The organism is Nocardioides daedukensis, from assembly GCF_013408415.1.
Taxonomy (GTDB): domain Bacteria; phylum Actinomycetota; class Actinomycetes; order Propionibacteriales; family Nocardioidaceae; genus Nocardioides; species Nocardioides daedukensis.
On record NZ_JACCAA010000001.1, the window covers coordinates 3,057,540 to 3,113,031 of the forward strand.

Consider the following 55,492-nt stretch of genomic DNA (forward strand, 5'->3'; position numbering starts at 1 on the left):
TCGACATAGCCCGCATAGTCCTCGGCCGGCCAGCCCAGCTTGAGCAGCGCCTGCTTGAGGTTGCCGCGCTCGGAGCCGTGCACGGCCACGGTGTCGGAGTCGATCCGGTCGCCGATCATTCCCTTGATCTTCTTGGCGCGCAGCACCTCCTCGAGCACGGGACGGTCGTTGGAGGCCAGTACGAGTCCGTGGACGGGGTGCTTCTCCAGTCGCAGCCGCCCGAACCGGGACATCGTCTCGGCGACGTCGACCAGCAGCGAGTGCGGCACCGGATAGCGGGAGTACTTCAACAGGACGTCGACGACCTGCTCGGCGTCGTGGCCGGCAGCGCGCGCGTTCCACAGGCCCAGCGGAGTGAGCCGATAGGTGTGCACGTGCTCGGGGGAGCGCTCGAGCTCCGCAAAGGGCGCGATCGCCTTGCGGCACTCGGCCGCATCCTCGTGGTCGATCTCGAGCAGGAGGGTCTTGTCGGACTGGACGATCAGCGGGCCATTCACCCGGCAAGCCTACGGATCGCTCCCCGAGACGTCCTCCTGTGGGGCTGTCGCGCGCTCAGCCCGTGGCCGCGGCCCGCTGCCGGGCCCGGTAGGCGGCGACGTTGGCACGCGAGGAGCACCGGTCCGAGCAGTAGCGGCGCGAACGGTTGGGCGAGGTGTCCACATAGACGCGATCGCACTTGGCGGCCGAGCAGATCCCCAGGCGCGCGGCGCCCAGGTCGCAGACCAGGTTGGCCAGCCCGAGCAACGACTCGGAGATGATCAGGTCGGAGACGGTCGAGGCCTTGTTGGCCACGTGCAGCTGAAGCTTGCCCGGCGCGTGCTCGAAGATCCGGGGCGTGATCGGGTGCCGCTCCATGAGCGCGTTGAGCCCGTTGACCGTCCCCTGCGGGTCGTCGTTCTCGGCTGCCTCGAAGACGGGCCGCAACTGCGTCTGAAACTTTCGCAGCGCGGGGATGTCCTTGTCGACGATCTGGCGGTGCAGCCACTCGCGGCCCTCGAGGAAGTCGATCAGCGCATCGGCATCGGCCAGGTCTGCGTTCAGCAGACCGGCTGCGGCCTCGGCATATCCAACGACGTCCATGCCACGAGTCTACGGATGGCGTGCACGCGCGGGTGCCGCGGTCAGGAACCTCCGCGCAGACAGAGGGCTGCGACGGGGCCACGCCGCGTTCGTCGTACGCCGCTGCGCAGCGGTCAGCTGGCCAGGGCCCGGACCGCGTTGAGCCGGTGGATGGCGAAGGTGCGCTGGTCCTCACTGCGATGGTCGTACGCCGTCAGTTGGCCGCCCTCGATCCGTACCGGGTCGACGACGCGCTCGGTGGCCGTCCCGTGGCTGTCGAGATAGCTGATCCACACGCTTCCGCCGGCCTCGATCGCCTGCCTGAGCAGGGCAAGTGAGTCCGCAGGGGTGGTGGCCACCCGCTCCTCTGGCCGGGCGTCGCGGGCCCGGTCGCCGGCGCGGATCGCGCTGACGGCATGCGTCACCTGGGCCATCTCCCGGGCCGCGTCGCGCCCGGCCGCTCGGGCCTTCGGGGTGCGGGCGCGGTGCACGTCGGGACGGGCGACGTGCACGGTGCCGTCCTGGGCCTCCACCACCGGAGCCGCACCGAGGTCGCGCAGCCGGGGCAGGAGGATGTCGATCGGGGTGGTGCTGATCAGGACCGTCGGGGCGATCCGGCGCAGCCCGAGGGAGGCAGCGCCGCGGGCACGCAGCAGGGCTTCCAGCTCGGCGGCGTCATCGGTGCGGATGAACGCCTCCGCATAGCCCACCCTGAGCGTTCCGAAGGTGCGCGCCGTGTCATCGACCAGATAGGTCAGCGGTTGGGGCACCTCGGTGCGGGAGACCGAGGAGAGGAACTCGTGGAGCTCGTGCGCCGACCACCCGACGTCGAGGGCACGGCGTACCGACGAGGACGAGAACCGGTAGACCGTCGCCCCGCCGCGGGACTCCACGTCGGCGAGCTGTTGCAGCTTCACCGCCAGCGCGGACTCGAGCGGGCCTGGCGCGATCGCCGTCAGGTCGCCCTGGATCAGGATGTGGTCCAGGGGTTCGGGCAGCAGCGGGTCGAGCAGGGGTGTCGGGTCGTCGCCGGCGACCAGGGCGCGGCCGAAGTCGGAGAGCCCGCCGAGGCCCATCACGCCGAGCAGGGTGGCTTCCTCGATCGACCAGGCGACCAGGCGGGCCTGGGTGGCGGGGCGGCGGGGGCGCAGCCAGGTGGCGCGCGCGACCACGGAAGGCACTCCGGTGCCCGAGGCCAGGACGACGCCGGGTTCCAGTGTGGCCAGCTGGGTCAGCGCGAGCCTGCGGGTGTCGATCATGTGCACGTCGACCAGGCCGGGAGCGAGCGCGTTGAACGCCCGGCCGGCGGAGTCCTTGGCGCCGATCAGGGCGCTGACCCGGGCACTGCCCAGCCATGCCCGGCACAGGGTGGTCCACCGCTCTGCCGCCGAGGCGCGGTGCCAGGAGTCATAGGCGTCGGTCGGCATCCAGGACTCGCTCAGGTCGCCGGGCGAGGCCGTGGCCAGGAGCCCGGCCGAGGCGGCCAGCTCGACCAGGAATCCGGCGGTGCGCTCGTCGACATGGAGCAGGGTCGCGGTGACGCGCAGGTCGCGCACGGACAGCCCGCCGGTGCGCAGGACCGTCGGCGGATGGTTGCCCCAGGTGTCCAGGACCAGGTCCACCCGGCGTACGACGTCGAACGCTGCCCCTGCGGCCGCTCGCGAGACCATCGCCTCGTCGCGCTCGCCGGTGACCAGCTCGGGCATCGCTGCGGGCTCCTCGGTGGCCGCAGCAGGCGCCAACAGTTCGGCGACCACGCTCAGCAGGCGCGGTCCGCTCGACGACTCCCACACCAGGGCGAGGTCCATCAACCGGCCCAACGCGATCGAATCGGGATCCGGTGTTTCAGCGCCACCCACGAGGGCATGAAGTGTCGAGAGCTCGGCCTGGGTCAATCGGTCGAGGGCGCGCAGCACCGAGGCCCTCGTCGCCGCCCGGGAGGCAAGTTGGGATGAGTCGTGAGGAGCAGGCGTGGCCAGGTCCGGGCGGGCGTGCAGGAGCTGCACGAGACGCTCCTCGGGCCATGCGCGTAGTTGGTCCGCGAGGGACCGGAAGTTTTCGACCATCCTCTTCACGCTACTAGTGTCGTGTGTGCACTGTGTCGGCGCGCGCCAGTGCGGAGTGCCCGAACTATGAGGAGGCGGATCGACGTGGTTCACCTGGATTGCGGTGCGGCCACGGACACCGGTCGGGTCCGCTCGCACAATGAGGACTCCTATTTCGCCTCGTCACCGGTCTTCGTCGTCGCCGACGGGATGGGCGGACACCACGGCGGCGAGGTGGCCAGCGCGATCGCCGTGGAGGAGTTCGGGCGTCTCGCGCACGAGGGTTATGACAGCGCCAACGCGCCCGAGGTCGTCGTGGAGGCGCTGGCTGAGTCCCAGCGCCGGATCCAGGACTACGGTGACGAGAACCGAGGCGAGGGCGAGGCGCAGTGGTATGCGGGCACCACCGTCGCAGCTGCTCTGCTCTGCGAGGACGAGGAGGGAGCCAAGTGGCTCCTGGCCAACCTCGGTGACTCGCGGATCTACAAGCTGCACGACGGACGGCTCGACCAGGTCTCGGTGGATCACTCCCTCGTCCAGGAGCTCGTCGACAAGGGCGAGATCGACTCCGAGGCCGCGGCCGTCCACCCCGAGCGGCACGTGATCACCCGTGCCCTGGGCGGGCCCGTGCTGCGCGCCCCCGACTTCTTCGTGCTGCCGTTGACCTCCGCCGAGCGGCTCGTGCTGTGCTCGGACGGTGTCAGCGGCATGATCGACGACGAGACGATCGAGGCGATCGTCTCCTCCACCAAGGACCCCCGCGATGCCGCCGAGGAGCTGGTCCGAGCCGCGGTTGCCGCGGGTGGCGAGGACAACGCCACGGCGATCGTGGTCGATGTGGTGGGATTGACCGAGACCGCGGCCGAGGTCGGTGCGCGCACCGAACCTGTGAGCCTGGAAGAGAAATTGGGAGCACTCCCGTGACTGAGCTGAACCAGAACGCCATCCGTTCCTACCGCCCCGGTGGCTGGTATGCCATCTTCGGCGAGCACGCCAGTGTGCTGCTCCCCGAGAGCGAGAAGTCGAGGGTCGCCGGGCTCTGGGAGCTGGTCGACGCCGGTGCAGGCTTCGACGAGCTCCTCGACGCGCTGATCGCCACCGGGCTGCGGACGCTGCCCGGCTTCGTGCTGGTCAGCACCGCCGAGGACCCGACCCGCATCGTCCTGCGCGGCGCCGCGCGCGCCTCGGTGATCCGGGAGGGCGGTGAGGTCGTCGAGGTCGACGGCGGCGCTGCTGCCACCTGGGTCGAGCGTGCGTTCTCCGACGTGACGTCCCTGCAGCTCCTCCTGGAGGACTCCGAGGACGGAGTCGACTACGGGATCCTCGGTGGCCTGGTCCGTGCCTCGCGCGTCGACCAGCCGCCCTACGCGGAGCCGGTCGCCGAGCCGGTCGAGGACGAGGCAGCCGACGTTGCCGGTCTGGCCGTCGTGCCGGGCCTGGCCGACGACTCCGCAGAGGCCGAGGGGGAGGCGCTGTCGGAGGAGGTCGCTGCCGAGCAGCAGGTCGACGAGGACCCGGTCCCCGCCGCTGCTGACGTGGACGTTGCTGACGAGCAGGCCGCTGACGAGCACGCGGCTGACGAGGAAGGTGCCGCGGAAGACATCGCCGCTGACGACGTTGCCGTGGACACCGACGACGACGTTGCCGGCGAGGCCGCCGCAGACGACGTACCCCCTGCCGAGGACGACATCGAGGCAACAGTCCTCGACATTCCCGTCGTCGAGGACGAGGCCGCAGACGCCGCGCCCGCCGAGGGGCCGTCCGGCATCCAGGGTGACCCGCTCACCGACCCGATCGACGAGGGCGCCGGACAGTACGACGCCCCGATCTGGGGCCAGTCGGTGGCTCCCGTGGCTTCCTCGATCGGTGGTGACGCAGCCACCGGTGAGTCCCCGGCTGCGGAGGCTCCGGCGGAAGCACCTGCGTGGGGCGAGCAGCCGGCCCAGGCCCCAGCGTGGGGTGAGCAGACCGGTGAGCAACCGGCACAGAACGCCGAGGCGCCGAGCAACCCGTTCGCCCCCGGTGGCGAGCACGTCGAGCCCCCGATCTGGGAGCCGCCGGCCCAGGACGCCCCCGCGGCACCCGCCTGGGGTGAGCAGCAAGCGGCCCCCGCCGCGCCGGCGTGGGGTGAGCAGCAGCAGGCCGCTCCCGCGTGGGGACAGGCCCCGGCTCCGGCCTGGGGTGAGCAGCAGTCCGAGGCACCTGCCTGGGGCGACTCGTCGGATGCCGGCGAGGCCGAGCACGACGGGCACACCGTCGCCGGGTCGGTCGACCCCGACCAGTTCGTACGCCAGCACCCCGGCATTCCCGGCCAGCCGCAGGCCCCGAGCGTCACCGCCCAGCCAGTGGCCCGGCTGACCTTCTCCGACGGCGAGGTCGTCGACGTCGACCGTGCCGTCCTGGTCGGTCGCGCTCCCGAGGCACGACGCTTCACCTCGACCGACCAGCCTCGCCTGGTCACGGTGACCAGCCCGAACCAGGAGATCTCCTCCACGCACCTCGAGGTCCGTCCCGGCTCCGGCGCCGACCACGGCTCCGCGATCGTGACCGACATGGGGTCGACCAACGGCACCGTGCTGACCCAGCCCGGTTTCTCCCCGGAGGACCTCCAGCCCGGCATCGCCGTACAGCTGCTGCCCGGCGCCGTCATCGACCTGGGTGACGGGGTGACCATCCAGGTCACCAACGTCTGAGGGATCCGGAACACCCGATGAGCCAACCTCCTCCGACCGCGGTGGTCGCCGAGCCCGAGCGCCGGTTCCAGGCGTTCGCGATCGACCGCGCCATCGCGTGGTCGCTCTTCGGCGCGGCCGTCGCCGGAGCATGGTGGTTCTTCTTCCGCGAGGACAAGCCCTGGCCCGGCATCGGCCTGATCGTGGGCTGCGTGCTCGTGGTCAGCCTCGTCTTCGCGGTGCAGACCGGGCTCACCGGCCGTACTCCTGGCAAGGCAATGCGCGGACTCAAGGTCGTCGATCCCCAGGGCGGGGAGCCGATCGGCGTCCCACGCTCGATGCTGCGCTCTCTCATCGTCGGCATCGGCTCGCTGCCGATGTTCGGTCTCGGGGTGGCCACGCTGGCGTGGACCGCAGTCGAGGACCGGACCCGGGAGCGCCGCGGCTGGCACGACCACGTCACCCGTTCCATCGTGATCGACACCCGCCCGCGGCCAGTGATCGAGGCTGAGGCCGAGGACCGGCCACGGCACGTGGTCAACCTGACCGCGATGAAGCTGATGCCGGTGCGCGCCCCGGCCGCTCCCGTGGTCCCGGCACCCTCCCCGGGCACCGGATCCCAGGTGCGGATCCCGGGCGGTACGCCGTCCGCGCCCGCGAACCAGCCCGGCCAGCAGGGGCCCAGTCAGCAGGGAGTCAGTCAGCAGGGAATGGGCCAGCAGGGCACACCTCCGCGCCCGAATCAGCAGCAGGCACCGGGCTGGGGGCCCGCGACTGGCCCGGCACCCGCACCCGGACAGGTTCCGGTGCAGCCGGGACCCTGGCCCGTCCAACAGCAGGGCTTTGCCCCGCAGCCACCGGCCCAGCAGCCGGTACAACAGCCGCAGCAGCCACCGGCCCAGCAGCCACCGGCTCAGCAACCCCCATCGACGGGCCGCAGCTGGGGACCCCCACCCTCGGCCCCGAGCGGTCCGGCCCCGCAGACGCCGCAGCAGGCCTCGCAGCAGACCCCGCCCGGCACGGGTGCGTTCCAAGGGGGAGCCCCCAACCAGCAGCCCAACCAGCATCCCGGCCAGCAGCCCAACCAGCAGTCCAGCCAGCAGTTCGGGCAGGACCAGCAGACCCCGCCACAGGCGCCCGGCCGCCGGGTCGCCCCGCCGGCTCCGCCTGCCGGTCCCGACCCCGCCCAGCGCACGCAGGCCCGGCCGGCGATGGCCGGGCGGCACACCGGTCCCGCGACATCGATGACCTGGCGGGTCACCTTCGACTCGGGTGAGAGCTTCGTGGTCGAGGGACTCGGCATCGTGGGTCGCGCTCCCGTGGCACGTCCCGGGGAGCCGGTGCGGCACGCCATACCGCTGCAGTCCTCGAACATGTCGATCTCGAAGACCCACGCGCAGTTCCACCTGGCCTCGGACGGAGCCCTGGTCGTCACCGACCGTGGCTCGACCAATGGCTCGGTCCTCGTGCGCAAGGGCGTGTCCCGAGAGCTGGCGCCCGGTCGGCCCACCACACTGGTGGACGGCGACCGGGTCGTGTTCGGGGACCGCTCAATGAACGTGACCAGAGAAGGCTCATGATCGACCTCCAGAAGGAGATTGACCGATGGCAGTGATCCAGGCCCGCGGGCTCGGCAAGCAGTACAAGGGCAAGACCGCGGTCTCCAACCTGTCCTTCGACGTACGTCCGGGCACCGTGACCGGATTCCTCGGCCCCAACGGGTCGGGCAAGTCGACCACGATGCGGCTCATGCTCGGGCTCGACCGCGGAGAGGGCACCTGCCTCTTCGACGGCCAGGACTTCGTGACCCTCGCCGAGCCGATGCGCCACGTCGGTGCGCTGCTGGAGGCGAAGCCGTTCCACCCCACCCGCAGCGCGCGCAACCACCTGCGGATGCTGGCCTCGCCCAACCGGATCCCGGACTCGCGAGTCGACGAGGTGCTCAGCATCGTCGGGCTCAGCGACGTCACGAACAAGCACCCCTCGACCTTCTCCCTCGGCATGGGGCAGCGGCTCGGACTGGCAGCAGCACTGCTCGGCGACCCGCACACGCTGATCCTCGACGAGCCCGCCAACGGCCTCGACCCGCAGGGCATCCGCTGGATGCGGGACCTGCTCAAGTCGCTGGCCTCCGAGGGCCGCTCGGTCTTCGTCTCCAGCCACCTGCTCAGCGAGATGGCGTTGATGGCCGACGAGCTGGTCGTGATCGGCCGTGGCCGGATGATCGCCAACGGCCCGGTCGAGGCGTTCACCGCGCAGTCCAGCGCCAACCACGTGCGCGTCCGCACCCCCCAGGCCTCCGAGCTGGCCGCCCTGATCGGGGCCAAGCTGGCCGGCAACGGCTCGGTCAACCTCGTCGGTGAGGGCGAGCTGAGCGTGGTCGGCCTGCCCAGCGACGTGCTCGGCGACATGGCCTTCGAGAACAAGATCCGGATCCACGAGCTGGCCACGATGGAGGCCTCGCTCGAGGATGCCTTCCTGGAGCTGACCGGTGGCAGCGAGGAATACCAGGCCCACCAGCAGGCACCCCGCGGACCCCAGCCCGGCCAGGGCGGTCCCGGCTACGGGCCGGGCGGCCCCGGGCCGTACGGCGCTCCGGGCCACGCAGGTCCGCCTCCCGGCCAAGCAGGTCCGATGTACGGCGCGCCCGGCCAGGCCGGCCCGCCGCCGGGGCAGCAGCCGCCTCCCGGTTGGGGCCCACCGCCCCAGCAGCAGCCCCAGCAGGGCCCGCCCCCGAACTTCCCCCACGGCCCGCAGGGTCCCGGCAACAATGGAGGCCAGGCATGATCGCCGCGCTGAGGTATGAGTGGACGCGCCTGATCACCCTGCGCTCGACCTGGTGGATCACCGGACTGGCGATCACGGTCGGTGCCGGCTTCACGTTCCTGGTCGCGATGATGATCCGGATCTTCACGCCCAGTGAGCTCACCGGGGAGGTCAACGAGGACTGGTCGCGCTTCTTCCTCGAGGCCGGGATGACCCAGTTCTCCAACGTGGACCCGGTCTTCTACCTGATGGCCTATGCCGTCGCGGTGCTCGGCATCCTCTCGTGGGGTCACGAATATCGCCACGGGATGATGCGCGCGACCCTGACTGCGGTGCCCAACCGGACCGCGGTGTGGGCAGCGAAGTACATCACCATCGCCGGCTTCGTGGCGGTGGCGGTGATCGCGAGCTGCGTGCTGTCGCTGATCTTCACGCTGATCTGGTTCGGCGGCCTCGACTTCCAGTACGACATCGGTGCGCTGTTGTTGGCGCTGCTCAAGCGGGTCGTCTACACGGTGCTGCTGACCTGGCTGGTGATGAGCGCGACGGTGCTGATCCGTCACCAGACGTTCTCGCTGGTGCTGCTCTATCTCTGGCCGCTGGGCATCGAGACGATGGTGAAGCTGATCGCGTTGATCTTCGGTGGCCTGATGACCAACGACGGCGTGACGGATGCGACCCGGTTCCTGCCGTTCAACGCGGGTGGACGGATCATCCAGAACTTCGGCATCGACGATTCCGGGGACGGGTTCCAGCGCAACCTCGACCTGTTCGACAACCCGCTCAGCGCAGGCGGCGGGTTGATCGTCTTCGGTGGCTTCGTGGTGGTCCTGATGATCGGCAGCCTGGTCGCCTTCAACAAGCGTGATGCCTGACTCGGCGAACCTTTCCTGACCGACGCCGGTGCGCAGCCCAGCTGCACACCGGCGTCGGTGATTTCGCCCCAAGCGCCACGGACCCGATGTCACGTGTGGGGCGCAGCGCCGTACGTCGCGCGGACTGGTCTGGCCTGGCCGGACACGCTGGGCCAGGCGTGCAGGAAGTGCTGGCTGCACGTGCTGGCCTGCACGTGCCGGGCGTGCGGGGCGGTACGCCGTACCCCCGGCGGTCGTCTCCGCGAGCGGTCAGCGAGTGATGGCGACCGGGATGCGCAGCGACGTACCGTTCGCGCCACGCCAGGTGACGACGCCGCTGTCGGGCTTCACCGTCTTGCGCGCCGGGATCCGGATCTTGATCTCACGGCTCGCGCCCGGCGGGATCTTCAGGGCGGCGGGGCTGACCGTCACCGCGTGGTGGCGGAACCCGGTCGCGCTGGAGGAGAAGTACATGTTGGAGGTGCCCACGTTGGTGACCGTGCGGGTGAGGACCCGGCTGTTCCACGTGGCCTCGGGGACCTGGACGGACGCCACGTTGATCCGGCTGTAGTCGGCCAGGTCCGGGGACGCGGACTTGTCGAGGGCGGCCCGGAACCCCGCGGGGTCGACGTCGAGGACCAGCCCGGGCCGGGTGGCGTCGTCATCGGCGATGCCGGCGCCCTGCCGGTGGACCCCTGCACCGTCGGCGGCGGGCTCGGCCGAGGTGGCCAGCGCGGAGCGGACCTGCGCGGCGGACCAGTCCCTGTGGCGCGCCCGCACCCTGGCAGCCAGGCCGCTGACCTGGGCTGCGGCCGCGGAGGTGCCGTTGAGCAGCTGCCACTTGCGGTTGCCGGCGAGGGGTGAGTTGGCGGCGAGGACACCGAAACCATCGGCGACCAGGTCAGGCTTGAGAGCGGTGCCGGTCTCGAGACCGGACGAGGAGTTGTCCAGGACCTGGCCCGCGGGGAGGGTGCCGGGGGCTCGAGTCATGCTCAGGGACATGCGCTTGTCGTCCCGCAGAGCGTCGAGCAGCTCCTTGCCCTCCTCGGCGGAGACGTGCAGCGTCGGGACCGAGTGGAAGTCGGCGCCCAAGGTATCATCGGCTCCGTTGACCAGGACCATCGCGACACCGTCGGCCAGCTCGACCGCATAGGACTTGCTGACCTTCGCGTTGGTGCCGCGCTCGCAGATCACGATCCGGCCGTCGACCTTGGCCGCGTCGAGGGAGCCGGGGGCGCACAGGCGAGCCTGCTTGCGGGTGTGACCTGGTGCAGGCGCGTCCGCGGCCCGGACCACGTGCGCCGCGCGAGGAAGTGTGGGGGAGGTGAGCACACCGGTGATCGCCGATCCGTCGGGCAGCTGCAACTGACCGCCGAGGTCGCGACCCGAGGCTGCGCCCACGGTGGTCATCCACGGTTGCTCGTTGCCGGTCGGTTCGTCGGTGTTGCCCGCGGCCGCAGTGACCACGATGTCGGCCTCGGCTGCGCCGAGCGTGGCGCGGTCGACGACGTCGAAGCCCTGCTCGCCGGCGATGGAGAGGTTGAGGACGTCCACGCGGTCGCGCACGGCGCGATCCACGGCGCTCACGACGTCGGCAGTCGAACAGCCGTCGTCGGCGGGGTCCGGTGCGGTCCAGCAGGCCTTGTAGGCAGCGATCCGGGCACCGGGGGCGGTGCCGGAGAAGGTGCCGAGGTTCTCGTTGCCGGCCAGCGCGGTGACGTCGGCGTTTCCTGCGGCAACCGAGGCGACCTGGGTGCCGTGACCGTGGTCGTCGCGCGGGGACAGGGAGGCGCCGGAACGGAGCTGGTCCTCGCCGAAGCCCTTCACGAACCAACGAGCGCCGCTGACCTTGTCGTCGCAGTCGCGGGCGGTCCATCCCTCGCCGGCCTGGCAGGGGCCACGGAAACGGCTGGGCTGTTCACCCAGTGACGAGGTGGAGGCGAAGGCCGGGGAGTCGGGGGAGATGCCGGTGTCGACGAACCCGATCACGGTGCCCCGACCAGCGGACGCGCTTGCTGTCGAGGCGCTGCCCGTGGGCGCGGAGGTCGGGTCGCTCGAGGCGCCGGCCAGCGAGCGGACGGTGTCCTTCTCTATGCTCCAGCCCGCGATCCTCGAGGCGCGGATGGCGTCGCCGGTGTCGAGCTCGACGGCCACACCGCTCAGGGCGGTGGTCCAGCGATAGACCGGCTGGTCGATTCCGAGCGACGCCAGCGTGGCGTCCTGCTCGGCGACCAAGGACCTGCGATAGTCGGCCGTGCTCAGTGGTCCGTCATAGCCGGCAGTGCCGGGGGCCTGCGTGGTCAGGATGTAGAGGTTCTCGCCGGGCGCCGCCTGGTCGGCAGTCGCGGGCAGGGTGGACAGGGCAGGGAGGATCAGCGCAGCGCCGAGCGCGCAGCCGATCAGTCCTCGCTTCATCAACAACCCCAATAGATCTCATGTGTCACAGCGAAAGCATCAATGGTGACAGCGATGCGGACGCCTTTCAATTCACCATCCACAGGCCCCCGAGCGCACCGGACGCGGGTCCGGGCGCCACTGCCGTCGCGGTGACGGGCCCTAGGTTCTCACAGGTGACCCGATCGCGTGGCCGGTTTCGACCCAATTCCGACCCCGATCGGCACCGTTCCATGCTGCCGCGCCACCCACGTCGTACGCCCGGATCCCCAGGTGTGTCCCACCTGTTGCATTCCCATTGGCCCAACGGTGAGCCGCAGTCGTAGGCTTTGCTGCCGCGGAGCCCCGCGGACGAGTGCACGAGCATGGAAGAGGTCAGGCCGATGCCTGTTGGCAAGGTGAAGTGGTACGACGCCGAGAAGGGTTTCGGGTTCCTTTCGCAACCCGAGGGACCTGACGTCTACGTGCGCGCCGAGGCCCTTCCCGAGGGCACCGGTGCCCTCAAGGCCGGCACCCGGGTGGAGTTCGGCATCGCCCAGGGCCGCAAGGGCGACCAGGCCCTGCAGGTCCGGGTGCTCGACGCCCCGGCCTCCGTCTCGCGCAACCAGTCGAAGGCACAGCGCAAGAAGCCCGAGGAGATGGTCGCCATCGTCGAGGACCTGATCCGGCTCCTCGACAACGTGGGGGAGACCTATCGCCGTGGTCGCCACCCCGAGGCGAAGACCGCGGCCCCGACCGCCAAGCTGCTGCGCGCGCTCGCCAACGAGCTCGAGTCCTGAGCGGACCGATCACGGTTCAATTAGTCCGAGCGCTCGGCCAGCCGCCGAATCAGTAGGAATCAGTAGGCCTCGCCGGGAACGACCGGCGGGGCCTCTGGCGTCGGTCGGGAGTCTCGTCGCCCCGGTCGGGTGATCAGCACGAAGAGGGTCCAGGCGGCCAGGCAGGCGAAGCCGATGCCCAGGCCGAGCCGCGGATTCAGCGGCATTACGATGCCGACGAAGCCGCCGACCACCCAGGCGAGCTGGATCATCGTGTCGGAGCGGGCGAAGGCACTGGTCTGCACCCGTTCGTGCACGTGGGTCTGGATCGTGGAGTCCAGCGACAGCTTGCCCAGGGACTGGCAGAGTCCTGCCGTGAGACCGAGGGCGGCAAGCGGTATCAGCCCGTAGAACAGCGCTGCGACCAGGCACATGGCCGCATCTGCCACCAGCACCAGCACCACGGTGATCGCGGGGTTGAGTCGTCTGAGCACCGAGGCCAGCGCGATGCCGAGGGTGTTTCCCAGTCCGGCCGCACCGATCACCACCCCGAGCAGCAGCTCGGGCTTGTCCTCCCAGCCGGGGATCGGATTCTCCCGGAGCAGGAACGCCATGAACATGGTGAGGAAGCCGGAGAGGAACCGCGGCCCGCAGTTGGCACGCAGGGCGAAGGCGACAGCCGACGGGACCCGCAGGCTCTGCTTCTTCGGGTTGGTCCGAGCCGACGGTCCGGGCATCAGCTCGAGGTGCACCTCGCCCGCCGCCGAGTCGACCTTCCTGGGCAGCAGGATCGCCAGGATCGTGGCCGCGATGAAGACCAGGAAGGCATAGCGCAGGGACCACTCGGGACCGAAGGTCGCGGCGAGCCCGGCGATCGGGGCCGACACGGCTGCGCCCACCACGCCGGCCAGGCCGAGGCGTGCGTTGGCCTTGACCAGGGTGACGCCCTCGGGGACGAGGCGTGGTGCGGCCGCCGCTTTGGTGATGCCGTAGGCCTTGGAGGAGACCAGCACGCCGAGCGCTGCGGGGAACAGCCAGGTCGAGTTGGTGACCACCGCTCCGGCCAGCACCCAGCACAGGAAGGCGCGGATCGCCATAGTCGAGCCGATCGCCCAGCGGCGCCCGTGGCTGAACCTGTCCAGGAACGGGCCGATCAGGGGTGCCACGATCGCGAACGGGAGCATGGTCATCGCCAGGAAGAGTGCGACCTGACCGCGTGCCTCGCCGGTCGGCACCTGGAAGAAGAGGGTGCCGGCGAGCGAGATCGCCACGGCGGCGTCGGCCGCGGCGTTGAAGGCGTGCAGCTCGATCAGCCGCGAGAGGCCGGAGTCGCCGGCGCCGTCGGCGTGCGAGGCCCTGCGGGCTGCCCGCACGGTTGCCTTGCTGGCCCGGGCGGTGCCGCGGGCCACCGCCTTCACACCGGTCGCGCCGGCCTTGGCGAAGCGGACCGCGTTCTCGCCCGGAGTGTGGCCGGGGGAGGCGTCGTACGACGTGGGCTCGCCCTCGCCGCCCGCCGACTCCTCGCCGAAGGAGCGGGGTTGACCGTGCGGATCGGTCGGCGGCTGACTCATGGTGCCATCCTGCCTGTTCCCCCTGACACCACGTTGGGTCCCTCCCTGGGTCCGTCTCCGGAACGCCGAGCCGTCCCGTGGAGGCGATTATGCCAACCCGACAAGACAGTGGGGGCCGCGATGGGACACAATCCCACCCGTGACTCCCACAACGCACCTGAACTCCGACGCCGTCCTGGTCGACGCCGTCGCGGATGCCCGTCGCGCGCTCGAGTCCGAGATCGCTCCGGCGGCCATCGGTTCCCACCTCGAGGCACGCACCGAGGGCGAGCGAGTGGTCACCCACCTCTTCGACTCCCGCCTGGCCGGTTATGCCGGCTGGCGCTGGGCCGTCACCGTGACCAGCGCGGCCGATCGGGCCGAGATCACCGTCGACGAGATCGTGCTGATCCCCGGTCCCGACGCCATCACCGCGCCGCCGTGGGTGCCCTACAAGGACCGGATCAAGCCCGGCGACCTCTCGCCCGGTGACCTGTTGCCGCTGGAGGAGGACGACCCGCGCGTCGTGCCGACCTACCTCGTCGGCGACGACGGGATCGACCCGCTCTCGAGCCAGGACATCGCGCAGATCCGCCAGGTCGCCGACGATCTCGGTCTGGGTCGGGTCCGCACCCTGTCCATCGAGGGGATCAACGACGCAGCCCAGCGCTGGTACGACGGCGACGGTGGCCCCGAGGCGCCGATCGCCCAGTCAGCGCCGGACCACTGCTACAACTGTGCGTTCCTGGTCCGCCTCGCCGGACCGTTGTCGCAGACCTTCGGTGTCTGCGCGAACGGCAGCGCCAACGACGACGGTCGGGTGGTGACCTTCAACCACGGTTGCGGTGCACACTCCGAGGCCCAGCTGACCAAGAAGCAGAAGCCGATCCCGCTGCCGGACCACGTCTTCGACACCGTCGCGCTGGACGACTTCGAGTCGTTCTGACCGGTTCCGCGCCGCGGTCCTGATCGGTCAGTCGTCGGAGCCGGTACGTCGGGCACGTCGCCGACGACAGAACTCCAGGCCGAACAGGCCCAGGCCGAACCCGGCCAAGCAGCTCCACAGCCACCACAGGCGCCCGTCGTCCTGCAGGCTGCCATAGAACGGCAGCAGTGCGATGAAGCCGAGCAGCCACAGGCCGGTGCCGACCTCGAGGGTGCGTACGCCGTCCACGTCCAGCGGCTCGACCGGCGCAACGATGTAGGTGCGCTTGCCGATCTCGTGGGTGACGGGCTCTTCCTGGGGCTGCACACCACGAAACCTAGACCACACCCGGAGCGACCTCTACGTGGACCCGGTCGCAGGGATGGTCGGTGATCTGGGAACATGCGCTCCGTGAACAATCAATCGTCAACGGTCCGCTCGAGCGGACTGGACTCCTTCTTCAAGATCTCCGAGCGTGGCTCGACAGTCGGCCGTGAGATCCGTGGAGGCCTGGTCACGTTCTTGACCATGGCCTACATCATCGTGCTGAACCCGTTGATCCTCGGCTACGTCCCGGACTCCGAGGGCCAGTTCCTTGGGGGCGGCACGGTGCAGGGAGCAGGGGTGCCGGCCATCGCCGCCGCCACCGCCCTGATCGCGGGGCTGCTGACGATCACGATGGGCGCTGCGGCCAACTTCCCGCTGGCCCTGGCCACCGGCCTGGGGCTCAACGTCTTCGTGGCGCAGACCATCGCGCGCCAGTCCACCTGGGCAGACGCCATGGGCCTGGTGGTGCTCGAGGGCATCGTGATCCTGCTGCTGGTCCTCACCGGCTTCCGCAAGGCGGTCTTCCACGCAGTCCCGCAGCAGCTGAAGGTCGCGATCTCCGTCGGGATCGGGCTCTTCATCGCGCTCGTCGGCCTGGTCGACGCGCGCTTCGTCACCCGGATCCCGGATGCCTTCGACACCAGCGTCCCGGTCCAGCTGGGTGCCGACGGGCACCTGTCGGGCTGGCCGGTCCTGGTCTTCGTCCTGGGCCTGGTCCTGATGGTGGCGCTGTGGGTCCGCAAGGTGCGCGGCGCCATCCTGATCGGCATCATCGCCGCCTCCGTCCTGGCCGTCGTGGTCGAGGCAGTGGGCAACCTGGGCAAGGCGGGCGCCACGAACCCCGGCGGCTGGGCGCTGAGCGTCCCCAAGCTCGACGGCGGGATCTTCGAGGCACCGGACTTCTCGACCCTGGGTGAGTTCAACCTGTTCGGCGCCTTCTCGAGCATCGAGGGTGGCGTCCTGGCCGCCCTGCTGCTGATCTTCACGCTGCTGCTGGCCGACTTCTTCGACACCATGGGCACGATGACCGCCATCGGTGCCGAAGCCGGCCTCAACGACGAGGAGGGCATCCCGCCGAACACCCAGCGGATCCTCATCGTCGACTCCGTCGCCGCCATCGCCGGTGGTGCGGGCGGGGTGTCGTCCAACACCTCCTACATCGAGTCGGCCTCCGGTGTGGGCGAGGGCGCACGCACCGGGCTCGCCTCGATCGTGACCGGTCTGCTCTTCCTGGTCGCGACGGTCTTCACGCCGCTGGTGGCTGCGATCCCGTCCGAGGCCGCCGTACCGGCGCTCGTCCTGGTCGGTTTCCTGATGATGCAGCAGGTCGCGGACATCGACTGGCGTGACCCGGAGATCGCCCTGCCGGCGTTCCTGACGATCGTCCTGATGCCGTTCGCCTACTCCATCTCGGTGGGCATCGGGGCCGGGTTCCTGGCCTTCGTCCTGATCAAGCTGGTGGTCGGCAAGGTCCGCGAGATCCACCCGCTGATGTGGGTGGTGGCGATCCTGTTCGTCGTCTACTTCGCCTACAGCCCGATCAGCTCCTGGGTGAACTGACCCTTCCCCCTCTCTCAACCGCCGAGCCGGCAGTTGTTGACCAACCTCGGTTGTCAACAACCGCCGGCTCGGCGGTTCTTCTTCGTGAATTTGTTTAGCAAGGGTAATGACCTATGCTAAGGACATGCCCTCGACAGAGAAGGTCGCCCGCACCGACGCAGGCCTGGCCTCCGAGCTCCGCCTCTCGGTGATGCGCCTGCGCCGCCGGCTTGCGGGGGAGCGGTCCCCGGACAATCGGCTGAGCATCGGCACGATGGCGGTGCTGGGCTGCCTGAACCGTCACGGCGAGTCGACCATCGGTGAGCTCGCCCGCTTCGAGAGGGTGCAGCCCCCGTCGATGACGCGCACGGTGAACAGCCTCGAGGAGAGCGGGTTCGTCGAGCGCCGCCCGCACGAGACGGACGGCCGCCAGGTCGTCGTCGCCCTCACCGACCAGGGCCGCGACACCCTGCGTGCCGATCGCGCCCGCCGCGACGCCTGGCTGGCCCGCCGGCTGACACACCTGACCACCGAGGAACGCGCCACGCTGCGTGCCGCCGCCCCGATCCTGCAACGACTTGCCGAGGAGGACTGACCCAGGTTTGAGTCCCACGTTCCGTTCCCTGCACAACCCGAACTACCGGAAGTACGCCGCCGGCAGCCTGGTGTCCAACGTCGGCACCTGGATGCAGCGCATCGCCCAGGACTGGCTGGTCCTGGTGCTCACCGGCAGCGGCACCGCCCTGGGCATCACCACCGGGCTCCAGTTCCTGCCGGTCCTGCTGCTCTCGCCGTACGCCGGCCTGATCGCCGACCGACTCCCCAAGCGGCGGTTGCTGCAGATCACCCAGGCGGCGATGGGCATCTCGTCGCTGATGCTCGGCCTGATCACCGTCCTCGGCGTGGTCCAGGTGTGGCACGTCTATGCGATCGCGCTCATCTTCGGTGTCGCGGCGGCCTTCGACGCGCCCGCCCGCCAGTCCTTCGTGTCCGAGCTGGTCGATGCCGATGACCTCACCAACGCGGTCGGCCTCAACTCGGCGACCTTCAACATGGCCCGGATCCTGGGCCCGGGTCTCGCCGGGTTGATGATCGGCGCACTGGGCGGTGGGGTCTGGGCCACCGGCTGGGTGATCCTGGTCAACGCGGTCTCCTACGGCGCAGTGATCTGGCAGCTCCGGGCGATGGACGCCACCCTGCTGCACCCCTCGAAGCCGGCGCCGCGTGGGCCGGGCATGCTGCGCGACGGTGTCCGCTACGTCGCCGGCCAGCCCAAGATGGTGATGATCCTGATCATCGTCTTCTTCGCCGGCACCTTCGGGATGAACTTCCAGATCACCTCGGCGCTGATGGCCACCGAAGTCTTCGGCAAGGGCGCCAGCGAGTTCGGCCTGCTCGGCTCCACGATGGCGATCGGCTCGCTGGCCGGAGCCCTGATGGCCGCGCGCCGCCCACGGGTCCGACTGCGCCTGCTGGTCATTGCCGGAGTCGGCTTCGGCCTGGCCGAGATCGTCGCCGGACTGCTGCCGTCGTACGTCGTGTTCGCGGCGTTCAGCCCGCTGATCGGCTTCTCGACGATCACCCTGCTCAACTCCGCCAACGCCGTGATGCAGCTCGAGTCCGACCCGATGATGCGCGGCCGGGTGATGGCGCTCTACATGACCATCGTGATGGGCGGGACCCCGCTGGGCGCGCCGGTGATCGGCTGGATCGGAGAGATCGCCGGAGCCCGCTGGACCCTGGTCGTCGGGGGACTGCTGGTCATCGGTGGCACCGCCCTCGGGGCCGCGACGTACGTCCGGATGGAGAAGGCGCGCACGTTGCGGGAACGGGCCATTTTGACCCCCGAACATGCACCGAGTAACGTGATCCCCCGTGTCTGGGACAACCCGGCCGTTGCGCGTGCTCGAAAGTGATCTTCCCGCGAAAGCGTGTCGTTGACCAAGGCGACACGCCCGACCGCGGGGGCAGCGTGACCTCGGTTGCGAAGCACCACCCAGACCGATGAGCGGAAGCTCATGAGATTCCATCGTTCCAGGCAGATCGCCTGGTCCTGAGAGTAGAAAAGAAGGGGAACCACCAAGGTGCCCACCATTCAGCAGTTGGTCCGCAAGGGCCGCCAGGACAAGGTGTCCAAGAGCAAGACGCCTGCCCTCAAGGGTTCGCCCCAGCGACGCGGTGTGTGCACCCGCGTCTACACCACCACCCCGAAGAAGCCGAACTCCGCCCTCCGCAAGGTCGCCCGCGTGCGCCTGTCGAGCGGCGTCGAGGTCACGGCGTACATCCCGGGCGTTGGTCACAACCTCCAGGAGCACTCCATCGTGCTCGTCCGCGGCGGTCGCGTGAAGGACCTCCCCGGTGTTCGTTACAAGATCATTCGCGGTTCGCTCGACACCCAGGGTGTGAAGAACCGTAAGCAGGCCCGCAGCCGCTACGGCGCCAAGAAGGAGAAGAGCTGATATGCCGCGCAAGGGTCCCGCGCCGAAGCGCCCGATCGATGTCGACCCCGTTTACGGGTCGCCGGTCGTCTCCCAGTTGGTCAGCAAGGTGCTCCAGGACGGCAAGAAGCAGGTTGCCCAGCGGATCGTCTACACCGCCCTCGAGGGCTGCCGCGAGAAGACCGGCACCGACCCGGTCGTCACGCTCAAGCGTGCGCTCGACAACGTGAAGCCGGCCATCGAGGTCAAGTCCCGCCGCGTCGGCGGCGCCACCTACCAGGTCCCGATCGAGGTCAAGGGCACCCGCGGCACCACGCTCGCGCTGCGCTGGCTGGTCGGCTACGCCGCGGCCCGTCGTGAGAAGACGATGGCCGAGCGCCTGATGAACGAGATCCTCGACGCCAGCAACGGCCTTGGTGCCGCTGTGAAGAAGCGCGAAGACACTCACAAGATGGCCGAGTCGAACAAGGCCTTCGCCCACTACCGCTGGTGATCTGGGCCCACACGGCTCAAGTCATCTGCGGACCAGAACCTTTCACCACCATTCGAGGGGACATCACTTAAGTGGCTGTCGACATCACGACGGACCTGAACGTGGTCCGCAACATCGGCATCATGGCGCACATCGACGCCGGCAAGACCACCACCACCGAGCGGATCCTGTTCTACACAGGCATCAACTACAAGATCGGCGACACCCACGAGGGTTCGGCGACGATGGACTGGATGGAGCAGGAGCAGGAGCGTGGCATCACGATCACCTCTGCTGCGACCACCTGCTGGTGGAAGGATCACCAGATCAACATCATTGACACCCCGGGCCACGTGGACTTCACCGCGGAGGTGGAGCGTTCGCTCCGCGTCCTCGACGGTGCTGTCGCAGTGTTCGACGGTGTTGCCGGTGTCGAGCCCCAGACCATGACGGTGTGGCGCCAGGCCAACAAGTACGCCGTTCCCCGCATGTGCTTCGTCAACAAGATGGACCGCACCGGTGCGGACTTCTTCAACTGTGTCGACATGATGTTCGACCGGTTGAACTCCACCCCGCTGGTCCTGCAGATCCCGATCGGTGCCGAGGGCGACTTCCTCGGTGTCGTCGACCTGGTCGGCATGCGTGCCCTGACCTGGCGTGGCGAGACCACGATCGGTGAGGACTACGAGATCGAGGCCATCCCGGCCGAGCTGCAGGAGCAGGCCGACGAGTGGCGCGTGAAGCTTCTCGAGACGCTCTCCGAGGCTGACGACGAGATCATGGAGAAGTACCTCGAAGAGGGCGAGTTCACCGTCGAGGAGCTCGAGGCGGCCATCCGTCGCGCGACGCTCGCCGACAAGCTGAACCCTGTCCTCCTCGGCACCGCGTTCAAGAACAAGGGTGTTCAGCCCCTGCTCGACGCCGTGGTGAAGTACATGCCCTCGCCGCTCGACATCGATGGCATCCAGGGCCACGCGGTCAACGACGAGGAAGAGGTCGTCGTCCGCCAGCCCTCCGACAACGAGCCCTTCTCCGGACTCGCCTACAAGATCGCGACCGACCCGCACCTGGGCAAGCTGATCTATGTGCGCGTCTACTCCGGCAAGCTCGAGGCCGGCTCGACCGTGCTCAACTCGGTCAACGGCCGCAAGGAGCGAATCGGCAAGGTCTACCAGATGCACGCCAACAAGCGTGAGGAGATCGCGTCGGTGGGCGCCGGCCAGATCGTCGCCGTGATGGGTCTCAAGGACACCAAGACCGGTCACACGATCTGCGACCAGCAGAACCCCGTCGTCCTGGAGTCGATGTCGTTCCCGGCCCCGGTGATCGAGGTCGCCATCGAGCCGAAGACGAAGTCCGACCAGGAGAAGCTGGGCACCGCGATCCAGCGCCTCTCCGACGAGGACCCCACCTTCACCGTCAAGACGGACGAAGAGACCGGCCAGACCATCATCGCCGGCATGGGCGAGCTTCACCTCGACATCCTCGTCGACCGGATGAAGCGCGAGTTCAAGGTCGAGGCAACCGTCGGCAAGCCGCAGGTCGCCTACCGCGAGACCATCCGCAAGGACGTCACGAACCACAGCTACACGCACAAGAAGCAGACCGGTGGTTCGGGTCAGTTCGCAAAGGTCGTCATCTCGCTCGGCCCCAACATCGACCCGGAGACCGGCACTGGTGCCGGCTACGAGTTCGTGAACAATGTCTCGGGTGGCCGCGTGCCGCGCGAGTACATCCCCTCGGTCGACCAGGGCGGCCAGGCCGCCATGGAGTTCGGCGTCCTCGCCGGCTACCCGATGGTGGACGTCAAGTTCACCCTCGAGGACGGCGCCTACCACGACGTCGACTCGTCGGAGCTCGCGTTCAAGCTTGCCGGGAACCAGGCCTTCAAGGAGGCCGCCCGGATGGCGAAGCCCGTGCTCCTCGAGCCGATGTTCGCGGTCGAGGTCACCACCCCCGAGAGCTTCCTCGGGACGGTCATCGGCGACATCAACTCGCGCCGTGGCCAGATCCAGGCACAGGAAGAGCGTCACGGCGACATGGTCGTCAACGCGCTCGTGCCGCTTTCAGAGATGTTCGGGTACGTTGGCGACCTGAGGTCCAAGACCTCCGGGCAGGCGTCGTACTCGATGGAGTTCGACTCGTACGCCGAGGTTCCCACGAACGTCGCCGACGAGATCGTCAAGAAGGTTCGGGGCGAGTAGTCACCTGACTACCCGGCCGGACCCTCGGCGCAGTACCAACCACCACATCACGAGTCAAGAAACACACAACCCAGGAGGAGCCCACAGTGGCTAAGGCGAAGTTCGAGCGGACCAAGCCGCACATCAACATCGGCACCATCGGTCACATCGACCACGGCAAGACCACCTTGACCGCGGCGATCACCAAGGTGATGCACGACAAGTTTCCGGACCTGAACGAGGCCTCGGCCTTCGACATGATCGACAAGGCTCCGGAAGAGCGCCAGCGCGGCATCACGATCTCGATCTCACACGTCGAGTACCAGACTGAGGCCCGCCACTACGCGCACGTCGACTGCCCCGGTCACGCGGACTACATCAAGAACATGATCACCGGTGCTGCGCAGATGGACGGCGCGATCCTCGTGGTTGCCGCCACCGACGGCCCGATGCCGCAGACGCGTGAGCACGTGCTGCTCGCCCGCCAGGTCGGCGTGCCGGCCCTGGTCGTGGCGCTCAACAAGTGCGACATGGTCGACGACGAGGAGCTCATCGAGCTCGTCGAGATGGAGGTGCGCGAGCTCCTCTCCGAGTACGAGTTCCCGGGCGACGACATCCCCGTGGTTCGGGTTGCAGCATTCCCGGCCCTCGAGGGCGACGCCAAGTGGGGCGACTCGGTTGCCGAGCTCATGCAGGCCGTTGACGACTACATCCCCACCCCGGAGCGCGAGACGGACAAGCCGTTCCTCATGCCCGTCGAGGATGTCTTCACGATCACCGGTCGTGGAACCGTCATCACCGGTCGTATCGAGCGTGGCATCGTCAAGGTGAACGAGGAAGTCGAGATCATCGGCATCCGCGAGACCGCGCAGAAGAGCACCGTCACCGGTGTCGAGATGTTCCGCAAGCTGCTCGACGAGGGCCAGGCCGGCGAGAACGTCGGTCTGCTCCTGCGTGGAACCAAGCGCGAGGACATCGAGCGCGGCATGGTTGTCATCAAGCCCGGCACCACCACCCCGCACACCAACTTCGAGGCGTCTGTCTACATCCTCTCGAAGGAGGAGGGTGGCCGTCACACGCCGTTCTTCAACAACTACCGTCCGCAGTTCTACTTCCGGACCACGGACGTCACCGGCGTCGTCACGCTGCCCGAGGGCACCGAGATGGTCATGCCCGGCGACAACACCGAAATGATCGTTGAGCTGATCCAGCCCATCGCCATGGAGGACGGCCTCCGCTTCGCAATCCGCGAAGGTGGCCGCACCGTTGGTGCCGGTCGCGTCACCAAGATCACCAAGTGATCTAACGCTTCATCACACAGGGCCCCGGCTCCCGCAAGGGAGTCGGGGCTCAGTGCATTGCCTGGGGGAGTGCATCCCTCGGGAGCCCATTTCCGGGTGGTCGGCATGATGGGGCCCGTGACCCGCTTCAGCCGTGCCGAGCTCGAGAGTTTCCGAGACGCCGGGGTGCCCGATCTGGTAGGGCCAGACCTGCGGCTCGTCTTCGTCGGGATCAACCCCGGGCTCTGGACCGCGGCCACCCAGACCCACTTCGCGCACCCGGCCAACCGCTTCTACCCCGCGCTGTACGCCGCCGGCATCCTCACCGACCCGATCAACCCGGGCACCGGTATGTCGGACCAGCAGCGGGCCGCAGTGCTGGCTCGCGGGATCGGGATCACCAACCTGGTCCGCCGGGCAACCGCCCGTGCCGACGAGCTCGACCGCGAGGAGCTGCGCAGGGGCGGCCAGGAGCTGGCTGCGTTCGTCGCCAGGCATCGACCGAAGGTGGTCGCCATCGCCGGGATCACGGCGTACCGCACGGCCTTCTCCGTGCCCAAGGCGCTGGCCGGCGAGCAGCCCGGTGGCCTCTCAGGTGCCAGGCTGTGGGTGGTGCCGAACCCCAGTGGCCTCAACGCCCACGAGACGATCGCCTCGCTGGCAGCGAAGTACGCCGAGCCGGCACGTGCGGCCGGAGTCATCGCCTGACCCGACGGTCGCTAGGATTGGCCGGCCATGAACCAGTCTCGTCCCGCGCGCCCCCACCACAAGCTGACCGAGGACGGTCGCCGGATCCGCGAGGTGCTCACCTACTCGCGACGCGGCAGCCGCTTCACCGCCAAGCAGCAGAGTGCGTGGGACGCTCACGCCGAGCGCTACGTCATCGCCGACGACGAAGTCGACCAGCCGGGCTTCAGCCTGTCCGGGCAGTTCGCAACCGAGCAGCCGCTGATCATCGAGATCGGCTGCGGGGTGGGGGAGGCGACCGCGCCCTTGGCGGCCGGGCGTACGTCGTACAACGTCGTCGGCTTCGAAGTGTGGCGTCCGGGGGTGGCCGAGGCCGTGGGGCGCCTGGGTGAGCTCGACGTCAGCAACGTGCGGATGTGCAGCGTGGACGCCGTCTGGTCGATGGAGCACCTGGTCGGAGCCGGCGAGCTCGCCGAGCTGTGGACCTTCTTCCCGGACCCGTGGCACAAGAAGAAGCACCACAAGCGCCGCTTGGTGAACCCGGACTTCGCTGCGCTGGTCGCCAGCCGTCTTGCGCCCGGGGGAGTGTGGCGACTGGCCACCGACTGGGCCGACTATGCCGAGCAGATGATCGAGGTCCTCGATGCCGAGCCCGCGCTCGAGGGCGGCGTCGTGGAGCGCTGGGCCGAGCGTCCGGTGACCCGGTTCGAGCGCCGCGGCGTGGCCGAGGGTCGCGACCCGGTCGACCTCCTCTATCGTCGCCGCTGACCGCGGGGCCCTCGCGCCTCCCCGACTGGGTGACGACGCCCCAGCCGTGGTCTACTGGTGGCTCCGGACTGGTGGAGACGCCCTCGAAGAGGGCATGACCGGAGTGTTCTTCGGAGTGTTGTGAGGCCCTCGGGCCATCCGATTTGGTAACACGCGGTCATCTCTGCCAAGATAGTCCGGTTGCTCCAGCGGGTCGTTGGAGTGCGGACAAACTTGACCACTGAATCGCGTTTCCTGTTCGTGAAATCAGTGGTTGGCGTGCGTCGCACTGATGACAGGGACCCGATCAGCCCGACAAACCCGTCGGGCGCCCCAGCAAGAACACCGCAAGATCCCGGTCCTGTGCCGTGCAGCATGCACGACACGCCCGACCGCGGGGGTCGGCGGAGGCGGTGGAGTACGGGCGGTACGGCTTCACCCGGAGCCGTGTCGGGACAGACTGCACGCGGTACCACACAACCAGGTACTAGAGATAAGGACGAGAGAGACCTATGGCGGGACAGAAGATCCGCATCAGGCTCAAGGCCTATGACCACGAGGTGATTGACACCTCGGCGCGGAAGATCGTTGACACCGTGACGAGCACTGGTGCGAAGGTCGCCGGCCCTGTGCCGCTGCCGACCGAGAAGAACGTCTACTGCGTCATTCGCTCGCCGCACAAGTACAAGGACTCCCGCGAGCACTTCGAGATGCGCACCCACAAGCGCCTCATCGACATCATTGACCCCACGCCGAAGACGGTCGACTCGCTGATGCGCCTCGACCTGCCTGCCGGTGTCGACATCGAGATCAAGCTCTAGGTCGACGAGGGAGACGCGAAGAGATGACTTACGAACACAACATCAAGGGTCTGGTCGGCACCAAGATCGGCATGACGCAGACCTGGGACGAGAACAACAAGATCGTCCCCGTCACCGTCGTTGCCGCTGGCACCAACGTGATCACCCAGGTCCGCGCCCCCGAGACCGATGGCTACAACGCCATCCAGATCGGGTTCGGCGAGATCGAGGGCCGCAAGGTGACCAAGCCGCAGGCCGGTCACTTCCAGAAGGCCGGGGTCACCCCGCGCCGCCACGTGATCGAGATCCGCACCGCTGACGCGGCGTCCTACTCGGTGGGCCAGGAGCTGGCCCCCGACGTGTTCGCCGCCGGCGACGAGATCGACGTCACGGGCACCAGCAAGGGCAAGGGCTACGCCGGTGTCATGAAGCGCCACGGCTTCCACGGTGTGGGCGCCTCGCACGGTGCGCACCGCAACCACCGCAAGCCCGGTTCCATCGGCGCCTGCGCCACCCCCGGCCGTGTCTTCAAGGGCATGCGCATGGCGGGTCGCATGGGTGGCGACACCATCACCACGCAGAACGTCACGGTCCACGCCGTCGACGTCGAGAAGGGCCTCGTCCTGCTCAAGGGTGCCGTTCCCGGCCCCAAGGGCGGTGTCGTGGTTCTCCGCACGGCAGTGAAGAAGGAGGCCGTCAAGTGAGCGCCACCGTCAAGGTTGATCTCCCCGCCGAGATCTTCAACGTCGACGTCAGCGTCGCCGTCATGCACCAGGTCGTCGTGGCCCAGCAGGCCGCTGCTCGCCAGGGCACGCACTCCACCAAGACCCGCGCCGACGTGCGCGGTGGTGGTCGCAAGCCCTACAAGCAGAAGGGCACCGGCCGCGCCCGTCAGGGCTCGACCCGCGCACCGCAGTTCGCCGGCGGTGGCGTCGTCCACGGCCCGCAGCCGCGTGACTACGACCAGCGCACCCCCAAGAAGATGAAGGCTGCCGCCCTCAAGGGCGCGCTGTCCGACCGGGCCCGCAACGACCGCGTCCACGTGGTCGACTCGCTGGTCGCCGGTGAGGCGCCGTCCACCAAGACGGCTCTCGCCACGCTGGCCGGTCTGTCGGAGCGTCGTCGCTTCCTGGTCGTGCTCGAGCGCGGTGACAACATCACCTGGCTCTCGCTGCGCAACGCGCCGAACGTGCACATCATCGCCGTCGACCAGCTGAACACCTACGACGTCCTGCTCTCCGACGACGTGGTCTTCTCCAAGGGCGCCTTCGACGCCCTGGTTGCAGGCCCCGCCAAGGGCAAGTCGGTCAAGGCTGCGGCCACCGAGGAGGCTGACAAGTGAGCACCCTGAACAAGGACCCCCGCGACATCCTGATCGCACCGGTCGTCTCCGAGAAGAGCTACGCGCTCCTCGACGCGAACAAGTACACCTTCATCGTTCGCCCGGACGCCAACAAGACCGAGATCAAGATCGCGGTCGAGAAGGTGTTCGACGTCAAGGTCACCTCGGTCAACACGATCAACCGCCAGGGCAAGACGCGTCGTACGCGTTTTGGCATGGGCAAGCGCGCCAACACCAAGCGTGCGATCGTCAGCCTCGCTGAGGGCCACCGCATCGACATCTTCGGGGGTCCGGTCTCCTGACCGGCTTCCTAGCAGAGGACTGAGAGAGTAATGGCTATCCGCAAGTACAAGCCGACCACGCCGGGCCGTCGCGGCTCGTCGGTCGCCGACTTCGTCGAGGTGACTCGGACGACGCCGGAGAAGTCGCTGACCCGCCCGCTGCCCAAGAAGGGCGGCCGCAACAACCAGGGCCGGATCACCACCCGGCACCAGGGTGGCGGTCACAAGCGCGCCTACCGGATCATCGACTTCCGTCGCTACGACAAGGACGGTGTCCCGGCCAAGGTCGCTCACATCGAGTACGACCCCAACCGCACCGCGCGCATCGCACTGCTGCACTACGCCGACGGCGAGAAGCGCTACATCATCGCGCCCAAGGGTCTGACGCAGGGCACCGTGGTCGAGGCCGGCCCCAACGCCGACATCAAGACCGGCAACAACCTGCCGCTGCGCAACATCCCCGTCGGTACGACGATCCACTGCGTGGAGCTCCGCCCCGGCGGTGGCGCCAAGATGGCCCGTTCGGCCGGCAACTCCGCGCAGCTGGTCGCCAAGGAAGGCTCGCGTGCAACGCTGCGCCTGCCGTCCGGCGAGATGCGCTTCGTTGACGTCCGCTGCCGCGCCTCGATCGGTGAGGTCGGCAACGCCGAGCAGTCCAACATCAACTGGGGCAAGGCCGGCCGTATGCGCTGGAAGGGCAAGCGCCCGACCGTCCGCGGCGTCGTGATGAACCCCGTTGACCACCCGCACGGTGGTGGTGAGGGCAAGACATCCGGTGGTCGCCACCCGGTGTCCCCCTGGGGCAAGCCCGAGGGTCGCACGCGCAAGCGCAAGTCCTCTGACTCCCAGATCATTCGTCGCCGCAAGTCCGGCAAGGGTAGGAAGTAACCGACATGCCTCGTAGCCTGAAGAAGGGCCCCTTCATCGACGATCACCTTCAGAAGAAGGTGGACGCCGAGAACGAGAAGGGCTCGCACAACGTCATCAAGACCTGGTCGCGCCGGTCGATGATCGTGCCCGACATGATCGGTCACACCATCGCCGTGCACGACGGTCGCAAGCACGTTCCCGTCTTCGTGACCGACTCGATGGTCGGCCACAAACTCGGTGAATTTGCCCCCACCCGCACCTACCGCGGGCACGTGAAGGAAGACCGGAAGGGACGTCGTCGATGAGTGTCACAGAGCGCAATCGCACCAGCGCCCGTCGCCAGTCGCTGCTCGGCGACCAGGCCGGCTCCTTCGCCAGCGCACGCTTCGTGCGGATCACCCCGATGAAGGCCCGCCGTGTCGTTGACATGGTCCGCGGTCTGCCCGTCGAGGACGCACTGGCCCTGCTGCAGTTCGCCCCCCAGGCTGCTTCCGAGACCATCTTCAAGGTCCTCGAGAGCGCCGTGGCGAACGCCGTCACCACCGAAGGTCTGGAGGCCGGTTCGCTGGTCGTCTCGGCTGCGACCGTGGACGAGGGCCCGACCATGAAGCGTTGGCGCCCCCGTGCGCAGGGCCGGGCCACCCGGATCAACAAGCGCACCAGCCACATCACCCTTGTTGTGCAGCCGGCGGATGTCGCTGCACAGAAGACCGTGAAGAAGGGACGGACTGCCTGATGGGGCAGAAAATCAACCCGAACGGCTTCCGCCTCGGCATCTCAACGGACCACAAGAGCCGTTGGTACGCCGACAAGCTGTACAAGTCGTACGTCGGAGAAGACGTTCAGATCCGCAAGCTCCTGTCCAAGGGCATGGAGCGGGCCGGCATCTCCAAGGTGGAGATCGAGCGGACGCGTGACCGCGTCCGGGTCGACATCCACACCGCACGCCCGGGCATCGTCATCGGTCGCCGCGGCGCCGAGGCCGACCGCATCCGTGGCGAGCTGGAGAAGCTCACCGGCAAGCAGGTCCAGCTGAACATCCTCGAGGTCAAGAACCCCGAGATCGATGCCCAGCTCGTTGCCCAGGGTGTTGCTGAGCAGCTCTCCGGCCGTGTCCAGTTCCGTCGTGCGATGCGCAAGGCGATCCAGACCTCGATGCGTTCCGGTGCCAAGGGCATCCGGATCCAGTGCTCGGGCCGCCTCAACGGCGCCGAGATGTCGCGCACCGAGTTCTACCGCGAGGGTCGCGTGCCGCTGCACACCCTCCGCGCCGACATCGACTACGGCTTCTACGAGGCCCGCACGACCTTCGGCCGCATCGGCGTGAAGGTCTGGATCTACAAGGGCGAGGTCGCCGGCACCCGTGCCGAGCGCGAGGCGCAGGCTGCTGCCCGTGCCGGTGCTCCGGGCCGTGGCGCCCGCGGTGGCCGTTCGGACCGTCCGGGCCGTGGCTCGCGCGGTGACCGCCCGAACCGCTCCGACCGTTCCGCCGAGGCCCCCAAGGCCGAGGCAACCGAGGCAGCTCCCGCTGCCCCGACCGCTACGACCACTGGGGAGGCCTGAGCCATGTTGATGCCCCGTCGCGTCAAGCACCGCAAGCAGCACCACCCCAAGCGGACCGGTGCGGCCAAGGGTGGCACGAGCCTCAACTTCGGTGAGTTCGGCCTCCAGGCCATCGAGGGTCACTACGTGACCAACCGCCAGATCGAGTCGGCTCGTATCGCCATGACTCGTCACATGAAGCGTGGCGGAAAGGTGTGGATCAACATCTACCCCGACCGTCCGCTGACCAAGAAGCCTGCCGAGACCCGCATGGGTTCCGGTAAGGGTTCCCCCGAGTGGTGGGTGGCGAACGTCAAGCCCGGCCGCGTCATGTTCGAACTTTCCGGCGTGGATGAGGAAGTTGCTCGCGAGGCCATGCGCCTTGCAGCGCACAAGCTCCCCATGAAGTGCCGCTTCATCTCGCGTGAGGCAGGTGAATTCTGATGAGCACCACTACAAGTGCCGCCTTTGAACTCGACCAGCTGACCAACGCCGACCTCGAGGCCAAGCTTCGTGAGGCGAAGGAAGAGCTGTTCAACCTCCGCTTCCAGGCGGCCACCGGCCAGCTTGAGAGCAACGGGCGCCTGCGCCTGGTCAAGAAGGACATCGCCCGGATCTACACGATTGTGCGTGAGCGCGAGCTCGGCATTCGAGTGGAGCCCGGCACTGAGAAGGATGGTGGCGCCGCATGAGCGACCAGACCGCAACCACGAACGAGCGCGCGGCCCGCAAGGTCCGCGAAGGCATCGTCGTCAGCGACAAGATGGACAAGACCGTCGTCGTGACTGTCGAGGACCGTGTCAAGCACGCCCTCTACGGCAAGGTCATGCGCCGCAACAGCAAGCTCAAGGTGCACGACGAGCAGAACGAGTGCGGCATCGGCGACCGGGTCCTGATCATGGAGACCCGTCCGCTCTCTGCCACCAAGCGCTGGCGCCTCGTCGAGGTCCTCGAAAAGGCCAAGTGACCTGGAGACCCAGCCCACCGGCGGGGTCACCACCACAGATTCAAGTTCGGCAAATATCAGTTCGGCAAGGCTCACGCCCCGTACGTCTCGGGATGGGCGCTGAGAACCGGCACGACATTCAGGAGAAAACCCGATGATCCAGCAGGAGTCGCGACTCAAGGTCGCCGACAACACCGGTGCGAAGGAAATCCTTTGCATCCGTGTTCTCGGTGGCTCGGGTCGGCGCTACGCCGGTATCGGCGACGTCATCGTTGCCACCGTCAAGGACGCCATCCCCGGCGGCAACGTCAAGAAGGGTGACGTCGTCAAGGCCGTCGTCGTACGCACGAAGAAGGAGCGTCGTCGTCAGGACGGCTCCTACATCAGCTTCGACGAGAACGCCGCCGTAATCCTCAAGACCGACGGAGAGCCGCGGGGCACCCGCATCTTCGGTCCCGTCGGCCGTGAGCTGCGCGAGAAGAAGTTCATGAAGATCATCTCGCTCGCACCGGAGGTGCTGTGATGACTAAGCGAAGCAAGGCGTTCAACATCAAGAAGGGCGACACCGTCAAGGTGATCGCTGGCAAGGACAAGGGCGCAGAGGGCAAGGTCATCTCCGTTCTGATCGACGACCAGCGCGTCATCGTCGAGGGCGTGAACCGTGTGAAGAAGCACGAGAAGGTCGTCAACCAGGGCGGCGGCAACACCGGCGGCATCGTCACCACGGAGGCTCCGATCCACGTCTCCAACGTGATGCTGGTCGACGGCGAGGGCGTCACCCGCGTCGGCTTCCGTCGCGAAGAGGCCACCAAGACCCGCGCCGACGGTTCGACCTACACCGTGCAGCGCAGCGTCCGCGTCTCGCGCAAGACCGGTAAGGACATCTGACATGACTGAGACCCAGACCAACAGCATGCCGCGCCTCAAGGCGCGCTACCGCGAGGAGATCCTCCCCGCGCTGCAGTCCGAGTTCGACATCAAGAACGTCATGCAGGTTCCCGGCCTGACCAAGATCGTCGTCAACATGGGCGTCGGCGAGGCGGCTCGTGACTCGAAGCTGATCGAGGGCGCCATCCGCGACCTCACCGGCATCACCGGTCAGAAGCCCCAGGTCACCAAGGCCCGCAAGTCCATCGCGCAGTTCAAGCTGCGTGAGGGCATGCCGATCGGTGCGCACGTCACGCTGCGTGGCGACCGGATGTGGGAGTTCCTTGACCGCCTGCTGTCCCTGGCCCTGCCCCGCATCCGCGACTTCCGCGGCCTGAACGGCAACCAGTTCGACGGTCGTGGCAACTACACCTTCGGTCTCACCGAGCAGGTCATGTTCCACGAGATCGACCAGGACAAGATCGACCGGTCGCGAGGCATGGACATCACTGTCGTGACCACGGCCACCACTGACGAAGAGGGTCGCGCGCTGCTCAAGCAGCTCGGCTTCCCGTTCAAGGAAGGCAACTGACATGGCGAAGACCGCCCTCAAGGTCAAGGCTGCCCGCAAGCCGAAGTTCGCTGTCCGCGGCTACACCCGCTGCCAGCGCTGCGGCCGCCCGAAGGCCGTCTACCGCAAGTTCGGCCTGTGCCGGATCTGCCTGCGGGAGATGGCTCACCGCGGTGAGCTTCCGGGTGTCACCAAGTCCTCTTGGTGATTGCCTCCACGTCCTGAATTCGGTTGGGGCGGCGGACCTCCTCCGCCCCGACCACCGAACATCAAATGATCGCTGAAGGTCCTCCCGAGATGCGGGAGCGAAACCACGGTGGAGAAAGGGCCATTCGGCCATGACGATGACTGACCCGATCGCAGACATGCTCACTCGTCTGCGCAACGCCAACCAGGCGTACCACGACTCGGTCGCCATGCCTTACAGCAAGCTCAAGGCAGGCGTCGCCGAGATCCTCCAGCAGGAGGGCTACATCACGGCTTACGACGTGAAGGACAACACCGACGACGCCGGCGAGGCGGCTGTCGGCAAGACCCTCACGATCACCCTCAAGTACGGCCGCAACCGGGAGCGCTCCATCGCGGGCGTTCGCCGGATCAGCAAGCCCGGCCTGCGGGTCTACGCAAAGCACACGGGCCTTCCCCGCGTGCTCGGTGGCCTCGGCGTCGCGATCATCTCGACGAGCCAGGGCCTGCTCACCGACCGCCAGGCAAACCAGAAGGGCGTGGGTGGGGAAGTCCTCGCCTACGTCTGGTAGTCGAGACCCGAGACCAAGGAAAGGTAGAGGTACGAAGCATGTCGCGCATTGGCAAGCTCCCCATCACGGTCCCCTCGGGTGTCGACGTCAAGATCGAGCAGAACCTGGTGACGGTCAAGGGGCCCAAGGGCACCCTTAGCCACACTGTTGCTGCACCGATCGTCGTCGAGCGCTCGGAGGACGGCGTGCTCGAGGTCAAGCGTCCCAACGACGAGCGCGAGAGCCGCTCGCTCCACGGACTGACCCGCACGCTCATCAACAACATGGTCGTCGGTGTCACCGACGGCTACGAGAAGAAGCTGGAAATCGTCGGCGTCGGTTATCGAGTCCTGTCCAAGGGCCCGAACCAGCTCGAGTTCCAGCTCGGCTACTCGCACTCGATCACGTTCAACGCGCCCGAGGGCATCAGCTTCACCGTCGAGGGTCCGACCAAGCTTGGCGTCGTCGGCATCGACAAGCAGCTCGTGGGTGAGGTCGCGGCCAACATCCGCAAGCTGCGCAAGCCCGAGCCCTACAAGGGCAAGGGCGTTCGCTACGCGGGTGAGCACATCCGCCGCAAGGTCGGAAAGGCTGGTAAGTGACCATGGCGATCTCACTCAAGAACCGCAAGCACACCTCGGCCCGCGTCGCATCGCGTCTGCGTCGCCAGGTTCGTGGTCGCAAGAAGATCAGTGGCACGAACGAGCGTCCGCGCTTGGTCGTGACCCGATCCTCCAAGCACATCAGCGTCCAGGTCGTCGACGACCTGGTCGGCAAGACGCTCGCCTCGGCCTCCACCATGGAGACCGACCTGCGTGGTTTCGATGGCGACAAGACTGCCAAGGCGAAGAAGGTCGGCGAGCTCGTCGCCGAGCGCGCCAAGGCAGCTGGCGTCGAGGGCGTGGTCTTCGACCGCGCCGGCAACAAGTACCACGGCCGTATCGCGGCCCTTGCCGATGGCGCCCGCGAGGGCGGCCTGACGTTCTGATCGCAAAGACAAGCAAGAAAGAGAAGAGGTAGTTCTCATGAGCGGACCCCAGCGCGGACAGCGCGCCGGTGGTGAGCGCCAGGGCGGCGGAGACCGCCGTGGACGCGACGGTCGTGGCGGCCAGCAGGCCGACAAGACCGCGTACGTCGAGCGCGTCGTTGCGATCAACCGTGTCGCCAAGGTGGTCAAGGGTGGTCGTCGCTTCAGCTTCACCGCCCTCGTGATCGTCGGAGATGGCGAAGGCATGGTTGGTGTCGGCTACGGCAAGGCCAAGGAAGTTCCCGCCGCGATCGCCAAGGGCGTCGAGGAGGCCAAGAAGTCCTTCTTCAAGGTCCCCCGTGTCCAGGGCACCATCCCGCACCCCGTCCAGGGGGAGAAGGCGGCCGGCATCGTGATGCTGCGTCCTGCTGCTCCCGGTACCGGTGTCATTGCCGGTGGACCGGTGCGTGCGGTGCTCGAGTGCGCCGGCATCCACGACGTGCTGAGCAAGTCGCTCGGTTCCTCGAACCAGATCAACATCGTGCACGCCACTGTTGAGGCGCTGCGCATGCTGGAGGAGCCCGAGTCGGTTGCCGCTCGCCGTGGCCTGACCGTGGAGCAGGTGGCCCCGGCCGCCCTGCTCAAGGCGCGGGCGGAGGTGGCCCAGTAATGGCCCAGCTCAAGGTCGAGCAGAAGAAGTCCACGATCGGCTGCAAGGCCAACCAGCGCGAGACCCTTCGCTCGCTGGGCCTCAAGCGGATCGGCGACGTGGTCGTGAAGGAGGACCGTCCCGAGATTCGTGGGATGGTCCACACCGTCCGTCACCTCGTTACGGTTGAGGAAGTGAACTGACATGACGCTCAAGCTGCATCACTTGCGTCCGGCCCCCGGTGCCAAGACTGCCAAGACCCGCGTGGGTCGCGGTGAGGGCTCCAAGGGCAAGACTGCCGGTCGCGGTACCAAGGGCACCAAGGCGCGCTACCAGGTTCCGGTTGCCTTCGAGGGTGGCCAGATGCCCCTGCACATGCGCCTGCCGAAGCTCAAGGGCTTCAAGAACCCGTTCAAGGTCGAGTTCCAGGTCGTGAACCTGGACCGGATCAACGAGCTGTTCCCCGAGGGTGGCACCGTCACCGTCGAGAACCTCGTGGCCAAGGGCGCGGTTCGCGACAGCAAGCCTGTCAAGGTCCTGGGCCAGGGCGACATCACCGTCGCCGTCCAGGTCACCGCCAATGCCGTCTCGGCGTCGGCCAAGGAAAAGATTGAGGCCGCCGGCGGCACCGTAACGGTGCTCTGATCGGCCTGTGGCACAGCCAGTGCGAGGGGCGCGGATATTCATCCTGCGCCCCTCGTGCTGTCTCCACACGCCGTTCCATGGAGCCCCTGTTAGGCTTCCCCGAGTTCTCGCCCGGGCCCAACGGCCGGCGACCTGCCCCAGCTTGAGAAAGAGGACCACGTGCTAGGCGCGTTCGCCAACGCTTTCCGGACACCAGATCTGCGCAAGAAGCTGCTGTTCGTTCTCGGGATCATCGTCGTCTTCCGGTTCGGATCCCAGTTCCCTGCCCCGGGTGTGCACACTGCCAACGTGCAGACCTGCATCGACCAGGTCGAGAACAACAGTGTCTACAACCTGATCAACCTGTTCTCCGGTGGCGCGCTGCTCCAGCTGACGGTCTTCGCGCTGGGGATCATGCCCTACATCACCGCCTCCATCATCCTGCAGCTGCTCGTCGTGGTCATCCCACGGCTCGAAGCGCTGAAGAAGGAGGGCCAGGCCGGGCAGACGAAGATCACCCAGTACACCCGCTACCTCACTCTTGCGCTCGCCCTCCTGCAGGGCACCGGCATCGTGGCGCTGGCCCGTTCGCGCCAGCTGCTCCAGGGCTGTGAACTGCCCCTGCTGCACAACGAGAAGAGCATCAGCACGTTCCTGGTCATGGTGCTGACCATGACCGCAGGCACCGTGGTCATCATGTGGCTCGGTGAGCTGATCACCGACCGCGGCGTCGGCAACGGTATGTCGATCCTGATCTTCGTCCAGGTCGTCGCCACCTTCCCGGGCGCGCTGTGGTCGGTCCAGCGCGGTCAGGGCTGGCTCACCTTCGCCATCGTGATGATCGTCGGACTCGCCCTCGTGGCCGCGGTCATCTTCATCGAGCAGGCACAGCGACGCATCCCCGTGCAATATGCGCGCCGCATGGTCGGGCGCAAGATGTTCGGCGGCAGCTCGACGTACATCCCGCTCAAGGTGAACCAGGCCGGCATCATCCCGGTCATCTTCGCCTCGTCCCTGATGTACCTGCCCGCCATGGCAGTGCAGTTCAACGCCAACCGCGATCCGCAGCCCAAGTGGCTGGACTTCATCAACACCTACCTGGTCGACGGCAGCCACCCGCTCTACATGGCGATCTACTTCCTGCTGATCATCTTCTTCACCTACTTCTACGTCTCCATCACGTTCGACACCCATGAGGTGGCGGACAACATGAAGAAGTACGGCGGCTTCATCCCCGGGATCCGGGCTGGCAAGCCGACTGAGGACTACCTGTCCTACGTCCTGTCCCGGATCACCTTCCCGGGCGCCCTCTACCTCGGTCTGATCTCGCTCGTTCCGCTGATCGCCTTCGCGGTGATCAACGCCAGCCAGAACTTCCCGTTCGGCGGCACGTCCATCCTGATCATGGTTGGCGTTGCGCTCGACACGGTGAAGCAGATCGAGAGCCAGCTGCAGCAGCGCAACTATGAAGGATTCCTCCGCTGATGACGACCAACTCCAAAGGAATGCGCATCATCCTGATGGGCCCTCCCGGTGCCGGCAAGGGCACCCAGGCCAAGGTGATCGCGAATCACTTCGGCATCCCTGCCATCTCCACCGGTGACATCTTCCGGGCCAACGTGGCCGGGGAGACCCCGCTCGGGGTCGAGGCCAAGCGCTACATGGACGCGGGCGAATACGTCCCGGACGAGGTCACCAACGCGATGGTGCGCGACCGCCTCGCCGAGGACGACGCCAAGCCCGGCTTCCTGCTCGACGGATATCCGCGGACCCTGGCCCAGGTCACCGAGCTCGACGGCATGCTGGCCGCCACCGATGTCTCGCTCGATGCAGTCGTGGTGCTGACCGCCGACCAGGACGAGCTGGTCTCCCGCCTCCTGCAGCGCGCTCACACCGAGGGTCGCGCCGACGACACCGAGGACGTCATCCGTCGCCGCCAGGAGGTCTACACCGAGGAGACCGCGCCTCTGATCGAGGTCTACGGCGAGCGTGGACTGGTCACCGAGGTCGACGGAATGGGCGAGATCGACGCCGTGACGCACCGAGTCTTCGACGCCCTCGAGAACCGAGCCGGCTGAGGCCTCGTGTTCTCCAGCCGCGGGATCCAGGTCAAGACCCCCGAGCAGATCGAGAAGATGCGTGTCGCCGGCCTCCTGGTCGGCGAGACGCTGGAGCTGCTCCGTACCTCGGTGCGGGCCGGCATCACCACCGGTGAGCTCGACGCCATTGCCGAGGACAACATCCGCTCCGGTGGTGGCGTCCCCTCCTTCAAGGGGTACGGCGACCCGCCGTTCCCGGCCAGCATCTGTGCCTCGGTCAACGACCAGGTCGTGCACGGGATCCCCGGCGAGCAGGTGCTCGGCGACGGCGACATCATCTCCATCGACTGTGGCGCCATCGTCGACGGTTGGCACGGGGATGCCGCGATCACCGTTGCCGTCGGTGAGGTGCCCGAGGACGTCCGCGAGCTGATGCGGGTCACCGAGGAGTCGATGTGGCGCGGGTTCGCCGCCGCCAGGCTCGGCGGCCGGGTCGGCGACATCTCCCACGCCGTCGAGTCCTACGTACGCTCGCAGGGCGACTACGGGATCCTCGAGGACTTCACCGGGCACGGCATCGGGACCGAGATGCACCAGCCGCCGGACGTGCCCAACTTCGGCCGCGCCGGTCGTGGCCCCAAGCTGGTCCGAGGGATGGCACTCGCCGTGGAGCCGATGGTCACGCTCGGCACGAAGCGCACGGAGGTCCTCGACGACGACTGGACCATCGTCACCGCTGACCAGAGCTGGGCCGCGCACTTCGAGAACACCTTCACCCTGACCCCCGACGGGCCGTGGATCCTGACCGCGCTCGACGGTGGCGAGGCAAAGCTGGCCGAACTGGGCGCAGCATTCGGCGGACGCTGAGCGTCGTCTAACGTAGTGGCGTCGAGGCCAACCACGACCAGGCGAGGAACACATGTCCACGATGGGCCACAACGGGGTCGCACCCACCGCGCTGCGGGTGACTGTCCAAGGCAGCTCGCGTGAGTTCCTCGACTCCGTGGTCACCATCGGACGTGACGCGCACGCCCCGATCTCGCTGCCCCACCCGGACGTCTCGCGCAGGCACGCCGAGTTCCGGCGTACGCCGCAGGGTTGGGTCCTGGTCGACCTCGGCTCCACGAACGGCACGTTCATCGGGCCCCGCGCACTCACCCAGGAAGCGATCAGCCCCGACCACCCGGTGATCGTGACCATCGGTGGGCAGGGTGGGCCGAGCATCACCGTCGAGGTGGTCAGCAGCGGTAGTGGCAGCGGTGGATCGGACCCCCAGCCGCAGGCACAGTCACAGGCGCCGGCACAGTCATCGGGCGCCGGCGTACCCCTCTCCGAGATGCCCCCGCCCGTCCTACCCGGCACTCCTCCTGCGGGACCCCCTGCTTCGGAACCTGCGCCGTGGGCGAGCAGCCCCGCACCGGACCAGCCCGCTCCCGTGGACCTGGGCTCGATGCCGCCGCCCCAGTCGTCGGCCCAGTCGCCGGCCCCCTCGCCTTACCCCTCGTCGCCCTCCTCAGCGCCAGTGCCCCAGGCCAGTCCCGCCCCGGCGCCGGCGCGCCACACCGGTCCCACCCCGATCCCGGCTCCGGCAGCCGAGGTCGGCCCCACCCAGCCGTTCCGCGCAGGAGGCGGAGCCTGGGCAGCGCCCGTGCCAGGACAGGCGTGGCGTCCGACAGGCACCGGTTCGACCCCCTTGCCCCCGCCGGGTCACCTCGCCGACGGGCACACCGTGCTCCCGGATGATCGCAACAGCGACGGTCTGGTGACCATCGGCCGGTCCCGCACCTGCGAGGTCATCCTGGACGACCCGCTCGTCTCGCGACAGCACGCGACGATCGCGATGGCGGCGGTCCCGATCCTGCGCGACCTGGACAGCTTCAACGGCACCTACGTCAACGGCCGCCGCCTGCAGGGAAGCACGGCGCTCGCGCCCGGCGACGAGGTCATCTTCGGCAACCAGACCTTCACCTGGACCGGAAGCAACCTCGCGTCGAAAGCGACCCGGACCGACCTCACCCTGTTCGCGGAGAACCTCACCACGGTCACCAAGACCGGCAAGCGACTGCTCGAGAACATGACCTTCGAGCTCGAGCCGTCGTCGCTCACCGCGGTGATCGGACCGTCCGGTGCAGGCAAGTCGACCCTGCTCGGAGCGCTGACCGGCAGCAGCCCGGCCACCCACGGACAGGTGATCTGGCAGGGGACCGACCTCTACACCCACTACGAGCAGCTCCGGTTCCAGATCGGTCTGGTTCCGCAGTCCGACATCCAGCACCCGCAGCTGAGCGTGCGCCAGGGACTCTCCTATGCGGCGATGCTGCGGCTCCCTCCGGACACCACGTCCGCGGAGCGCGGCCAGCGGGTGCAGCACGTCGTGTCGCAGATGCAGCTCGAACGACAGATCGACAACCGGATCGGCACCCAGCTCTCCGGTGGGCAGAAGAAGCGCGTCTCGATCGCCACCGAGCTGCTCACCGCTCCACCGCTGCTCTTCCTCGACGAGCCGACCTCGGGCCTCGACCCGGGCCTGGACCGCGACGTGATGCATCAGTTGCGTCACCTGGCCGACGAGGGCCGAGTGGTCATGGTGGTAACCCACTCGGTGCTCGCACTCGACGTGTGCGACAACGTGTTGGTCCTGGCCCCCGGTGGGCGTCGCGCCTACTTCGGGCCTCCGGACGGGGTGCTCGAGCACTTCGGGTGCCGCGACTATCCCCAGGTCTTCGACCTGCTCGACGAGCCCGACCTGTGGCATCGGATCCCGGCACCGCCCGCCCCGGTGGAGACCGGCCGGTTGCCGGCGATGAACGCGCCGCTGAGCCAGCCGCCGCTGCAGTCGATGAGCCGCCAGTTCTTGACGCTCGTACGCCGCAACCTGGCCGTCACGGTCTCGGACCGGCTGCTGCTGACGATGCTCCTGCTATTGCCCCTGGTGCTCGGTGGGCTGAGCCGGGTCGTGCCCGGCTCCGACGGCCTGGGCATCGCCCGGACCGTCAACGACGCGGGGGTGATGGACCATCAGGAGGCGTTGACCCGACTGACCATCCTGATCATGGCCGCCGCGCTGATGGGGACCGCGGTCACGATCCGCGAGCTGGTGGGGGAGCGCCCGATCTTCCAGCGTGAATATGCGGTCGGGCTCTCCCCGGGCATCTATCTGCTCAGCAAGGTCGTCGTCCTCGGCACGGCCTGTTTCCTCCAGGGCGTGCTGGTCACCTGGTTGGCCACCGTGGGCCTGCCGGGTCCCGACGGCGGTGGCGCCCTGGGAATGGGCACCTTCGAGATCGCGCTCGCCATCGGCGGACTCTCGTTCACCATGGCCGTGCTGGGCCTGGCGGTCTCCGCGCTGGTGACCTCGAACGAGCAGACGATGCCGGCCCTGGTCGGCCTGGTGATGGTCCAGCTCGTGCTCTGCGGTGCGCTGGTCCCGGTCGCCGGTCGTGCGGTGCTCGAACAGCTCGCCTGGCTGGCCCCCGCGCGCTGGGCCTTCTCGGCCACGGCCTCGGTCACCGACCTGGACAAGGCCAAGCGCTCACTGCCCGACCAGAGCGAGGTCACCCTCGACGCGCTCTATGACCAGTCCGTGGGGCAGTGGATGGTGAACATGTCGATGCTGGGCCTGCTGACAGCGGTGATCCTGGCCGCAGCCTTCTGGCTGGTACGGCGCAGCGCCACCCCGCGCCACTGAGCGCGGCGCTCAACGCTCCCACCGCGGCCGCACTTGGCCATGTGCCCGGGGCAAAGTCACCGGGTACCCGGTGACTTTGCCGACGGAATAGTGGGGGAGTGCAAGGGGTTGATACCGACGTGAGTTCCTCTGCCCCCGCCCTGTCCGTCCTCGACCTGGTGCCGGTGCGCACCGACCAGACCACGGGACAGGCCATCACGGCCTCCCGACACCTCGCGCAGCTGGCCGATCGGCGCGACTATCGCCGCTACTGGGTCGCCGAGCACCACAACATGCCGGCCGTGGCGGCCACCAACCCGCCGGTGCTGATCGGGATGCTGGCGGCGTCGACCGAACGGATCCGGGTCGGTTCCGGAGGAGTGATGCTGCCCAACCACGCCCCGCTGGTGGTTGCCGAGCAGTTCGCCCTGCTCGAGGCGGCCTTCCCGGGTCGGATCGACCTCGGCATCGGCAGGGCCCCGGGCACCGACCCGGTCACCAGCTATGCGCTGCGGCACGGAGCCGGGGGCGTGGGCGAGGACGCGGTCACCCGGTTCCCCGAATATGTGGACAACATCGTGGCGATGATGGACCGGGCCGGTGTCGGCCTCTCCGTCGCCGGCCGCACCCACGAGCTCAAGGCGACCCCGAACGCGACCTCGACCGCGCAGGTCTGGTTGCTCGGTTCCTCGGACTACTCCGCGCGCCTGGCTGCCGAGCAGGGCCTGCCCTACGTCTTCGCGCACCACTTCTCCGGCCAGGGCACCGCGGACGCACTCGAGCTCTACCGCCGCAACTTCAAGCCCTCCGACGTCCTGGACGCGCCCCGCACCTTCCTCACCGTCAACGCGGTGGTCGCGCCCACCGCCCAGGAGGCGCATCGGATGGCGCTGCCGAACCTGCACATGATGACCAACCTGCGCACCGGGCGCCCGCTCGGGCCGCAGTTGTTGATCGAGGAGGCCGAGGTCGCCGTCGCCGACCTCGACCCCGGCATGCTGAACGCGATGCGCAGCCGCTGGGTGATCGGCGATCCCTCCGGTGCTGCCGATGAGGTGGCCCGCCTGGCCGCGACGTACGCTGTCGACGAAGTGATGATCCACCCCGTCGCTGGTGCTTATGCCGGGACCGCGCCCCAGGAGTCCCCGAACCGGGACGCGACCCTGGAGCTGCTCGCCGACTCGCTCGGTTGAGCCCTGGGCGATTAGGGCCTCGGCACACTTCGCACTAGACTTGTGCGTCGGCCCAACGTGGGTCTGTTTCGTGGCGCCTCGCGGCTGTCCGGACGTGCTGGTCACCCTGGTGGCCGGTATGCCGGGATTGAGGATCCACGGGCGGCTTCACGAGGTCCACTCTCTCCGGGCTCACGCTCGGGGGAGAGGTTCCCGGGCCACCCGAGACAAGCGGTGCAACACGGGCCGGCGGTCGCGGTGCATCACACGGTAGACCTATCCGTTCCAACAGATTGTGGAGGACATGCCGAAGAAAGAGGGCGTGATCGAGCTCGAGGGCACCATTACGGAGGCCCTTCCCAATGCAATGTTCCGCGTGGAGCTGAGCAACGGACACAAGGTGCTCGCGCACATCAGCGGCAAGATGCGCCAGCACTACATCCGGATCCTCCCCGAGGACCGCGTAGTGGTGGAACTCTCGCCGTACGACCTCACTCGAGGCCGGATCGTCTACCGCTACAAGTAACAGCCGAAAACAACGTGAAAGGACCATCCTCGTGAAGGTCAAGCCGAGCGTCGGCAAGATGTGTGACAAGTGCAAGGTGATCCGTCGCCACGGCCGAGTCATGGTCATCTGCGAGAACCCGCGCCACAAGCAGCGCCAGGGCTGATCCAGCCCCAGCTGCATCCACAACTGAATACAACAACGTGATCGCTTAGGCCCACAGGGCCGAACCACCCCCGGGGCAGACGGCCGGGGCCTGACAAAAGCCAGGGTGCGACACGACCGAAACCTCTGTGAACAACCGAGGGGCATGCGCCCCTCACAGAAAGGGCCATCACATGGCACGCCTTGTTGGTGTTGACCTCCCGCGTGACAAGCGCATCGAGATCGCACTCACCTACATCTACGGCATCGGCCGTACCCGCTCCCAGCAGCTGCTGGAAGCCACCGGGGTCAACCCGAACCTCCGCGTCCACGAGCTGGGCGACGAAGAGCTGGTCAAGCTCCGCGACGAGATCGAAGCCAACTTCAAGATCGAGGGTGACCTCCGCCGTGAGGTCCAGGCAGACATCCGCCGCAAGATCGAGATCGGCAGCTACCAGGGTCGCCGCCACCGCATGGGCCTTCCGGTCCGCGGCCAGCGCACCAAGACCAACGCTCGCACCCGCAAGGGTCCGAAGCGCACGGTTGCCGGCAAGAAGAAGACCAAGTGATCTGACGCCGGTCCCCGGCCCTCACCGACGAGTGCTCTGCGCTGCAGGCACCTCGACGCCCGGGTCGTTCACCAGCGGCAGTTCTCGGACTTCCCACTCATCCAGACCAGTAACTTTCAGGAGATATTGAATGCCTCCCAAGAGCCGCACCGCGGCTGGCGCCAAGAAGGTGCGCCGCAAGGAGAAGAAGAACATCGCTCAGGGCGAAGCCCACATCAAGAGCACGTTCAACAACACCATCGTCACGATCACCGACCCCACCGGCGCAGTGATCTCGTGGGCCTCGGCCGGCACCGTCGGCTTCAAGGGCTCGCGCAAGTCCACCCCGTTCGCGGCACAGATGGCGGCCGAGGCCGCTGGTCGTCGTGCGATGGACCACGGCATGAAGAAGATCGACGTCTTCGTCAAGGGCCCGGGTTCGGGTCGCGAGACGGCGATTCGGTCCCTGGGTGCGATCGGCCTCGAGGTCGGCACCATCCAGGACGTCACGCCCGCCCCGCACAACGGATGCCGGCCGCCCAAGCGCCGCCGCGTCTGATCCGCACCGAGAACAAGGAGACTTTGAGAAATGGCCCGTTACACCGGCCCCATGACCCGGAAGTCGCGCCGCCTCGGTGTCGACCTCGTCGGAGGCGACCAGGCATTCGAGCGTCGTCCCTACCCGCCCGGCCAGCACGGTCGCGCACGTGTCAAGGAGAGCGAGTACCGCACTCAGCTTCACGAGAAGCAGAAGGCGCGCATCTCCTACGGCATCCTCGAGAAGCAGTTCCACAACTACTACGTCGAGGCATCGCGTCGCGCCGGCAAGACCGGTGACAACCTGTTGCAGCTGCTTGAGTGCCGCCTCGACAACGTGGTCTACCGTGCCGGGTTCGCCCGCACGCGTCGCCACGCCCGTCAGCTCGTCGTGCACGGCCACTTCAAGGTCAACGGCAAGAAGGTCGACATCCCGTCCTTCCAGGTTTCCGCGCACGACGTCATCGACGTTCGCGAGAAGTCGCTCGAGATGACCCCGTTCATCGTGGCTCGTGAGACCCACGCCGAGCGTGTTGTCCCGGCGTGGCTCGAGGCCCTGCCGAACCGCATGCGGGTCCTGGTTCACCAGCTCCCCATCCGGGCGCAGATCGACGTTCCCGTCCAGGAGCAGCTGATCGTCGAGTTCTACTCGAAGAAGTAACACCCCCTCCCTTTCGCCACTGCAGTTCGGGCCCGTCAAATAGTGGGTGGGCCCGGAAAGGAAAGAATCAGTGCTTATCGCTCAGCGCCCGACCCTGTCGGAAGAATCCGTCGACGAGTTCCGTTCGCGGTTCGTCATCGAGCCGCTGGAGCCCGGCTTCGGCTACACGCTCGGCAACTCCCTGCGTCGCACCCTGCTCAGCTCCATCCCGGGCGCCTCGGTCACGAGCATCAAGGTGGACAGCGTCCTCCACGAGTTCTCGACCGTCGAGGGCGTCAAGGAAGACATCACCGAGGTGATCCTCAACCTCAAGAACCTCGTCGTCTCCTCCGAGCACGACGAGCCGGTCACCATGTACCTCCACAAGGCCGGTGCCGGTGACGTCACCGCCGCAGACATCCAGGCTCCGGCCGGTGTCGAGGTGCACAACCCCGACCTGAAGATCGCCACCCTGTCCGACAAGGGCAAGCTCGACATGGAGCTCGTCGTCGAGCGGGGCCGCGGTTATGTCAGCGCGGTGCAGAACAAGGGTGCGGACAACGAGATCGGCCGGATGCCGGTCGACTCGATCTACTCGCCCGTCCTCAAGGTGACCTACAAGGTCGAAGCCACCCGTGTCGAGCAGCGTACGGACTTCGACAAGCTGGTCATCGACGTGGAGACCAAGCCGTCGATCCGTCCTCGTGACGCGATCGCCTCGGCGGGCAAGACCCTGGTCGAGCTCTTCGGCCTGGCTCGCGAGCTGAACGTCGAGGCCGAGGGCATCGACATCGGCCCGTCGCCGGTCGACGAGCAGCTTGCTGCCGACCTCGCCCTCCCGGTCGAGGACCTGCAGCTGACGGTCCGGTCCTACAACTGCCTCAAGCGTGAGGGCATCCACACCGTGGGTGAGCTCATCTCGCGCTCGGAGCAGGACCTGCTCGACATCCGGAACTTCGGTTCGAAGTCGATCGACGAGGTCAAGGCGAAGCTGGTCGAGATGGGTCTGTCCCTCAAGGACAGCGCACCCGGTTTCGACCCGGCCACCGCCCTGGCGAACTACTCGGACGATGACGACGACACCTTCGTCGAGGACGAGCAGTACTGATCGCACTGGTCTGAGCACGCGGTTGGCCGTCACGGACCACGGTCCGCTGGCGGCCACCGCGGCTCAGCCGGGCACAGCTTTCAGTGCCGATCCACAGGTTTCACGCTTCACCTCATGAACGATCCCCATCTACTCCGGTACCTGACACGGCCGGAGAGAACTGAGAGAGAACAATGCCTACTCCCAAGAAGGGCACCCGCCTCGGCGGAAGTGCTGCCCACCAGCGCCTGATCCTCTCGAACCTGGCCACGGCCCTGTTCGAGCACGGTGCCATCACCACCACCGAGGCCAAGGCGCGTGTGCTGCGTCCGGTCGCGGAGAAGCTGATCACCAAGGCCAAGAAGGGTGACCTGCACAACCGCCGCGAGGTCCTCAAGACCATCCGCGACAAGGGTGTCGTGCACACTCTCTTCACCGAGATCGCCCCCACCTTCGCGGAGCGTCCCGGCGGCTACACCCGGATCACCAAGATCGGCCCCCGCAAGGGCGACAACGCGCCGATGGCGGTCATCGAGCTCGTCACCGAGGCCTACAGCCCCAAGGCTCCGTCGGCCAAGAAGACCGAGGCAGCTGCTGCCCCGGCCGCTCCGGTCGAGGAGACCCCGGTCGAGGAGACCGAGGCCACTGAGACCGAGGCCACCGAGACCGAGGCCACCGAGACCGAGGCCACCGAGGCTCCGGCCACCGAGACCGCTGAGGCTCCGGCCGAGACCGAGGACACCAAGTCCGAGTGATCTCCTGATCCGCCCCTCGAGGGCCCGTCACCTGCACGTCAGGTGACGGGCCCTCGTGCGTTGGTCCCACCCGAGCGGATCCGAACCGCTGCAGCTCACCGAGTGAGCTGGCGCTTGGCGCCCCGCAACCGGGTGCCGCCCAGGTCGGCCCGCTGGCCGGCTGCATAGCCGCCGGGCATCCCCGAGCCCGACAGCGAGCGCGCACGAGCCGTGGACAGGCGAGGATAGGCCGTGGTCATCGCGTCGACGACCAGTGCCGAGCGGTCCGCCAGGACCAGGCTCGTCGACACCCCGCTCGACGACGTACGGGCGCTGGCCTCGCGCTGCGCGTCAGACTCTGCCTGCGCGAGTCGTCTCGAGATCGCGATCCGAAACCCGGCCAGCCAGGACCTGCGGAAGGCAGCCTTGTGCTCCCCGGCCGGGACCGGGGTCCGCGCGAGCCAGGTGCTGGCCTGCATCAGCAGGCTGGTGAAGAGCAGATCGGTCCGAGCCAGGTCGGACTCGTGGCCGAAGAGGTGGATCGAGTGCGTGGTGGCTCCGTCGACCCGCTCCCTGCGCATCACCGCACGGCACCGCAACAGCACCGCCACCTCGGCCAACAGCTCGGCCTTGTCCTTGCCGAACGGAGCGTCGAGCACCACGATCCGGTCGCCGACGACGTCGGACCCGGGGACCGACGCCGCCAGCAGGGCCGCGTCGATGCCGTAGTCGGCGATCAGCTGGGCTGCCTTGGCGGTGTAGAGCTCCGCCTCCTCCTGCGTCGCGGCTTGGTCCTCGGCCTTGGCCAGCAGCTTGCGGATCTTCGCCAGCACCGGTGCGGTCGGGTCTGCGGTCATCTCATCCTCCAGGGGTGGTCTCGCCTTGCCGGCCCTCGTCGGCCCGCCATCAGCCCGCCATCAGCACGGCATCAGTACGGGCAAGGCTTCCACCGGCCGACGACAGTACGCCGAGTTCTCCACAGGGCAGCCGTCGACCCGCAGACCAGGTGGGTGACCTGCGCCCACGTGAGCGAGTGCGAGGTGGCAGGATTGACGACCGTGCGCATCCGGATCGACCTCTCCTACGACGGCACCGACTTCAAGGGCTGGGCCCTCCAGCCGGGCCTTCGCACCGTGCAGGAGGAGACCGAGCGGGCCCTGGCCGTCGCGCTCCGTCTTCCCGAAGCACGGGTCACCTGCGCGGGACGTACGGACGCTGGCGTCCACGCGCGCGGGCAGGTGCTTCACCTGGACGTGGACGACGAGGCGATCACCCGATCCGCCGGCCGCTCCCAGGACCCGCCCCTGGACGCCCTCGCCCGTCGCGTCAACGGCATCCTTCCGCTCGACGTGCGGGTACGCCGTGCGAGCCTGGCCCCGCCCGGGTTCGACGCCCGCTACTCCGCGATCTGGCGCCGCTACACCTACCGCGTGGCCGATTCCCCCGAGCTGGTCGACCCGCTGCTGCGCAGCCACGTCCTGGTCTGGTCGCGCCGCCTGGACATCGACAAGATGAACCGCGCGGCAGAGCAGCTGGTGGGCTTCCACGACTTCGCCTCGTTCTGCAGGGCCCGGGAGGGAGCCACCACCATCCGCACCCTGCTCGACCTGCACTGGAGCCGATCGGAGCACGGACTGGCCGAGCTGACGGTCCGGGCCGACGCGTTCTGCCACAACATGGTCCGCTCGCTGACCGGTTGCCTGATCGCCATCGGTGACGGGCGCAGGCCGGTCAGCTGGGCGAGCGAGATCATGGAGGCGCTGCGTCGCGACTCGTCGCTGACCGTCATGCAGGCCCACGGCCTGACCCTGGAGGAGGTCGGCTATCCCGACGGCATCGAGCTGGTACGCCAGGCCGAACGGGCCCGCAACAAGAGAGAGCTCACGAAGGAGCCTGCTGATGGATGAGGACCAGGACCACTACTTCTCCGCGGACCCGAAGGTCGAGTTCGAGCGGGAGGACTTCACCACCGAGGCCTGGGGCCACGAGCTGAGGCTGACCAGTGGTGCCGGCGTGTTCAGCCGGGGACACCTCGACCACGCCACCGCGATCCTGTTCCGCGAGCTCGAGGCACCCGCCCAGGGCCGCTTCCTGGACCTCGGGTGCGGCTATGGCCCGATCGGCCTGGCCATCGCCGCGGCGGTGCCGCTCTCCTCGGTGACCGGTGTGGAGGTCAACGAGCGCGCGATCCTGCTGGCCAACGAGAACGCGAAGGCGCTGGGCGTCTCTGGCCGCTTCGTGGCCTGCACGCCCGACCAGGTCCCCTCGGACATGGTCTTCGACGAGATCTGGTCCAACCCCCCGATCCGGATCGGCAAGGAGGCCCTGCACGAGCTGCTGCTCACCTGGCTGCCCCGGCTCGCTCCGGGCGGACGCGCGGTGATGGTGGTCGGCAAGTTCCTCGGTGCCGACTCGCTGCAGCGGTGGCTGGGCGAGCAGGGCTGGCCGACGACCCGCCTGGCCAGTCACAAGGGATTCCGGATCCTGGAGACCAGACGCGGTTGAGCAGACGCGGCGTCGGCTCAGTCGCCGCGCGAACGCTCCCACCAGAAGCTGCCGATCATCACCACGGCGACCAGCACCCCGCCGCCGATCAGGTCGACGACGTAGTGCTCCCCGAAGTAGACCAACCCCAGGCCCATCGCGGCCGGATAGACGGCGAGCAGCCACTTCCAGGCCGAACGCAGTCGCCAGATGCCATAGGCACCGATCAGCAACGAGATGCCGAAGTGCAGTGACGGCATCGCTGCGACCGGGTTGCCGACCCCGGTGAGGATCAGGTGGAACCTGCCCAGCCCGACCTCGTCCCAGCCGCGGGCGGTGATCCGCAGGACCTCGGTGTCGAGGCGGCCCTCCTTGCTGGCCAGCCACGGCGGTGCCATCGGATAGAGGACATAGACGACCAGGGCGGCCAGGTTCGCCGCGACATAGCGACGCATCCAGCGCTTCCACTCGACCCGGTTGCGCAACCACAGGACCACGGCGATGGTCAGGCCCACCACGAAGTGCGAGGTGTAGACGACGGCCAGCACCAGGTCGTACCAGCGCGGCTCGCTGCCACGTTCGCACGGGGAGCCGCACATCTGCTCCTGCAGCCAGGCCGAGGGCAGCTCGCCGCCGAACATGGCCCGATCGACCTCGATCGGCATCATGTAGTGGACCGGCATCGCGAAGAGCTCGTCGGCCACACCGCGGCTGTAGAAGTAGAAGACCAGCAGCGCCATCGGCAACCACCAGTCGCGCAGGAAGCCCAGGTGGTAGCGCGGCTGCTCACCGACGTTCCAGGCGATCGTGGCGAACCAGAGCCAGATGAAGATCTGGACGGTGTCGCTGGGGACCCCGAAGGCCACCACCCAGGCGGTGAGCGCGATGCCGAACAGCCCCATCGCCACGGCCCGGGCAGCGGGACGTGTGCTCCGCTGCCTGACCGGCAGGGGCGCCCGCAGGCCAGCGTAGAGCCGATTCGACATGGACGGATTGTAGGCGGGGATCACCGAATCGTGTCAGCGGGGCGCCGTGCAGCGGGACCTGGAGCGGCGCGGAGACGGAATCAATGCGTTGGCGCCGTGGTGCCTGCGCGGGGCACAATCACGCCGTGGGTCATGTGGATGTCGCCTCAGTGCGCTATGAGCTGCCGGACGGCAGGGTCCTTCTCGACGAAGTCTCGTTCCGGGTCGGTGAGGGTGCGAAGGTCGCCCTGGTCGGCGCCAACGGCGCCGGCAAGACCACCCTGCTGCGCATCGTCACCGGCGAGCTGAAGCCGCACGCCGGCGTGGTCACCCGCACCGGCGGTCTGGGCGTGATGCGGCAGATGGTCGGCGCCGGCCTGGGGGAGGACCCCACGGTCGCCGACCTGCTGCTCTCCGTGGCGCCCGCACGCGTACGTCGTACCGCCGCGGAGGTCGACCGGTGCGAGCTCGCGCTGATGGAGGTCGACGACGAGAAGCACCAGATGGCCTACGCGAGTGCGCTCGCCGAGTTCTCCGACGCCGGCGGCTACGACATCGAGGTGATCTGGGACGTCTGCACGATGGCCGGCCTCGGCGTCTCCTACGACCGGGCCAAGTATCGCCAGCTCGCCACCCTCTCCGGCGGTGAGCAGAAGCGACTGGTGCTGGAATACCTCCTGCGCGGACCGGAGGAGGTCCTGCTCCTCGACGAGCCGGACAACTTCTTGGACGTGCCCGGCAAGATCTGGCTCGAGCAGCGGATCAACGAGTCCGCCAAGACGATCCTGTTCATCTCCCACGACCGCGAGCTGCTCGACAACACCGCGACCCGGGTGGTCACCGTGGAGCTCGGCGCCTCCGGTGGCGGCAACCGGGTGTGGACGCACCCGGGCGGCTTCTCCTCCTACCACCAGGCACGCACCGACCGGTTCGCCCGCTTCGAGGAGCTGCGCAAGCGGTGGGACGAGGAGCACGCCAAGATCAAGGCACTCGTCCTGCGGTTGAAGATCAAGTCCGAGTACAACGACGGGATGTCGTCGCAATACCGCGCTGCCCAGACCAGGTTGCGCAAGTTCGAGGAGGCCGGCCCGCCGACCGAGCAGCCCCGCGAGCAACAGGTCTCGATGCGACTCAAGGGCGGTCGCACCGGCAAGCGCGCGGTGATCTGCGAGGGCCTCGAGCTCAGCGGTCTGATGCAGCCCTTCGACCTCGAGGTCTGGTACGGCGAGCGGGTCGCCGTCCTCGGCTCGAACGGTTCGGGCAAGTCACACTTCCTGCGCCTGCTCGCCGCCGGCGGCTCCGACCCCGACATCGAGCACCTGCCGGTGGGGGACGCGGTGACCGCGCCGGTGCAGCACACCGGGATCGCTCGGCTCGGGGCACGGGTCCGCCCGGGCTGGTTCGTACAGACCCACGAGCACCCCGAGCTGCTGGGCCGCACCCTGGTGGAGATCCTGCACCGCGGCGACAAGCAGGCGGACGGTCGGGGGCGCGACGGGATGGGACGCGAGCAGGCATCGCGGGTGCTGGACCGCTATGAGCTGGCACATGCCGCGGACCAGAAGTTCGAGTCCCTCTCCGGTGGCCAGCAGGCCAGGTTCCAGATCCTGCTGCTGGAGCTCTCGGGGGCCACCCTGCTGTTGCTCGACGAGCCGACCGACAACCTCGACGTCCAGTCCGCCGAGGCCCTCGAGGAGGGGCTGAGCGCGTTCGAGGGGACGGTGCTCGCGGTGACCCATGACCGCTGGTTCGCCCGCGGCTTCGACCGGTTCCTCGTCTATGGCGCGGACGGGTCGGTCTATGAGTCGCCCGGCCCGGTGTGGGACGAGGGCAGGGTGCAGCGTACCAGGTGAGGCCGGGTGGAGCGGCCCGGGCTCACAGCCGATAGACGGCGTCCAGGGCCCGGTCCACGTCCGACTGGCGCAGGAACGAGGAGGCGGCGGCCCGACCCTTGGTCTGCACGAAGCCGTAGGTGCTCTTCTTGGCCAGGGTCGCCGCGGTGTCGGCCGTGACATCGCTGACCGCCATGTCGCCCAGCGGGTGCCCACCGAAGTTGCCCCACAGCCCGATCCGCAGGTTCTGGCCGCGCTGGAGGCCGTAGACGCCCTGGGACCCGAACGCCACGGTCGGCGTACCGACGGCCAGGCTCTGCATCGCGCCGCGTCCCGACGCCACCGTGAGCACCGCGTCGCGCATCAGCACCGGGATCTCCTCCGACTCCACCCAGCCGGTCATCTCGAAGCGGAGCCGCGGAGACTTGGCCGCCTGCACCCCGATGAAGTCGCGGACCTGCTCGGAGATGTCACCGTCGCCGGCGATCCGGATCACCCACTCGCGGTCGTGCTCGACCAGCGCGTCGGTGACCTTGTCCACGCACTCGAGCAGGGCGGTCTTGTCCGGCCCCAACCGGGACGCGACCAGGATCTGCCCCGGACCGTCGGCGAGCTTGTCGTCCAGGGAGCGCATCGGCTGGTCGAAGAGCTCGTCGCGGACCCCGTTGGGGATCGTGTAGACCTTCGTCGGGTCCACCCGGTCGGCGTCCTCGATCATCCGGGCGTGCGAACGGCTCACGCCGATCAGGGCGCTCGCCACACCGGCCCAGTCGTGCACCCGGTCGCGGCTCACGTGATAGCCGTGGAACGTGTTGACCAGGCGGGCGCCGGTGGCTGAGCGCACGGCGCGACCCAGCACCCGGGAGCGGCCGGTGTGGGAGTGGATGACCTCCCACTCACGCTGGGAGAGCGCCTCGACGTCGCCGTCGCGGTCGTCCCAGTCCTCGATCACGTGGACGTCGATCTGCTCCGCGGTCAGCTTGTCGACCAGGGGACCGGGACGGCAGGCGACCGTGACGTTCCAGCCGTAGGCCTTCATGCCGCGGGCGGCGTACCAGATGTTCTCGTGGAGCCCGCCCCACGGGGAGTGGTTGAACATGGGAACGAGGACGTTGCGCGACGACATGCGGCCAATCTATCGGCCGCGAGGCGGGGCTTCAGGACTTCGCCGGGTTGGGTCGTGTCGCTTAGTATCCACTGCGGACATCCGTCGTGACCTGGTGGTCATGGCATCGAGAAAGGCCATCTTGACCACTCCCACGAAGCAGAAGCCGGCGCCTGCAGCAAAACTCCGCGGCGACATCGAGGGCCTCCGGGCCATCGCCGTCGGTACGGTGCTGCTCTACCACATCGGCGTGCCCGCGGTCAGCGGCGGATTCATCGGTGTCGACATCTTCTTCGTGATCAGTGGATTCCTGATCACGGCGCTGCTGATTCGCGAGGGGGAGAAGACCGGGCGGATCAGCATCCTGTCGTTCTATGCCCGGCGTGCTCGTCGACTGCTGCCGGCAGCGACCGTGGTGCTGATCTTCACCGCGATCGCCGGCTGGCTGGTGATGCCGGAGTCCTCGCACGGTGACCTGGCCACGGACGTCGCCTCGGCGACGGCGTACGTCGTCAACTGGGCGCTCGCCTTCCGTGCCGTGGACTACCTGGCCGAGGACGCCGCGGTCTCGCCGCTGCAGCACTACTGGTCGCTCTCGGTCGAGGAGCAGTACTACGTCATCTGGCCGCTGATGATCATGCTCGGCCTGTTCGTCGCCCGGCGTCTGGGCGTGCGCGCCAAGCCGCTGCTGTTCGGCACCATCGGCGTGGTTGCCGCGGCGTCGCTGGCCTACTCGGTCTACTTCACCGCGGCCAACCCGGCCAAGGCCTACTTCTTCACCACCACCCGCGTCTGGGAGCTGGCCATCGGCTCGCTGCTGGCGTTCGCGGTGGTGCGACTCCGCGTCGGGATCACCGCTCGAGCCGCGAACATCATGGCCGCTGCCGGACTGGCGCTGATCGTCTACGGCACGTTCTTCCTGGACTCCACCACCCCGTGGCCGAGTGCCTGGGCACTCGTTCCGACGGTGGGGGCCGCGCTCATCATCGGCGCCGGGTGCCGCACCGAGGACACCGTGGTGGGACGCCTGCTCAGCCTGCGCCCGATGACCTGGCTGGGCGGTATCTCCTACTCGGTCTATCTGTGGCACTGGCCGCTGCTGGTGCTGGCTGCGGTCCAGTGGCCCGAGATCGGCCTGGTCGCCAAGCTCGGCATCGGTGCCCTCTCGATCGTCCTGGCCCTGGGCTCGCGCCACCTGATCGAGGACCCGGTCCGCTTCCACCCGGTGATGGCCCGCCGCGCCGGTGTGGCGCTGGCCGTCGGTGGCGCGATGATGGCGACCTCGTTCGCAGCGGCCGCGATGATCAACTCGACCGTCCCGGAGCTGGACCTCGACGCCCCGGTGGCCGGGGCGACCGTCCTGATCCAGGACCAGTCCGCCAAGAAGTGGCAGGTCACCGACGAGCCCGAGAAGTTCTACACCACCTCCGGCGAGGTGACGCCGGACCCGGCCGTGGCCATCCAGGACATCCCGGCCTACTACGCCGACGACTGCCAGGTGAAGCCGGACGACGAGACGGTCCACGAGGAGTGCGTCTATGGCGACCGCAAGGGCGCCAAGACCATGGCCATGCTCGGTGACTCCAAGATGGGCCAGTGGTTCCCGGCGCTCGAGGACATCGCGATGCGCGAGGAATGGAAGCTGGACCTCTACCTGAAGTCGGCCTGCTCCTTCACCTTCGCCGGCCCCAAGGACGACTGCAGCGCGTTCGGCCGCAACGTCATCAAGCACTTCGAGAAGAACGGCGCACCCGACTTCGCGATCATCTCCCAGGGCACCGGTCCGATCGGGGAGCTGCAGACCGGCATGACCGAGGCCGTGACGGCACTGGAGAAGCTCGGCACCCAGGTCATCCTGCTGGCCGACAACCCGACGCCGCCGGAGCAGAAGGTCTATGACTGCGTCGCCAAGAACCCGGACGACTACCTCGAGTGCGGGTTCCCGATCGAGGGGAACAAGCTCGGACAGGGCACCGAGCCCCTCGAGGACCTGCGCGACGAGACCGGCGTCGACTACATCGACCTCAACGACTGGATCTGCCCGGCGGGCGGCGAGGAGTGCCCGGCCGTCATCGACGACACCCTGATCTATCGCCAGGGCAGCCACATCACCGCGAGCTATGCGCGCTCGCTCTCGCCGGTGCTGCACCGGTCGCTGGTCGCGCTCGGTGCGGGTGACACCCCGGTGGAGAAGATCACGGCCGACCAGGTCGCCGGGACCGACTGAGACGGGTCACAAGATGGGTCGCCAGTCGGGTCGCCAGTCGGGTCACGGGGAGGACCGGGCACGACGTACGCCGTGAGTCAGGCAGCCGCGCGCTGCCCGGCGAGCATCGTCGAGGCGACGACCTCGAAGTACTCGGCCCAGGCCGCCGCCACCTCGTCGGTGAACGTCTCGCCCAGGCCGGTGGCCAGCGTCTGCAGGAGCGCCGCCCCGACGGTGGCATAGTCCTCGGCCCGGGCGCCGTGGCCGGCGTGCTTCGCGCCCAGCTCGGCCACGGTGGGTGCCACCGACTCCCAGTCCGCCAAGGCGTTGACCGCGACCCCCAAGGTCTTCATCAGCTTGACGCGCTGCTCGGTCATGTCCTCGGCGAACAGGCTGCGCAGCTCGGGGGCTCGGGTGAAGAGGTCGTCGTAGAAGATGATCGCGGCGTCGTCGGCGATCGGCAGGACCAGCTCGAACGTGGACTGGACGAGGTGCACCTGGTGCGGGGTCATCGGACCTCCTGGAGCGGGGTGGAATGGTCCGACCACGCTAGGAAGCGGACACCCGGGTGGGGGTTTCTGATCGGTGAAGGCTCCGGAACCTTCTGCTCACGACCTCACACGACCCCCGCAGGACGCCGTAGAAATGCGACAGGGCCCCGACGCCGTGGCGTCGGGGCCCTGCTGGTGCCGGTGAGGTCAGGCCCAGCGCTCGCTGGACGCGACGAAGTCGAGCTTGCGCTCGCCGGTGTAGATCTGCTTCGGACGAGCGATCTTCTGCTCCTTGTCCTGGACCAGCTCGAGCCACTGGGCAAGCCAGCCCGGCGTACGGCCGATCGCGAAGAGGACGGTGAACATCTCCGGCGGGAACTGGAAGGCCTCGTAGATCAGGCCCGAGTAGAAGTCCACGTTGGGGTAGAGCTTCCGCTTGACGAA

At 68.0% G+C, this 55,492-nt stretch carries 64 protein-coding genes (2 of these 64 only partly in view); 53 read left to right on the top strand and 11 right to left on the bottom strand.

Going from position 1 to position 55,492, the window contains the following annotated elements:
• From BJ980_RS14975 to BJ980_RS14985, 3 genes are all read right to left on the bottom strand, one after another.
• Positions 1–497, bottom strand: partial view of a DNA repair helicase XPB gene (locus BJ980_RS14975; protein ID WP_179503029.1) — the 5' end (the start) only. The gene continues 1,135 nt to the left of window position 1, outside the view; only the first 497 of its 1,632 coding nucleotides appear in the window; the start codon lies at positions 495–497; its stop codon lies off the left edge, out of view.
• A 55-nt stretch (positions 498–552) separates the two neighbouring features.
• Positions 553–1,080, bottom strand: a complete 528-nt coding sequence (locus BJ980_RS14980; RefSeq protein ID WP_179503030.1) for a CGNR zinc finger domain-containing protein — start codon at positions 1,078–1,080, stop codon at positions 553–555.
• Positions 1,081–1,193: 113 nt separating this feature from the next.
• On the bottom strand, positions 1,194–3,065 hold the full coding sequence (locus BJ980_RS14985; protein ID WP_343047825.1) for a helicase-associated domain-containing protein: 1,872 nt from the start codon (positions 3,063–3,065) through the stop codon (positions 1,194–1,196).
• A gap of 144 nt (positions 3,066–3,209) precedes the next feature.
• Here BJ980_RS14985 and BJ980_RS14990 point away from each other — a divergent pair, with 144 nt between their 5' ends.
• Genes BJ980_RS14990 through BJ980_RS15010 form a run of 5 tightly spaced genes read left to right on the top strand, consistent with a single transcriptional unit; the run spans position 3,210 to position 9,417 of the window.
• Entirely contained in the window at positions 3,210–4,028 is an 819-nt protein-coding gene (locus BJ980_RS14990; RefSeq protein WP_343047826.1) for a PP2C family protein-serine/threonine phosphatase, read from the top strand.
• Positions 4,025–5,797 carry an FHA domain-containing protein gene (locus BJ980_RS14995; protein WP_179503033.1) on the top strand — a complete coding sequence of 591 codons (1,773 nt, stop codon included), beginning with the start codon at positions 4,025–4,027 and terminating at the stop codon, positions 5,795–5,797. The genes BJ980_RS14990 and BJ980_RS14995 overlap by 4 nt, the downstream gene beginning before the upstream one ends.
• Positions 5,798–5,814: 17 nt before the next feature.
• Positions 5,815–7,356 (top strand): RDD family protein, encoded by a 1,542-nt coding sequence (locus tag BJ980_RS15000; protein ID WP_179503034.1) that lies wholly within the window; start codon positions 5,815–5,817, stop codon positions 7,354–7,356.
• 25 nt (positions 7,357–7,381) lie between these two features.
• Positions 7,382–8,563, top strand: coding sequence for an ABC transporter ATP-binding protein (locus BJ980_RS15005; protein ID WP_179503035.1), 1,182 nt, complete (start codon positions 7,382–7,384; stop codon positions 8,561–8,563).
• Entirely contained in the window at positions 8,560–9,417 is an 858-nt protein-coding gene (locus BJ980_RS15010) for a hypothetical protein (RefSeq protein ID WP_179503036.1), read from the top strand. Before BJ980_RS15005 ends, BJ980_RS15010 begins: the two co-directional genes overlap by 4 nt.
• A gap of 249 nt (positions 9,418–9,666) precedes the next feature.
• Here the strand turns inward: BJ980_RS15010 and BJ980_RS15015 are convergent, their stop codons facing one another.
• Positions 9,667–11,811, bottom strand: a complete 2,145-nt coding sequence (locus tag BJ980_RS15015) for a S8 family serine peptidase (protein ID WP_179503037.1) — start codon at positions 11,809–11,811, stop codon at positions 9,667–9,669.
• 362 nt (positions 11,812–12,173) lie between these two features.
• Here BJ980_RS15015 and BJ980_RS15020 point away from each other — a divergent pair, with 362 nt between their 5' ends.
• Positions 12,174–12,569, top strand: coding sequence for a cold-shock protein (locus BJ980_RS15020; protein WP_179503038.1), 396 nt, complete (start codon positions 12,174–12,176; stop codon positions 12,567–12,569).
• Between the two features lie 59 nt (positions 12,570–12,628).
• On the opposite strand, the gene BJ980_RS15025 is transcribed toward BJ980_RS15020, so the two are convergent.
• Positions 12,629–14,119: an MFS transporter gene (locus tag BJ980_RS15025; RefSeq protein ID WP_179503039.1), complete on the bottom strand. Its 1,491-nt coding sequence runs from the start codon at positions 14,117–14,119 to the stop codon at positions 12,629–12,631.
• A gap of 139 nt (positions 14,120–14,258) precedes the next feature.
• Between BJ980_RS15025 and BJ980_RS15030 the strand changes: the two genes are divergently transcribed.
• Positions 14,259–15,044 carry a DUF3027 domain-containing protein gene (locus BJ980_RS15030; RefSeq protein ID WP_343047827.1) on the top strand — a complete coding sequence of 262 codons (786 nt, stop codon included), beginning with the start codon at positions 14,259–14,261 and terminating at the stop codon, positions 15,042–15,044.
• Positions 15,045–15,071: 27 nt separating this feature from the next.
• On the opposite strand, the gene BJ980_RS15035 is transcribed toward BJ980_RS15030, so the two are convergent.
• Positions 15,072–15,350 carry a DUF2530 domain-containing protein gene (locus BJ980_RS15035; RefSeq protein WP_343047828.1) on the bottom strand — a complete coding sequence of 93 codons (279 nt, stop codon included), beginning with the start codon at positions 15,348–15,350 and terminating at the stop codon, positions 15,072–15,074.
• A 75-nt stretch (positions 15,351–15,425) separates the two neighbouring features.
• Between BJ980_RS15035 and BJ980_RS15040 the strand changes: the two genes are divergently transcribed.
• From BJ980_RS15040 to rplQ, 42 genes are all read left to right on the top strand, one after another.
• Complete coding sequence (locus BJ980_RS15040; protein ID WP_179503041.1) at positions 15,426–16,910, top strand: NCS2 family permease; 1,485 nt, start codon at positions 15,426–15,428, stop codon at positions 16,908–16,910.
• A 124-nt stretch (positions 16,911–17,034) separates the two neighbouring features.
• Positions 17,035–17,484 carry a MarR family winged helix-turn-helix transcriptional regulator gene (locus BJ980_RS15045; RefSeq protein ID WP_246279984.1) on the top strand — a complete coding sequence of 150 codons (450 nt, stop codon included), beginning with the start codon at positions 17,035–17,037 and terminating at the stop codon, positions 17,482–17,484.
• Between the two features lie 7 nt (positions 17,485–17,491).
• A complete protein-coding gene (locus BJ980_RS15050; RefSeq protein WP_179503043.1) occupies positions 17,492–18,805 on the top strand; it encodes an MFS transporter in 1,314 nt (437 codons plus the stop codon).
• 168 nt (positions 18,806–18,973) lie between these two features.
• Positions 18,974–19,348, top strand: a complete 375-nt coding sequence (rpsL, locus tag BJ980_RS15055) for a 30S ribosomal protein S12 (RefSeq protein ID WP_179503044.1) — start codon at positions 18,974–18,976, stop codon at positions 19,346–19,348.
• Position 19,349: 1 nt separating this feature from the next.
• Positions 19,350–19,820, top strand: a complete 471-nt coding sequence (gene rpsG / locus BJ980_RS15060) for a 30S ribosomal protein S7 (RefSeq protein ID WP_179503045.1) — start codon at positions 19,350–19,352, stop codon at positions 19,818–19,820.
• 122 nt (positions 19,821–19,942) lie between these two features.
• Positions 19,943–22,003 (top strand): elongation factor G, encoded by a 2,061-nt coding sequence (gene fusA / locus BJ980_RS15065; protein WP_218855891.1) that lies wholly within the window; start codon positions 19,943–19,945, stop codon positions 22,001–22,003.
• A gap of 86 nt (positions 22,004–22,089) precedes the next feature.
• Positions 22,090–23,283, top strand: coding sequence for an elongation factor Tu (gene tuf / locus BJ980_RS15070; protein WP_179503047.1), 1,194 nt, complete (start codon positions 22,090–22,092; stop codon positions 23,281–23,283).
• A gap of 117 nt (positions 23,284–23,400) precedes the next feature.
• Positions 23,401–23,970: a mismatch-specific DNA-glycosylase gene (locus BJ980_RS15075; protein WP_343047829.1), complete on the top strand. Its 570-nt coding sequence runs from the start codon at positions 23,401–23,403 to the stop codon at positions 23,968–23,970.
• Between the two features lie 27 nt (positions 23,971–23,997).
• Complete coding sequence (trmB, locus tag BJ980_RS15080) at positions 23,998–24,717, top strand: tRNA (guanosine(46)-N7)-methyltransferase TrmB (protein WP_179503048.1); 720 nt, start codon at positions 23,998–24,000, stop codon at positions 24,715–24,717.
• A 491-nt stretch (positions 24,718–25,208) separates the two neighbouring features.
• Positions 25,209–25,517 carry a 30S ribosomal protein S10 gene (rpsJ, locus tag BJ980_RS15085; RefSeq protein WP_179503049.1) on the top strand — a complete coding sequence of 103 codons (309 nt, stop codon included), beginning with the start codon at positions 25,209–25,211 and terminating at the stop codon, positions 25,515–25,517.
• 23 nt (positions 25,518–25,540) lie between these two features.
• A complete protein-coding gene (rplC, locus tag BJ980_RS15090; protein ID WP_179503050.1) occupies positions 25,541–26,200 on the top strand; it encodes a 50S ribosomal protein L3 in 660 nt (219 codons plus the stop codon).
• Complete coding sequence (gene rplD, locus BJ980_RS15095) at positions 26,197–26,838, top strand: 50S ribosomal protein L4 (RefSeq protein ID WP_179503051.1); 642 nt, start codon at positions 26,197–26,199, stop codon at positions 26,836–26,838. The genes rplC and rplD overlap by 4 nt, the downstream gene beginning before the upstream one ends.
• On the top strand, positions 26,835–27,140 hold the full coding sequence (gene rplW / locus BJ980_RS15100; RefSeq protein WP_179503052.1) for a 50S ribosomal protein L23: 306 nt from the start codon (positions 26,835–26,837) through the stop codon (positions 27,138–27,140). Before rplD ends, rplW begins: the two co-directional genes overlap by 4 nt.
• Positions 27,141–27,170: 30 nt before the next feature.
• Positions 27,171–28,007 carry a 50S ribosomal protein L2 gene (gene rplB, locus BJ980_RS15105; RefSeq protein ID WP_179503053.1) on the top strand — a complete coding sequence of 279 codons (837 nt, stop codon included), beginning with the start codon at positions 27,171–27,173 and terminating at the stop codon, positions 28,005–28,007.
• A 5-nt stretch (positions 28,008–28,012) separates the two neighbouring features.
• Positions 28,013–28,294 carry a 30S ribosomal protein S19 gene (rpsS, locus tag BJ980_RS15110; protein ID WP_056599671.1) on the top strand — a complete coding sequence of 94 codons (282 nt, stop codon included), beginning with the start codon at positions 28,013–28,015 and terminating at the stop codon, positions 28,292–28,294.
• Positions 28,291–28,725, top strand: a complete 435-nt coding sequence (rplV, locus tag BJ980_RS15115) for a 50S ribosomal protein L22 (RefSeq protein ID WP_179503054.1) — start codon at positions 28,291–28,293, stop codon at positions 28,723–28,725. Before rpsS ends, rplV begins: the two co-directional genes overlap by 4 nt.
• Complete coding sequence (rpsC, locus tag BJ980_RS15120; protein ID WP_179503055.1) at positions 28,725–29,552, top strand: 30S ribosomal protein S3; 828 nt, start codon at positions 28,725–28,727, stop codon at positions 29,550–29,552. The genes rplV and rpsC overlap by 1 nt, the downstream gene beginning before the upstream one ends.
• Before the next feature lie 3 nt (positions 29,553–29,555).
• Positions 29,556–29,975: a 50S ribosomal protein L16 gene (gene rplP / locus BJ980_RS15125; RefSeq protein ID WP_179503056.1), complete on the top strand. Its 420-nt coding sequence runs from the start codon at positions 29,556–29,558 to the stop codon at positions 29,973–29,975.
• Entirely contained in the window at positions 29,975–30,223 is a 249-nt protein-coding gene (gene rpmC / locus BJ980_RS15130) for a 50S ribosomal protein L29 (RefSeq protein ID WP_179503057.1), read from the top strand. Before rplP ends, rpmC begins: the two co-directional genes overlap by 1 nt.
• Complete coding sequence (gene rpsQ / locus BJ980_RS15135) at positions 30,220–30,498, top strand: 30S ribosomal protein S17 (protein ID WP_179503058.1); 279 nt, start codon at positions 30,220–30,222, stop codon at positions 30,496–30,498. The genes rpmC and rpsQ overlap by 4 nt, the downstream gene beginning before the upstream one ends.
• A gap of 133 nt (positions 30,499–30,631) precedes the next feature.
• Complete coding sequence (rplN, locus tag BJ980_RS15140; RefSeq protein WP_179503059.1) at positions 30,632–31,000, top strand: 50S ribosomal protein L14; 369 nt, start codon at positions 30,632–30,634, stop codon at positions 30,998–31,000.
• Positions 31,000–31,365, top strand: a complete 366-nt coding sequence (rplX, locus tag BJ980_RS15145) for a 50S ribosomal protein L24 (protein WP_179503060.1) — start codon at positions 31,000–31,002, stop codon at positions 31,363–31,365. Before rplN ends, rplX begins: the two co-directional genes overlap by 1 nt.
• Before the next feature lies 1 nt (position 31,366).
• Positions 31,367–31,936, top strand: a complete 570-nt coding sequence (gene rplE, locus BJ980_RS15150) for a 50S ribosomal protein L5 (RefSeq protein ID WP_281363728.1) — start codon at positions 31,367–31,369, stop codon at positions 31,934–31,936.
• Position 31,937: 1 nt separating this feature from the next.
• Positions 31,938–32,123, top strand: coding sequence for a type Z 30S ribosomal protein S14 (locus BJ980_RS15155; RefSeq protein ID WP_011757321.1), 186 nt, complete (start codon positions 31,938–31,940; stop codon positions 32,121–32,123).
• A gap of 130 nt (positions 32,124–32,253) precedes the next feature.
• Positions 32,254–32,673 carry a 30S ribosomal protein S8 gene (gene rpsH / locus BJ980_RS15160; RefSeq protein ID WP_179503061.1) on the top strand — a complete coding sequence of 140 codons (420 nt, stop codon included), beginning with the start codon at positions 32,254–32,256 and terminating at the stop codon, positions 32,671–32,673.
• A gap of 38 nt (positions 32,674–32,711) precedes the next feature.
• Positions 32,712–33,254, top strand: coding sequence for a 50S ribosomal protein L6 (gene rplF / locus BJ980_RS15165; RefSeq protein ID WP_179503062.1), 543 nt, complete (start codon positions 32,712–32,714; stop codon positions 33,252–33,254).
• A 2-nt stretch (positions 33,255–33,256) separates the two neighbouring features.
• Positions 33,257–33,640 carry a 50S ribosomal protein L18 gene (gene rplR, locus BJ980_RS15170; RefSeq protein WP_179503063.1) on the top strand — a complete coding sequence of 128 codons (384 nt, stop codon included), beginning with the start codon at positions 33,257–33,259 and terminating at the stop codon, positions 33,638–33,640.
• 37 nt (positions 33,641–33,677) lie between these two features.
• Positions 33,678–34,289: a 30S ribosomal protein S5 gene (gene rpsE, locus BJ980_RS15175; RefSeq protein WP_179503064.1), complete on the top strand. Its 612-nt coding sequence runs from the start codon at positions 33,678–33,680 to the stop codon at positions 34,287–34,289.
• Positions 34,289–34,471 (top strand): 50S ribosomal protein L30, encoded by a 183-nt coding sequence (rpmD, locus tag BJ980_RS15180; protein ID WP_067441137.1) that lies wholly within the window; start codon positions 34,289–34,291, stop codon positions 34,469–34,471. Before rpsE ends, rpmD begins: the two co-directional genes overlap by 1 nt.
• 1 nt (position 34,472) lies before the next feature.
• Positions 34,473–34,913 carry a 50S ribosomal protein L15 gene (gene rplO / locus BJ980_RS15185; protein WP_179503065.1) on the top strand — a complete coding sequence of 147 codons (441 nt, stop codon included), beginning with the start codon at positions 34,473–34,475 and terminating at the stop codon, positions 34,911–34,913.
• 159 nt (positions 34,914–35,072) lie between these two features.
• Positions 35,073–36,377 (top strand): preprotein translocase subunit SecY, encoded by a 1,305-nt coding sequence (gene secY / locus BJ980_RS15190; RefSeq protein ID WP_179503066.1) that lies wholly within the window; start codon positions 35,073–35,075, stop codon positions 36,375–36,377.
• A 20-nt stretch (positions 36,378–36,397) separates the two neighbouring features.
• Positions 36,398–36,970 carry an adenylate kinase gene (locus BJ980_RS15195; protein ID WP_179503943.1) on the top strand — a complete coding sequence of 191 codons (573 nt, stop codon included), beginning with the start codon at positions 36,398–36,400 and terminating at the stop codon, positions 36,968–36,970.
• 6 nt (positions 36,971–36,976) lie between these two features.
• Positions 36,977–37,798, top strand: coding sequence for a type I methionyl aminopeptidase (map, locus tag BJ980_RS15200; RefSeq protein WP_343047830.1), 822 nt, complete (start codon positions 36,977–36,979; stop codon positions 37,796–37,798).
• A 52-nt stretch (positions 37,799–37,850) separates the two neighbouring features.
• Positions 37,851–40,619 carry an FHA domain-containing protein gene (locus tag BJ980_RS15205; RefSeq protein ID WP_179503067.1) on the top strand — a complete coding sequence of 923 codons (2,769 nt, stop codon included), beginning with the start codon at positions 37,851–37,853 and terminating at the stop codon, positions 40,617–40,619.
• A gap of 119 nt (positions 40,620–40,738) precedes the next feature.
• On the top strand, positions 40,739–41,791 hold the full coding sequence (locus tag BJ980_RS15210) for an LLM class flavin-dependent oxidoreductase (RefSeq protein WP_343047831.1): 1,053 nt from the start codon (positions 40,739–40,741) through the stop codon (positions 41,789–41,791).
• 283 nt (positions 41,792–42,074) lie between these two features.
• Positions 42,075–42,296 (top strand): translation initiation factor IF-1, encoded by a 222-nt coding sequence (infA, locus tag BJ980_RS15215; RefSeq protein ID WP_026145687.1) that lies wholly within the window; start codon positions 42,075–42,077, stop codon positions 42,294–42,296.
• A 31-nt stretch (positions 42,297–42,327) separates the two neighbouring features.
• Positions 42,328–42,441 carry a 50S ribosomal protein L36 gene (gene rpmJ / locus BJ980_RS15220; RefSeq protein ID WP_056681713.1) on the top strand — a complete coding sequence of 38 codons (114 nt, stop codon included), beginning with the start codon at positions 42,328–42,330 and terminating at the stop codon, positions 42,439–42,441.
• Positions 42,442–42,613: 172 nt separating this feature from the next.
• Positions 42,614–42,988, top strand: coding sequence for a 30S ribosomal protein S13 (rpsM, locus tag BJ980_RS15225; RefSeq protein WP_179503068.1), 375 nt, complete (start codon positions 42,614–42,616; stop codon positions 42,986–42,988).
• 130 nt (positions 42,989–43,118) lie between these two features.
• A complete protein-coding gene (gene rpsK / locus BJ980_RS15230) occupies positions 43,119–43,526 on the top strand; it encodes a 30S ribosomal protein S11 (protein WP_179503069.1) in 408 nt (135 codons plus the stop codon).
• A gap of 30 nt (positions 43,527–43,556) precedes the next feature.
• Entirely contained in the window at positions 43,557–44,165 is a 609-nt protein-coding gene (rpsD, locus tag BJ980_RS15235; protein ID WP_179503070.1) for a 30S ribosomal protein S4, read from the top strand.
• Positions 44,166–44,235: 70 nt separating this feature from the next.
• On the top strand, positions 44,236–45,252 hold the full coding sequence (locus BJ980_RS15240) for a DNA-directed RNA polymerase subunit alpha (RefSeq protein WP_179503071.1): 1,017 nt from the start codon (positions 44,236–44,238) through the stop codon (positions 45,250–45,252).
• 173 nt (positions 45,253–45,425) lie between these two features.
• Positions 45,426–45,986, top strand: a complete 561-nt coding sequence (gene rplQ, locus BJ980_RS15245; protein WP_179503072.1) for a 50S ribosomal protein L17 — start codon at positions 45,426–45,428, stop codon at positions 45,984–45,986.
• A 95-nt stretch (positions 45,987–46,081) separates the two neighbouring features.
• On the opposite strand, the gene BJ980_RS15250 is transcribed toward rplQ, so the two are convergent.
• Entirely contained in the window at positions 46,082–46,822 is a 741-nt protein-coding gene (locus tag BJ980_RS15250; RefSeq protein ID WP_179503073.1) for a DUF2786 domain-containing protein, read from the bottom strand.
• 201 nt (positions 46,823–47,023) lie between these two features.
• Here BJ980_RS15250 and truA point away from each other — a divergent pair, with 201 nt between their 5' ends.
• Together truA and BJ980_RS15260 are read left to right on the top strand one after the other, a co-directional pair.
• The gene (truA, locus tag BJ980_RS15255) at positions 47,024–47,872 is read left to right on the top strand and encodes a tRNA pseudouridine(38-40) synthase TruA (RefSeq protein ID WP_179503074.1); all 849 of its coding nucleotides are present in this window, start codon (positions 47,024–47,026) and stop codon (positions 47,870–47,872) included.
• Positions 47,865–48,470, top strand: a complete 606-nt coding sequence (locus BJ980_RS15260) for a class I SAM-dependent methyltransferase (RefSeq protein ID WP_179503075.1) — start codon at positions 47,865–47,867, stop codon at positions 48,468–48,470. The genes truA and BJ980_RS15260 overlap by 8 nt, the downstream gene beginning before the upstream one ends.
• A gap of 17 nt (positions 48,471–48,487) precedes the next feature.
• Here the strand turns inward: BJ980_RS15260 and BJ980_RS15265 are convergent, their stop codons facing one another.
• Positions 48,488–49,435: a phosphatase PAP2 family protein gene (locus BJ980_RS15265; RefSeq protein WP_179503076.1), complete on the bottom strand. Its 948-nt coding sequence runs from the start codon at positions 49,433–49,435 to the stop codon at positions 48,488–48,490.
• 125 nt (positions 49,436–49,560) lie between these two features.
• Here BJ980_RS15265 and BJ980_RS15270 point away from each other — a divergent pair, with 125 nt between their 5' ends.
• Positions 49,561–51,267: an ATP-binding cassette domain-containing protein gene (locus tag BJ980_RS15270; RefSeq protein ID WP_179503077.1), complete on the top strand. Its 1,707-nt coding sequence runs from the start codon at positions 49,561–49,563 to the stop codon at positions 51,265–51,267.
• Between the two features lie 22 nt (positions 51,268–51,289).
• Here the strand turns inward: BJ980_RS15270 and BJ980_RS15275 are convergent, their stop codons facing one another.
• Entirely contained in the window at positions 51,290–52,372 is a 1,083-nt protein-coding gene (locus BJ980_RS15275) for a glycosyltransferase family 4 protein (protein ID WP_179503078.1), read from the bottom strand.
• Between the two features lie 121 nt (positions 52,373–52,493).
• Between BJ980_RS15275 and BJ980_RS15280 the strand changes: the two genes are divergently transcribed.
• Complete coding sequence (locus BJ980_RS15280) at positions 52,494–54,578, top strand: acyltransferase family protein (protein ID WP_179503079.1); 2,085 nt, start codon at positions 52,494–52,496, stop codon at positions 54,576–54,578.
• A 77-nt stretch (positions 54,579–54,655) separates the two neighbouring features.
• Here the strand turns inward: BJ980_RS15280 and BJ980_RS15285 are convergent, their stop codons facing one another.
• The gene (locus BJ980_RS15285) at positions 54,656–55,069 is read right to left on the bottom strand and encodes a globin domain-containing protein (RefSeq protein ID WP_179503080.1); all 414 of its coding nucleotides are present in this window, start codon (positions 55,067–55,069) and stop codon (positions 54,656–54,658) included.
• Between the two features lie 186 nt (positions 55,070–55,255).
• Positions 55,256–55,492 carry the end of a citrate synthase gene (locus tag BJ980_RS15290; RefSeq protein ID WP_179503081.1) on the bottom strand. 1,080 nt of this gene lie beyond the right edge of the window, so only the last 237 of its 1,317 coding nucleotides appear in the window; its start codon lies off the right edge, out of view — the gene reads right to left on this strand; the stop codon is at positions 55,256–55,258.

Coding starts and splice junctions, on each gene's coding strand:
- BJ980_RS14980 (WP_179503030.1), bottom strand. CDS start 1,080: ATGGACGTCGTTGGATATGCCGAGGCCGCAGCCGGTCTGCTGAACGCA.
- BJ980_RS15000 (WP_179503034.1), top strand. CDS start 5,815: ATGAGCCAACCTCCTCCGACCGCGGTGGTCGCCGAGCCCGAGCGCCGG.
- BJ980_RS15005 (WP_179503035.1), top strand. CDS start 7,382: ATGGCAGTGATCCAGGCCCGCGGGCTCGGCAAGCAGTACAAGGGCAAG.
- BJ980_RS15010 (WP_179503036.1), top strand. CDS start 8,560: ATGATCGCCGCGCTGAGGTATGAGTGGACGCGCCTGATCACCCTGCGC.
- BJ980_RS15015 (WP_179503037.1), bottom strand. CDS start 11,811: ATGAAGCGAGGACTGATCGGCTGCGCGCTCGGCGCTGCGCTGATCCTC.
- BJ980_RS15020 (WP_179503038.1), top strand. CDS start 12,174: ATGCCTGTTGGCAAGGTGAAGTGGTACGACGCCGAGAAGGGTTTCGGG.
- BJ980_RS15025 (WP_179503039.1), bottom strand. CDS start 14,119: ATGAGTCAGCCGCCGACCGATCCGCACGGTCAACCCCGCTCCTTCGGC.
- BJ980_RS15040 (WP_179503041.1), top strand. CDS start 15,426: ATGCGCTCCGTGAACAATCAATCGTCAACGGTCCGCTCGAGCGGACTG.
- BJ980_RS15045 (WP_246279984.1), top strand. CDS start 17,035: ATGCCCTCGACAGAGAAGGTCGCCCGCACCGACGCAGGCCTGGCCTCC.
- rpsG (WP_179503045.1), top strand. CDS start 19,350: ATGCCGCGCAAGGGTCCCGCGCCGAAGCGCCCGATCGATGTCGACCCC.
- fusA (WP_218855891.1), top strand. CDS start 19,943: ATGGCGCACATCGACGCCGGCAAGACCACCACCACCGAGCGGATCCTG.
- trmB (WP_179503048.1), top strand. CDS start 23,998: ATGAACCAGTCTCGTCCCGCGCGCCCCCACCACAAGCTGACCGAGGAC.
- rpsJ (WP_179503049.1), top strand. CDS start 25,209: ATGGCGGGACAGAAGATCCGCATCAGGCTCAAGGCCTATGACCACGAG.
- rplC (WP_179503050.1), top strand. CDS start 25,541: ATGACTTACGAACACAACATCAAGGGTCTGGTCGGCACCAAGATCGGC.
- rplB (WP_179503053.1), top strand. CDS start 27,171: ATGGCTATCCGCAAGTACAAGCCGACCACGCCGGGCCGTCGCGGCTCG.
- rpsS (WP_056599671.1), top strand. CDS start 28,013: ATGCCTCGTAGCCTGAAGAAGGGCCCCTTCATCGACGATCACCTTCAG.
- rplV (WP_179503054.1), top strand. CDS start 28,291: ATGAGTGTCACAGAGCGCAATCGCACCAGCGCCCGTCGCCAGTCGCTG.
- rpsC (WP_179503055.1), top strand. CDS start 28,725: ATGGGGCAGAAAATCAACCCGAACGGCTTCCGCCTCGGCATCTCAACG.
- rplP (WP_179503056.1), top strand. CDS start 29,556: ATGTTGATGCCCCGTCGCGTCAAGCACCGCAAGCAGCACCACCCCAAG.
- rpmC (WP_179503057.1), top strand. CDS start 29,975: ATGAGCACCACTACAAGTGCCGCCTTTGAACTCGACCAGCTGACCAAC.
- rpsQ (WP_179503058.1), top strand. CDS start 30,220: ATGAGCGACCAGACCGCAACCACGAACGAGCGCGCGGCCCGCAAGGTC.
- rplN (WP_179503059.1), top strand. CDS start 30,632: ATGATCCAGCAGGAGTCGCGACTCAAGGTCGCCGACAACACCGGTGCG.
- rplX (WP_179503060.1), top strand. CDS start 31,000: ATGACTAAGCGAAGCAAGGCGTTCAACATCAAGAAGGGCGACACCGTC.
- rplE (WP_281363728.1), top strand. CDS start 31,367: ATGACTGAGACCCAGACCAACAGCATGCCGCGCCTCAAGGCGCGCTAC.
- BJ980_RS15155 (WP_011757321.1), top strand. CDS start 31,938: ATGGCGAAGACCGCCCTCAAGGTCAAGGCTGCCCGCAAGCCGAAGTTC.
- rpsH (WP_179503061.1), top strand. CDS start 32,254: ATGACGATGACTGACCCGATCGCAGACATGCTCACTCGTCTGCGCAAC.
- rplF (WP_179503062.1), top strand. CDS start 32,712: ATGTCGCGCATTGGCAAGCTCCCCATCACGGTCCCCTCGGGTGTCGAC.
- rplR (WP_179503063.1), top strand. CDS start 33,257: ATGGCGATCTCACTCAAGAACCGCAAGCACACCTCGGCCCGCGTCGCA.
- rpsE (WP_179503064.1), top strand. CDS start 33,678: ATGAGCGGACCCCAGCGCGGACAGCGCGCCGGTGGTGAGCGCCAGGGC.
- rpmD (WP_067441137.1), top strand. CDS start 34,289: ATGGCCCAGCTCAAGGTCGAGCAGAAGAAGTCCACGATCGGCTGCAAG.
- rplO (WP_179503065.1), top strand. CDS start 34,473: ATGACGCTCAAGCTGCATCACTTGCGTCCGGCCCCCGGTGCCAAGACT.
- BJ980_RS15195 (WP_179503943.1), top strand. CDS start 36,398: ATGCGCATCATCCTGATGGGCCCTCCCGGTGCCGGCAAGGGCACCCAG.
- BJ980_RS15205 (WP_179503067.1), top strand. CDS start 37,851: ATGTCCACGATGGGCCACAACGGGGTCGCACCCACCGCGCTGCGGGTG.
- infA (WP_026145687.1), top strand. CDS start 42,075: ATGCCGAAGAAAGAGGGCGTGATCGAGCTCGAGGGCACCATTACGGAG.
- rpsM (WP_179503068.1), top strand. CDS start 42,614: ATGGCACGCCTTGTTGGTGTTGACCTCCCGCGTGACAAGCGCATCGAG.
- rpsK (WP_179503069.1), top strand. CDS start 43,119: ATGCCTCCCAAGAGCCGCACCGCGGCTGGCGCCAAGAAGGTGCGCCGC.
- rpsD (WP_179503070.1), top strand. CDS start 43,557: ATGGCCCGTTACACCGGCCCCATGACCCGGAAGTCGCGCCGCCTCGGT.
- rplQ (WP_179503072.1), top strand. CDS start 45,426: ATGCCTACTCCCAAGAAGGGCACCCGCCTCGGCGGAAGTGCTGCCCAC.
- BJ980_RS15250 (WP_179503073.1), bottom strand. CDS start 46,822: ATGACCGCAGACCCGACCGCACCGGTGCTGGCGAAGATCCGCAAGCTG.
- BJ980_RS15260 (WP_179503075.1), top strand. CDS start 47,865: ATGGATGAGGACCAGGACCACTACTTCTCCGCGGACCCGAAGGTCGAG.
- BJ980_RS15265 (WP_179503076.1), bottom strand. CDS start 49,435: ATGTCGAATCGGCTCTACGCTGGCCTGCGGGCGCCCCTGCCGGTCAGG.
- BJ980_RS15275 (WP_179503078.1), bottom strand. CDS start 52,372: ATGTCGTCGCGCAACGTCCTCGTTCCCATGTTCAACCACTCCCCGTGG.
- BJ980_RS15285 (WP_179503080.1), bottom strand. CDS start 55,069: ATGACCCCGCACCAGGTGCACCTCGTCCAGTCCACGTTCGAGCTGGTC.